The 57,671-nt window shown below is 49.4% G+C and carries 45 protein-coding genes (2 of these 45 cut by a window edge); 36 read left to right on the forward strand and 9 right to left on the reverse strand.

The features are described from left to right. Positions 1 to 618 carry the 3' portion of a metal-dependent hydrolase gene (locus ACEN86_RS04045; RefSeq protein ID WP_495633081.1) on the forward strand. Its footprint begins 69 nt before the window's first position, so only the last 618 of its 687 coding nucleotides appear in the window; its start codon lies off the left edge, out of view; the stop codon is at positions 616 to 618. A 26-nt stretch (positions 619 to 644) separates the two neighbouring features. Further along, positions 645 to 1,565 carry an AEC family transporter gene (locus ACEN86_RS04050; RefSeq protein ID WP_495633082.1) on the forward strand — a complete coding sequence of 307 codons (921 nt, stop codon included), beginning with the start codon at positions 645 to 647 and terminating at the stop codon, positions 1,563 to 1,565. A gap of 163 nt (positions 1,566 to 1,728) precedes the next feature. Here the strand turns inward: ACEN86_RS04050 and ACEN86_RS04055 are convergent, their stop codons facing one another. Together ACEN86_RS04055 and ACEN86_RS04060 are read right to left on the reverse strand one after the other, a co-directional pair. Next, entirely contained in the window at positions 1,729 to 3,372 is a 1,644-nt protein-coding gene (locus tag ACEN86_RS04055) for an acetate--CoA ligase (RefSeq protein ID WP_495633083.1), read from the reverse strand. Positions 3,373 to 3,579: 207 nt separating this feature from the next. Further along, positions 3,580 to 3,678, reverse strand: a complete 99-nt coding sequence (locus ACEN86_RS04060) for a dihydroorotate dehydrogenase (protein WP_127199447.1) — start codon at positions 3,676 to 3,678, stop codon at positions 3,580 to 3,582. 202 nt (positions 3,679 to 3,880) lie between these two features. Between ACEN86_RS04060 and htpG the strand changes: the two genes are divergently transcribed. From htpG to ACEN86_RS04095, 7 genes are all read left to right on the forward strand, one after another. Continuing rightward, on the forward strand, positions 3,881 to 5,761 hold the full coding sequence (htpG, locus tag ACEN86_RS04065) for a molecular chaperone HtpG (protein WP_495633084.1): 1,881 nt from the start codon (positions 3,881 to 3,883) through the stop codon (positions 5,759 to 5,761). A gap of 306 nt (positions 5,762 to 6,067) precedes the next feature. Continuing rightward, positions 6,068 to 6,922, forward strand: a complete 855-nt coding sequence (locus ACEN86_RS04070) for a manganese catalase (RefSeq protein ID WP_495633085.1) — start codon at positions 6,068 to 6,070, stop codon at positions 6,920 to 6,922. 326 nt (positions 6,923 to 7,248) lie between these two features. Further along, on the forward strand, positions 7,249 to 7,419 hold the full coding sequence (locus tag ACEN86_RS04075; protein WP_495633086.1) for a DUF3934 family protein: 171 nt from the start codon (positions 7,249 to 7,251) through the stop codon (positions 7,417 to 7,419). 44 nt (positions 7,420 to 7,463) lie between these two features. Then, complete coding sequence (locus ACEN86_RS04080) at positions 7,464 to 7,751, forward strand: hypothetical protein (protein WP_495633087.1); 288 nt, start codon at positions 7,464 to 7,466, stop codon at positions 7,749 to 7,751. Between the two features lie 345 nt (positions 7,752 to 8,096). Then, entirely contained in the window at positions 8,097 to 12,446 is a 4,350-nt protein-coding gene (locus ACEN86_RS04085; RefSeq protein WP_495633088.1) for an S-layer homology domain-containing protein, read from the forward strand. A 638-nt stretch (positions 12,447 to 13,084) separates the two neighbouring features. Next, positions 13,085 to 20,662: a pullulanase gene (locus ACEN86_RS04090; protein WP_495633089.1), complete on the forward strand. Its 7,578-nt coding sequence runs from the start codon at positions 13,085 to 13,087 to the stop codon at positions 20,660 to 20,662. A 206-nt stretch (positions 20,663 to 20,868) separates the two neighbouring features. After that, complete coding sequence (locus ACEN86_RS04095; RefSeq protein WP_495633090.1) at positions 20,869 to 22,056, forward strand: MFS transporter; 1,188 nt, start codon at positions 20,869 to 20,871, stop codon at positions 22,054 to 22,056. A 167-nt stretch (positions 22,057 to 22,223) separates the two neighbouring features. Here the strand turns inward: ACEN86_RS04095 and ACEN86_RS04100 are convergent, their stop codons facing one another. Both ACEN86_RS04100 and ACEN86_RS04105 read right to left on the reverse strand, forming a co-directional pair. Next, the gene (locus ACEN86_RS04100; protein ID WP_495633091.1) at positions 22,224 to 23,141 is read right to left on the reverse strand and encodes an RNA polymerase sigma-70 factor; all 918 of its coding nucleotides are present in this window, start codon (positions 23,139 to 23,141) and stop codon (positions 22,224 to 22,226) included. A gap of 6 nt (positions 23,142 to 23,147) precedes the next feature. Beyond that, positions 23,148 to 24,449 carry a phytoene desaturase family protein gene (locus tag ACEN86_RS04105; RefSeq protein WP_495633092.1) on the reverse strand — a complete coding sequence of 434 codons (1,302 nt, stop codon included), beginning with the start codon at positions 24,447 to 24,449 and terminating at the stop codon, positions 23,148 to 23,150. 255 nt (positions 24,450 to 24,704) lie between these two features. Between ACEN86_RS04105 and ACEN86_RS04110 the strand changes: the two genes are divergently transcribed. The 10 genes from ACEN86_RS04110 (at position 24,705) to ACEN86_RS04155 (ending at position 33,391) form a co-directional block, all read left to right on the forward strand. Continuing rightward, a complete protein-coding gene (locus ACEN86_RS04110; protein ID WP_495633093.1) occupies positions 24,705 to 26,939 on the forward strand; it encodes a sensor domain-containing protein in 2,235 nt (744 codons plus the stop codon). 214 nt (positions 26,940 to 27,153) lie between these two features. Beyond that, positions 27,154 to 27,954 carry an AAC(3) family N-acetyltransferase gene (locus tag ACEN86_RS04115; protein WP_495633094.1) on the forward strand — a complete coding sequence of 267 codons (801 nt, stop codon included), beginning with the start codon at positions 27,154 to 27,156 and terminating at the stop codon, positions 27,952 to 27,954. Positions 27,955 to 28,069: 115 nt separating this feature from the next. After that, positions 28,070 to 28,522 (forward strand): HEAT repeat domain-containing protein, encoded by a 453-nt coding sequence (locus ACEN86_RS04120; RefSeq protein WP_495633095.1) that lies wholly within the window; start codon positions 28,070 to 28,072, stop codon positions 28,520 to 28,522. A gap of 24 nt (positions 28,523 to 28,546) precedes the next feature. After that, positions 28,547 to 28,810, forward strand: coding sequence for a NifU N-terminal domain-containing protein (locus ACEN86_RS04125; RefSeq protein ID WP_495633096.1), 264 nt, complete (start codon positions 28,547 to 28,549; stop codon positions 28,808 to 28,810). An 87-nt stretch (positions 28,811 to 28,897) separates the two neighbouring features. Next, positions 28,898 to 29,686, forward strand: a complete 789-nt coding sequence (locus ACEN86_RS04130; protein ID WP_495633097.1) for a DUF4261 domain-containing protein — start codon at positions 28,898 to 28,900, stop codon at positions 29,684 to 29,686. A gap of 244 nt (positions 29,687 to 29,930) precedes the next feature. Then, positions 29,931 to 31,145: an MFS transporter gene (locus ACEN86_RS04135; protein WP_495633098.1), complete on the forward strand. Its 1,215-nt coding sequence runs from the start codon at positions 29,931 to 29,933 to the stop codon at positions 31,143 to 31,145. 158 nt (positions 31,146 to 31,303) lie between these two features. Then, on the forward strand, positions 31,304 to 31,912 hold the full coding sequence (locus ACEN86_RS04140; protein ID WP_495634211.1) for a restriction endonuclease: 609 nt from the start codon (positions 31,304 to 31,306) through the stop codon (positions 31,910 to 31,912). Between the two features lie 295 nt (positions 31,913 to 32,207). Further along, positions 32,208 to 32,780 carry a GNAT family N-acetyltransferase gene (locus ACEN86_RS04145; RefSeq protein ID WP_495633099.1) on the forward strand — a complete coding sequence of 191 codons (573 nt, stop codon included), beginning with the start codon at positions 32,208 to 32,210 and terminating at the stop codon, positions 32,778 to 32,780. A gap of 91 nt (positions 32,781 to 32,871) precedes the next feature. Further along, a complete protein-coding gene (locus ACEN86_RS04150) occupies positions 32,872 to 33,093 on the forward strand; it encodes a helix-turn-helix transcriptional regulator (RefSeq protein WP_495633100.1) in 222 nt (73 codons plus the stop codon). A 4-nt stretch (positions 33,094 to 33,097) separates the two neighbouring features. Further along, positions 33,098 to 33,391, forward strand: coding sequence for a hypothetical protein (locus tag ACEN86_RS04155; RefSeq protein ID WP_495633101.1), 294 nt, complete (start codon positions 33,098 to 33,100; stop codon positions 33,389 to 33,391). Between the two features lie 217 nt (positions 33,392 to 33,608). Here ACEN86_RS04155 and ACEN86_RS04160 read toward each other — a convergent pair whose 3' ends face one another. Next, a complete protein-coding gene (locus ACEN86_RS04160) occupies positions 33,609 to 35,738 on the reverse strand; it encodes a glycoside hydrolase family 52 protein (protein WP_495633102.1) in 2,130 nt (709 codons plus the stop codon). 148 nt (positions 35,739 to 35,886) lie between these two features. On the opposite strand from ACEN86_RS04160, the gene ACEN86_RS04165 reads away from it, so the two are divergent. The 6 genes from ACEN86_RS04165 (at position 35,887) to ACEN86_RS04190 (ending at position 42,781) form a co-directional block, all read left to right on the forward strand. Continuing rightward, on the forward strand, positions 35,887 to 36,780 hold the full coding sequence (locus ACEN86_RS04165; RefSeq protein ID WP_495633103.1) for a helix-turn-helix domain-containing protein: 894 nt from the start codon (positions 35,887 to 35,889) through the stop codon (positions 36,778 to 36,780). 57 nt (positions 36,781 to 36,837) lie between these two features. Then, positions 36,838 to 38,613 (forward strand): cache domain-containing sensor histidine kinase, encoded by a 1,776-nt coding sequence (locus tag ACEN86_RS04170; protein ID WP_495633104.1) that lies wholly within the window; start codon positions 36,838 to 36,840, stop codon positions 38,611 to 38,613. Further along, positions 38,614 to 39,402 carry a response regulator transcription factor gene (locus ACEN86_RS04175; RefSeq protein WP_495633105.1) on the forward strand — a complete coding sequence of 263 codons (789 nt, stop codon included), beginning with the start codon at positions 38,614 to 38,616 and terminating at the stop codon, positions 39,400 to 39,402. Positions 39,403 to 39,596: 194 nt separating this feature from the next. Then, the gene (locus ACEN86_RS04180) at positions 39,597 to 40,949 is read left to right on the forward strand and encodes an extracellular solute-binding protein (protein WP_495633106.1); all 1,353 of its coding nucleotides are present in this window, start codon (positions 39,597 to 39,599) and stop codon (positions 40,947 to 40,949) included. A gap of 47 nt (positions 40,950 to 40,996) precedes the next feature. Continuing rightward, complete coding sequence (locus tag ACEN86_RS04185; protein WP_495633107.1) at positions 40,997 to 41,878, forward strand: carbohydrate ABC transporter permease; 882 nt, start codon at positions 40,997 to 40,999, stop codon at positions 41,876 to 41,878. Between the two features lie 18 nt (positions 41,879 to 41,896). After that, positions 41,897 to 42,781 (forward strand): carbohydrate ABC transporter permease, encoded by an 885-nt coding sequence (locus tag ACEN86_RS04190; protein ID WP_495633108.1) that lies wholly within the window; start codon positions 41,897 to 41,899, stop codon positions 42,779 to 42,781. 95 nt (positions 42,782 to 42,876) lie between these two features. Here the strand turns inward: ACEN86_RS04190 and ACEN86_RS04195 are convergent, their stop codons facing one another. Continuing rightward, complete coding sequence (locus ACEN86_RS04195) at positions 42,877 to 44,208, reverse strand: DUF4179 domain-containing protein (protein ID WP_495633109.1); 1,332 nt, start codon at positions 44,206 to 44,208, stop codon at positions 42,877 to 42,879. Further along, the gene (locus ACEN86_RS04200) at positions 44,195 to 44,731 is read right to left on the reverse strand and encodes a sigma-70 family RNA polymerase sigma factor (protein WP_495633110.1); all 537 of its coding nucleotides are present in this window, start codon (positions 44,729 to 44,731) and stop codon (positions 44,195 to 44,197) included. Before ACEN86_RS04200 ends, ACEN86_RS04195 begins: the two co-directional genes overlap by 14 nt. A gap of 223 nt (positions 44,732 to 44,954) precedes the next feature. Between ACEN86_RS04200 and ACEN86_RS04205 the strand changes: the two genes are divergently transcribed. The 7 genes from ACEN86_RS04205 to ACEN86_RS04235 all read left to right on the forward strand — a co-directional run bounded on the left by ACEN86_RS04205 (position 44,955) and on the right by ACEN86_RS04235 (position 50,384). Continuing rightward, a complete protein-coding gene (locus tag ACEN86_RS04205) occupies positions 44,955 to 45,566 on the forward strand; it encodes a TetR/AcrR family transcriptional regulator (protein ID WP_495633111.1) in 612 nt (203 codons plus the stop codon). A 181-nt stretch (positions 45,567 to 45,747) separates the two neighbouring features. Then, positions 45,748 to 47,280 carry a carboxypeptidase M32 gene (locus ACEN86_RS04210; protein WP_495633112.1) on the forward strand — a complete coding sequence of 511 codons (1,533 nt, stop codon included), beginning with the start codon at positions 45,748 to 45,750 and terminating at the stop codon, positions 47,278 to 47,280. Between the two features lie 43 nt (positions 47,281 to 47,323). Further along, the gene (locus tag ACEN86_RS04215) at positions 47,324 to 47,881 is read left to right on the forward strand and encodes a GNAT family N-acetyltransferase (protein WP_495633113.1); all 558 of its coding nucleotides are present in this window, start codon (positions 47,324 to 47,326) and stop codon (positions 47,879 to 47,881) included. A gap of 509 nt (positions 47,882 to 48,390) precedes the next feature. Next, positions 48,391 to 48,816 (forward strand): GNAT family N-acetyltransferase, encoded by a 426-nt coding sequence (locus tag ACEN86_RS04220; protein WP_495633114.1) that lies wholly within the window; start codon positions 48,391 to 48,393, stop codon positions 48,814 to 48,816. 111 nt (positions 48,817 to 48,927) lie between these two features. Next, a complete protein-coding gene (locus ACEN86_RS04225) occupies positions 48,928 to 49,383 on the forward strand; it encodes an acyl-CoA thioesterase (protein WP_495633115.1) in 456 nt (151 codons plus the stop codon). 182 nt (positions 49,384 to 49,565) lie between these two features. Next, a complete protein-coding gene (locus ACEN86_RS04230) occupies positions 49,566 to 50,057 on the forward strand; it encodes a DsrE/DsrF/DrsH-like family protein (RefSeq protein WP_495633116.1) in 492 nt (163 codons plus the stop codon). 60 nt (positions 50,058 to 50,117) lie between these two features. Then, positions 50,118 to 50,384: a metal-sensitive transcriptional regulator gene (locus tag ACEN86_RS04235; RefSeq protein ID WP_495633117.1), complete on the forward strand. Its 267-nt coding sequence runs from the start codon at positions 50,118 to 50,120 to the stop codon at positions 50,382 to 50,384. A 69-nt stretch (positions 50,385 to 50,453) separates the two neighbouring features. On the opposite strand, the gene ACEN86_RS04240 is transcribed toward ACEN86_RS04235, so the two are convergent. Next, complete coding sequence (locus tag ACEN86_RS04240; protein WP_495633118.1) at positions 50,454 to 51,353, reverse strand: alpha/beta hydrolase; 900 nt, start codon at positions 51,351 to 51,353, stop codon at positions 50,454 to 50,456. A gap of 133 nt (positions 51,354 to 51,486) precedes the next feature. After that, positions 51,487 to 52,419 (reverse strand): helix-turn-helix domain-containing protein, encoded by a 933-nt coding sequence (locus tag ACEN86_RS04245; RefSeq protein WP_495633119.1) that lies wholly within the window; start codon positions 52,417 to 52,419, stop codon positions 51,487 to 51,489. 272 nt (positions 52,420 to 52,691) lie between these two features. Here ACEN86_RS04245 and ACEN86_RS04250 point away from each other — a divergent pair, with 272 nt between their 5' ends. The 4 genes from ACEN86_RS04250 to ACEN86_RS04265 form a co-directional block, all read left to right on the forward strand. Then, on the forward strand, positions 52,692 to 55,304 hold the full coding sequence (locus ACEN86_RS04250; RefSeq protein WP_495633120.1) for a xyloglucanase: 2,613 nt from the start codon (positions 52,692 to 52,694) through the stop codon (positions 55,302 to 55,304). A 60-nt stretch (positions 55,305 to 55,364) separates the two neighbouring features. Beyond that, entirely contained in the window at positions 55,365 to 56,360 is a 996-nt protein-coding gene (locus ACEN86_RS04255; RefSeq protein ID WP_495633121.1) for a Gfo/Idh/MocA family protein, read from the forward strand. 356 nt (positions 56,361 to 56,716) lie between these two features. After that, positions 56,717 to 57,454 (forward strand): HAD family hydrolase, encoded by a 738-nt coding sequence (locus ACEN86_RS04260; RefSeq protein ID WP_495633122.1) that lies wholly within the window; start codon positions 56,717 to 56,719, stop codon positions 57,452 to 57,454. 31 nt (positions 57,455 to 57,485) lie between these two features. Continuing rightward, positions 57,486 to 57,671 carry the start of an ABC transporter ATP-binding protein gene (locus ACEN86_RS04265; protein WP_495633123.1) on the forward strand. The gene runs 1,578 nt beyond the window's last position, so only the first 186 of its 1,764 coding nucleotides appear in the window; it begins with the start codon at positions 57,486 to 57,488; the stop codon falls past the right edge of the window.

Raw genomic sequence — 57,671 nt, forward strand, 5'->3', positions numbered from 1 at the left:
CCGTATCTGACAGGCAATCCCGCTGCGGTTACTAGCCCGGAGGATATTCATGTACAGCATGTGATCTTGACGCACGGTCACTTTGATCATATCACCGATGCCGCCGCGGTTGCAAAGCAGAATGACGCCACCATCATCGCAGTTGAAGAGCTCGCTATTCATATGGCGAAGCAAGGACTGAGAACGGAAGCGATGCATGTGGGCGGGGAATGGAGGTATGATTTCGGTCACGTACATCTTACTCAAGCCTTGCATACATCTTCCATTACAACATGCGACGGGGAGATCCTGTATGCCGGAGTGCCGGTCGGAGTTGTGCTGCAGATGGGGGAGGTTACTCTATATCATGCCGGGGATACAGGGCTGTTCGGCGATATGAAATGGATTGGGGAGAGATTTGACATAGATATGGCTTTCCTGCCGATAGGAGGACGGTTCACCATGGGACCGCAGGATGCCCTTACTGCGGCAGAGTGGCTTAAGGCCCGCTGCGTAGTTCCCATTCACTTCGATACCTTCCCGCCGATCCGCCAAGACGGAAATGCATTTATAAGCGAATTGGCCCGAGTGGGCATACAGGGGAGATGCTTAACACCAGGCGAGACGATAACCATATAGATCAGACGAATTAGGAGTGTTGTGCCATGTTGATCCTGTATACGTTCTACCACATTATTATTCCCATTCTGATTCCCGTCGGGATTGGAGCCCTGCTTCATCGTAAATTCCGGTTCGACCTATCGGGATTCTCCAAATTAATTTTGTACTACTACGTACCTGCACTTGCTTTTGTCAAAATATACGAAGCCCGCCTCTCCGCTAGCCTGCTCTTCTCGGTGATTGGCTTCCTGCTGCTGCAGTTCGTGGCTGTCGTCCTGATCGGCCTGCTCACAAGCCGCCTGCTGCATCATCCCCGGCCGCTGGCAGCCAGCTTCTCCAACAGTATCTCGCTAACGAATAACGGGAATGTCGGGATTCCGGTCAATGCGCTGGCATTCAAGCAGGACCCCTTTGCGATGTCCGTTCAGATTATCGTGGTGGTATTTGAACTATTCGCTACTTTTACCTACGGGATATTAAATGCGAGCAAGGCAGCTGCCGGGTTAAAAAGCTCTCTCATCCAGTTCGCCAAAATGCCGGTCCTGTACTCTATTATTGCCGGAACAATCCTGCATCTGCTGAATGTTCAGATTCCAGATCCGATCCTGAGCCCGCTATCTGATATCGCGGGCGGCATGCTCTCGTTCGCTCTCGTCTCCATCGGAGCCCAGATTGCATCAGCGAAGCTTCACCGGAATACGTCTACGGTTCTGCTCAGCAGTATGATCCGGCTGGTCATAGCCCCTATTGTGGCTTATGGCATTATCCATATCCTGAATATTCAGGGGATTACGGCCCAGGCCCTATTCATTGCAAGCGCCATTCCTACCTCACGCAACAGCGCATCCTTAGCGCTGGAATACGGGAACGAGCCGGAATTTGCAGCCCAGGCGGTACTTGTATCCATGCTCCTCAGCAGCATTACCTTAACCTTTGTGATTAACTTGTCGCAGACGTTGTTCTAGGTCGATATTCTCAGGGAGTTCTGGCTGCGAAGGCGAACGCTCGCTTATCCAGAACCTTTTCACACTCCTGCCAAGCTCAAACTGTATAATCATCACGGACCTTCGCTGGCACAAAACAAACAACCAATCCGCATGCTCACGGATTGGTTGTTACCCTTGCATCCTATTCCTTAGAAGAGTACTCCTTCTCCCGCAGTTCAATCCTGCGGATCTTGCCGGAGTTCGTCTTCGGAAGCGAGCCTACGAACTCGATCTTCCGCGGATATTTGTACGGCGCGGTTAGCGCCTTAACATGACTCTGGAGCTCCTTGACGAGATCCGGAGTTCCTTCCACACCTTCCACCAAGACGACGAAAGCCTTCACCACAGCACCCCGGATCTCATCCGGGCTTGCCACCGCGGCACATTCTTTTACGGCGGCATGCTTCATCAGCGCTTCCTCCACCTCGAATGGACCGATGGTATATCCGGAGCTGATGATAATATCATCGTTACGCCCCTCGTACCAGAAGTAGCCGTCCTCATCGACACGGGCACGGTCCCCGGTCACGAAATACTCCCCGCGCTGATTGCTCATCTTGCGATCCGGGTCCTTATAGTAACCCTTGAACAAGGCGGGCATGTCCAGGTGAACGGCGATGTCTCCCACCTCACCAGGTGGCAGCGGACTTCCGGACTCGTCTACAATCTCGATCAGACCTGGTGAGATCGCTTTGCCCATGGACCCGAGCCGAACCGGGGAATCCATAAGATTCCCGATCAGCAGTGTGCTCTCCGTCTGACCGTAACCATCCCGGATGGTAAGGTTATGCACGCGTTGGAAGACTTCGATAACCTCCTGATTGAGCGGCTCTCCTGCGGAGACCACACTGCGGAGAGAAGAGAGGTCATAATCTCCCAGATGATCGATCTTGGCCATGATCCGGAATTCCGTTGGAGTACAGCAGAGCACCTCGATCCCGTATTCCTTGATCAGATTCAAGTACTGATTGGGCTGGAACGAACCGTGATAGACGAATCCGGTAGCTCCCTTGCCGAGGACCGACAGGAACGGACTCCAGATCCATTTCTGCCAGCCGGGTGCGGCCGTTGCCCAGACGATATTGCCCGGCTGGATATCCAGCCACAGCGTGGAAGCGATCTTCAGGTGGGCATACGCCCATCCATGGCTGTGAATGACTCCCTTGGGATTCCCCGTCGTGCCGGAGGTATAGGCAAGAATAGCGATATCATCCCGATGGGTCGGAACTGCAGCGAATTCATCCGATTCACCCTCCATCAGACTGGACAAGTTAAGCCAGCCGGACGGGGCAGCTTGTCCTTCAGCTTCTCCGTGGCTGACGGCAATACGGTACTCAAGGTTCGGGTGCTCTTCCTCGATCTTGTCCACTTCCTGAGTAAGAGTGGCCCAGGTGATCACGGCTTTGGCTTCGGAATGCCCGAAGCGATAAGACAAATCCTTGGCACGCAGCATCTCTGAAGAAGGAATAATCGCAGCGCCAATCTTCAGGCATGCCAGGTAAATGACATAAGCGATAATCTGGCGCGGAACCATGACCAGTACCCGGTCTCCCTTGACAAGCCCCAGCCTTTGCAGGCCGCCTGCCAGTTGATTCGCCTTCTTCAGCAGCTCTCCATAAGTAATCTCTTCGTAGTCTCCCTGATCGCTTAACCATTTCAGCGCGAGCCTGTCCGAGGGGTGGTTCTCCATTTCTGACGTTAAATTATACTGTTCAGGTGCGTTCCATTGCTCGAAATTCAGTGGGGACCTCTCCTTTATAGTTAAATAAAATGTAGTATTCCTCATTATGGCATTAACTTAGTACCAAGTACTAGTATAACCCTTGAAGTTAGGGCTTAATCAACAAGAAAGTGAACTTACTGAGAAAAATTGCAGGATGATTCTTAGGCCAGATGTTCTGTGAATGGATCAAGTTGAAATGCCAAAAAGCCTCCCGGTACATAGGGAGGCTTTAAGCCTTGATTCTATATCCAATAAGAAAGGGGCTGAGAATTACACCATGAAAGCACTAGTAATAATTACGAGCAAAATGAACAGAACCAAAATGGCTCCTGTAGAAGTTCCAAGGCCAACGCCACCAACTCCACCCATGAATGTCTCCTCCTCTCTCGAAGAACACTTATCAGAACAATACAGATTATGCGAGCCATCCTCCATCCGCATGGGCCAATGAGCAATTACATCTATTGACACGCTTTGGGGCCCATGATATATAAAAATAAGAATTAGCACTCTGTATGATCGAGTGCTAAAATGAATAACAAAGAACCACAAAGAAAGGAAGATTACAATCATGGCAAAGAAGCAGTTTCAGGCTGAATCCAAGCGGCTCCTGGATATGATGATTCACTCCATTTATACCCAGAAGGAAATTTTCCTCAGAGAGCTCATTTCCAATGCCAGTGACGCTATCGATAAGATGTATTACCGGGCACTAAGTGATGACACCCTGGTGTTCAATAAGGAAGATTACTTCATTAAGATTACTGCCGACAAGGCGAACCGGACGCTGACCATTACCGATACGGGGATCGGGATGAGTCCGGAGGAGCTGGAGAACAACCTCGGCGTTATTGCGAAGAGTGGTTCACTTGCGTTCAAGAATGAGAACGAACTGAAGGACGGACACAATATCATCGGCCAATTCGGGGTCGGGTTCTATTCGGCCTTCATGGTTGCTGATGTGGTCACCGTGACCAGCCGTGCATTTGGCAGCGATGAGGCTTTCAAATGGGAATCCGAGGGGGCTGACGGATATACAATTGAGCCCGCAAGCAAGGACTCCGTAGGTACGGAAATTGTACTCAAGATCAAGGATAATACGGAAGACGATCAGTATGATGAATATTTGGACGAGTATCGTCTCAGAAGCATTATCAAGAAGTATTCCGACTTTATCCGTTATCCGATCAAGATGGATGTGACCTCCCGCCAGCCTAAGGAAGGCAGCGACAACGAGTTCGAGGAGAAGGTGGAAGAAGAGACCATCAACAGCATGGTTCCGATCTGGCGAAAGAATAAGAGCGAGCTTACGGACGAGGACTATGAGAACTTTTACAATGAGAAAAGATATGGGTTCGATAAGCCGTTGTCTCATATCCACATCAAGGCAGATGGAGCTGTGGTGTATAACGCGATCCTCTTCATTCCTGAGAATACGCCGTTCGACTACTATACGAAGGAATATGAGAAGGGCCTTGAGCTCTACTCGAACGGCGTGCTGATCATGAACAAATGCGGCGATCTGCTGCCGGATTACTTCAGCTTCGTGAAAGGGATGGTCGATTCCGAGGATCTGTCCTTGAACATCTCCCGGGAGATGCTGCAGCATGACCGCCAGCTCAAGCTGATCGCGAAGAACATTCAGAGCAAGATCAAGAGCCAGCTGGTCAGCTTGCTTAAGGATGAGCGGGAGAAATACGAGCGGTTCTATACTTCTTTTGGTCGTCAGCTGAAGTTCGGTGTCTATAACGATTATGGAATGAACAAGGAAGTGCTTCAGGACCTGCTCTTGTTCCACTCCTCCAAGGAGAAGAAGCTGGTTACGCTGGATGAGTATGTGTCTAGAATGCCTGAGGATCAGAAATATATTTACTACGCTGCAGGAGAGTCAATCGAACGGATTGAGAAGCTTCCGCAGATTGAATTGGTTCTGGATAAAGGCTACGAGATTCTGTATTTGACCGATGATATCGATGAATTCGCCCTTAAGGTGATTATGACTTATAAGGAGAAGGAATTTAAGTCGGTATCCAGCGGTGATCTTGGGATTGAAGCTGATTCAGACAAGGAGCAGTCCGACTCGGAAGAGAGTGCTAATAAGGAACTGTTCGACTCCATGCAGAGCTTCCTTACGGGCAAAGTAACGAAAGTCAAGGCGTCAAAGCGGCTTAAGACCCATCCGGTCTGCTTGTCTACCGAAGGGGAGCTGACCATCGAGATGGAGAAGATCTTGAAGGCAATGCCAAGCGGCCAGGATGTGAAGGCCGACAAGGTGCTTGAGATTAATGTGAATCACGAGGTGTTCCAGTCTCTGAAGGACGCTAAAGCTGGCGATCCACAGAAGCTGGAGCTGTATACGAACCTGCTGTACAATCAGGCTCTTCTTATCGAAGGGCTACCGGTAAGCGATCCGGTTGAATTTACGAATAATATCTGCAAGATTATGGTGTGAGATCATGGCAGTCTAACCCGCAGCGTTAGGGAGTAGACACGCTGTTGGTATCAAGAATCCTCTGTTCCCGGATTAGCCGGAGCGGGGGATTCTTTTTTGTTTTTCCTAAGCGAATGCGGACGGATTGAACTAAGCATACACTTCAAGCTAAGAGACTTTGTTGGATTAGGACGTGTGCCTGGTGATTGGAATTATTTAGTACAGGGTAAGAATATTCCGATAAGACAAGGCAAGACCATACAAGACATGACAAGATGAGACGAGACACACCACACGCAAACCTAGAACCGAAGGAGGAAGTCATTTATGTTTTTTCACATTAAAGAGCTTCAATTTCGTGCCAAGCCTGAGAAGCCGGATCCGGTGTATGCCAGAAAGCTTCAGGAAGTGTTGGGGGGACAGTTTGGTGAAATGTCCGTAATGATGCAGTATCTATTCCAGGGCTTTAACTGCCGCGCAGACCGGAAATATCGTGACATGCTGCTTGATATCGGTACTGAGGAGATCGGCCATGTGGAAATGCTGTGTACCATGATCTCTCAGCTGCTGGACGGAGCGCCGGCAGATCAAGTGGATGAGATGGCAAAAGATCCTCTCATTGCGGCAGCACTGGGCGGTATGAATCCGCAGCATACGATCGTGTCGGGAATGGGAGCTATGCCTAGCGACAGCAACGGTTATCCTTGGAACAGTAAATATATCGTGTCGAGCGGGAACCTGCTTGCTGATTTCCGTGCCAATCTGAATGCGGAGTCTCAAGGCCTTGTGCAGGTTGTGCGGCTCTACGAGCAAACAACAGATCCAGGTATCCGCGATATGCTGAGCTTCATGATCTCCCGCGATATCATGCACCAGAATCAATGGATGGCGGCCATTGAAGAGATTGAGCAGCTGGACGGACCTATTGCTCCGGCTTCCTTCCCGCGGGAGCAGACGGTGGAAGAGGCCACGCGCCAATTCCTGAACTTCTCCGAGGGTGAAGCGAGCAGTGCAGGACGCTGGGCGAATGGCCCGCTGCCGGATGGGACAGGCAATTTCGAATATGTTGCCACTCCTCAGGCCCAAGGCGGAGTACCGGACCTGAAGCCGCCTGCGGATCATCAGCATTCCACGCCAGGAACAGGCCCTTATATTGTGAATAAAGGACAGCTGGGCAAGTAATAGAGGAATTACCATACCAAGGGGGCTGCCAATCGGCAGCCCTTTTTTAGGGTCCATCCACATCTGTGGAATGAGCTAAAGCAAGGAATAGACAACCTTAATTCGGTTATCTATTCTCAATTTTTAGCTCAATCCACATCTGTGGAATGAGCTAAAGCAAGGAATAGACAACCTTAAATCGGTTATCAATGCTCAATTTAGGGTCAATCCACATAGTAAGTGACTAAATGTGTTAAACTGGTTATAAAGTGGTAAGTAACCCGTACGGTGCATGTGGAGCGGCGTGTGGACAGAATGCGGCAAGATCAACATAACGGAGTGATTATTTGAGTAAAGCTAAAGGCAAAGGCGGAACAGGCAGGGGAACTGGCAAGAAGGGCTGGAACCGGTGGCAGGCTAGTGCCAACAAAGCAAAGAGCGCACCCAAACCTTACAAGAGTAAAGGGACGAAGAATCGGGACAGCGAGCAGACTCCCGTTAATCTTAAAGACGAATAAACCATATTTTATAGGAGTGATGCTTTCTGAGAAAACAAAAACCAATGTCATTTGATGATCTGCTGGTGGAATTACAAGGCCAAAGAACAGTGCAGGAAGACCCGAACAACGTGCCCCTAGAGAAGCTGTTCAATGAATCGTTCATGAGCAAGCATTCCGGGTTCAGCAGCTTTGGAGCGTTCGTGGAAAAAGGGAATTTCCAGATTCAAACCCAGGAAGATGTCAATAACATCCCGGATGAGCTGTTTGACCGCCATGTTGCGCGGGAGACCAATTTCTCTGATTGGAAATCCATGCTCGAAACGGCGAATAAGGAATACGAAGGAACCTAGACTGGGCTTCCTCTTTAAATCATAACTCAAGCGTAATCAGCGCTTGGGTTATTTTTTTGTCTAATTCAGCTTTATGTAAAGTTCTGGTCCAATATGCCCTTTGGATAGTGGGGGGCTGAGATCGCGAGAATTGTAAGAAATTTGTTGCAAGTTAGTAGAAACTATACCCCAATAGTTACCACAAAGTGTATAATGCTAGAGCAGTATAGCAAGCTAAATGAGAGGGATTGATAGATCAAAATGCACCGAAAGACTAAAAAATTGAATGTACTCCTTATCTTTACCCTATTAGTATCCGTGTTTTCATTTGATTTACCCAAGGCAGCGGCGGATGGTGAGACAATCGTGCCATGGAAGTCAATTGTTCACTTAGGGGATACGGTGAAATATGGAAACAAAAACTGGATCGTACTAGATCCCGATACCGGATACTTAATTGCTTCAGACCTCGATGGGACGCGGGCATTTGATTTGAACAATAATCAGCTGTTTAATCCAGGGGATGGAGCTAATATTGCATCCTGGCTCAATGGATCTTACTATAATAACCTTCCTGATCATTTGTGGATTCAGAACTCAAGCTGGAACATAGGCAATGAGACTAATGAGGCGGGTATGAGTGTAAATGCGAAGATCGGTCTTCTCAGTTACTATGAATCCAGGCTGTACAGGCCCTATTTGGGTATCCCGGCTGATCGTTACTGGTTAATTACCCCGCAGCAGAGAAGTCCGTTCTATGTATGGTATTTGAATACGAACGGTTCGGCATCCGCGATTACGGCCAACAATTCACGTGCACTCCGGCCGGCACTTCATTTGAAATCCGCGCTTTCTATTGCTTCAGGGTCGGGACAATCCTCTGACCCGTATGTCATCATGAATCATACTCCTGGAATTGAACTCTCTAATGCGAATGACAGCCATATACTTTCTGGCCATAGCGGAAGCGGTTCTGTCTCAATATCCGGTAAAGTAACGGATGGAGATGGAGGAAATGTAACGGTCAGTGCAACTCTTGGCGGCGTTACCAAGACAGCGACAGTGACCTCGGCGCCGGCCGCTAATCCGGCAGCGGATAATTTCACGCTCACCTGGAATACAGCTGTGGACTCGCTTGGCAATGGTGAGAACAAGAATTTCTTAGTTACGGCAGACGATGGTAACGGGGCTACCGGTTCAGCTGCTTATAGTGGAACCATTACCGTAGATACGATCGCACCTGCTATGCCAACCTTTCAATTCACCACTCCCGTTGGTTACACGCCAGGGACTCCTGTAAAGGAGGAGGTTACTTATACGATCCTGAACGGTGCTGACCAGGGAACGGGCGCCGTCAAATCCCAATATCGGACGCGTATGGATGGCGGCACATGGAGCGATTGGGCAGATTACAGCGGACCTCTTACAGTTACAGCAGAAGGTAAGACCGATATTGAAGCTGTAACTGTGGATGCTGCAGGGAACTTATCTTCAGCTGCACAGGCTGAAGTCTTTATGGATAAGACTGCCCCCACTGTACCAACCGTAAATTTTGTTGCGCCTCCTGGTTATACTCCCGGCGAGGACTCCTATCAGAACATTACGTTCACAGTCAGCGATGGCATCGATTCCGGTGCAGGTGTGCTGAAATCGCAGTATCGGACAAGCGAAGATGAAGGAATAACATGGAGCAGTTGGACCGACTATGTAACTGCAGTATCTCTCTCTAAGGCCGGAAGGACAGAGATTGAGGCAAAAACAATTGATAAAGCAGGAAACGAGTCGGATTCTATATCCGCCCATGTTCAGATCGTGAAGGCTGCTCCGACAGCCGCGAATGTAACTCTGTCCGGAACCCCGGCTGAAGGCCAGACCTTAACAGGACTTTACAGCTATGCGGATATGAATGGGGATGCCGAGAATGGAACTTCCTATCAGTGGTACCGTTCAAACGATGCGGCTCTAACCAAGAATCATACTCCGATTCCAGGCGCTGTAGCGGAGACCTATACCCTGCAGGCAGAGGATGTTGGCAAATATATTTCCTTCGAAGTTACGCCGCGGAATGCGGAGGAACCGACTGAGGGAATCGCCAAAGAGAGTGCTGCGCTCAGGATTGCAGCTGCACCAGCAGCACCATCGGCAGCGAACGTCTCCATTACAGGTCAGGCTGAATCCGGCCAGATTCTAACAGGAAGCTACTCTTATGAGGATGTGAATGGAGACGAAGAGAGCGGCAGCACGTACCAGTGGTATCGCTCAGATGATGCTGACATGACAGTGAATCATACTCCGATAGCAGGGGCTGTAGCGGAGACCTATACCCTGCAGGCCGAAGATGTGGGCAAATATATTTCGTTCGAAGTAACTCCGAAGACGGAGACAGCGCCAATTGCTGGAGCAGAGGTTGAAAGTGCTGCAACGGCTAAAGTTATTTTCGCACCATCTGCACCAGAAGCAGCCAATGTTACGGTCGCGGGCACTGCTGTTCAGGGCCAGACCCTAACCGGGGGCTATTCCTATTCGGATCTGAACGGCGATGTGGAGAGCGGAAGCACATACCAGTGGTACCGCTCAGATGATTCGGCTCATCTTCTTAACCATACTGCGATTCCACACGCCACAAGTAAGGAATATATCCTTCAGGCTGCTGATATCGGCAAGTATATTTCCTTTGCGGTTATCCCTCGGAATGAAGTCGCACCTACTACTGGGTTCGATGTAGAAAGTGCCGCTACAGCCAAGATTATAGCTGGACCCACGGCTCCAACGGCAGCCCAAGTAACTATATCGGGGACACCAGCCGTAGGAGAGAATCTAATCGGAAGCTACGATTATGCCGACGTGAACGGGGATGTGGAGTCTGGCAGCACATATCAGTGGTATCGCTCGGATAACGCGGCATTAACTTTGAATCATCAGGCCATTGCACAGGCCACGGGTACAACATATACTCTGCAGCCAGACGATATAGGCAAGTACATTTCGTTCAAAGTAACCCCGAATAATGCTGCTGAACCGACAACCGGTGCGGCAGTTGAGAGTGCTGCAACAGCCAAGGTTGTTCCTGCTGCGGCAGCACCAACTGTATCCAACGTATCTGTCACTGGCACAGCCGTAGCCGGCCAGACCTTAACAGGAAGCTATTCTTATGAGGATGTGAATGGAGACGCAGAAAGCGGCAGCACTTACCAGTGGTACCGCTCAGATGATTCTGCCATGACAGCGAATCATGCTCCGATAGCAGGGGCTGTGAATCGGACCTACATCCTGCAAGCGGAGGATGCTGGAAAGTACATCTCCTTCGCGGTGACTCCGCGTAATGCTGCTGTACCTGCAATCGGTGCAGAAGTTGAGAGTGCTCCGGCTATTTTGATCCAAGCGGCCCCGATAGTTCAACCTAATCCGGGTCCTGCATCCCCATCTACACCAGGGCCAGCTGATTCTGACAAGGAATATGTTACCGCCAATGTGGAAGCTGGTGGAAATGCGGGTAACGTCATATCCACGCTCGTTATCGAACGGGTCCTGAAAGCCGATGGCACTAAGAAAGATGTAATCAATCTGACATCAGATCAAATCACAAGGGCTGTTAGCGGTACTGTAGGAGCTGGGCTCTCCTCCATCACTATTCTTGTTCCTGACCTTAAAGACGAAGTGTCCGAGACGAGCGTGAGCCTTCCCAAAGCAGTTGTTAGTCTGCTGGACCATGCCAAGGTGGGATTAAGACTTGTAACAAATAATGCCCAGATGCTAATCCCTGCGGCGTCTCTGCAGAATGCATCAGATAATCTTGTAATCAACCTGATTCCGGCAAAAACAGATGCAGATAAGCAAACTATTCAAGACCGTATACGCCAGGACTCCATGGTTACAAAGCTATTGGGCAGCAAAGTAGTGAATGTGGTAGGGCGTCCCGTGTCGATCGATACAAATCTTCAAGGGCGCGAGGTGACATTGGTCCTGCCATTGAATAATCTTAACTTGAGCCAGGATGCACTGAAGGATTTGGCGGTGTTTATTGAGCACAGTGACGGCTCAAAGCAAATATTAAGAGGTACCGTTGTACCTTATAATAATAATGGTGGTATGGGATTGAAATTTACCGTTGATAAATTCAGCACATTCACCCTGATCACTGCGGACGGTCTGGCATCAGTTAATCTGCAATCGGCTTACATGAATGGTTATACCGATGGCACCTTCAAGCCTGATGCCAAAATTACGCGTGCTGAAATTGCATCTATATTGGCGAGAGTTGTCTCAAATCCTGACAATACAGAGAATACGGAATATCGTGACATGAAGTCCACGTATTGGGCTAAAGATGCGATTTCAAAAGTTACGAAAATGGGACTTATGCATGGTTATGCGAATGGTACGTTTGACCCGGACAGACCTATAACTCGTGCTGAAATGGCGAAGATTGTATCCTTGTTGATCAGCACCGATGTTGAGGCAGGTGCCGGATTTGCGGATACTTCAGGTCACTGGGCCGAAGCGGCCATTTTGAAAGTTCAAACTGCCGGTATTATCAAAGGCTACCCGGATCATTCGTTCCGTCCGGATCAATCCCTTACCCGGGCTGAAGCAGTGGTTATCATGAATAAGGTGCTTAACCTTACACCGCAAAGCGGGTCGGTACATTCAGGCTTCAAGGATGTTCCGGATCATCACTGGGCACTGCGAGATATTATTGTAGCAACGGCCAGGTAAATTGAAAGTCAGCATCATAAGCACGATATTGCACTCAAATTTGTAATAGAAGCTTCGATTAAAGAACAGTCTGGATACAGAGTCCAGGCTGTTTCTTTTTTTGTTCAGTGCACTTGCATCTTGATGTAATATGTGGGACTTTATAACCTGTTTATTTAACAATAAATTACTTATTTATAAAAAATAGTGTGCAAATTAATGCAAACGTTAGCGTAGACCGATGATCGGTAATTTTTATGGCCTGCTGCCTTAGAAAGTTCAAGCAAATATGGGTTGACAACTCTTTGCCCAGAAGATTAGTATTATAAACAGAAACTTAGCAAACGCTTTCATTTATCTTTATTGTGCAAACAAGTTGCACAAGTTGGATTTAATGAGTCGTTTGTATTTATTTTAATTACGCAAACGTTTGCGCATATTTCAGTGGGGCGAAGAGAGGACTATTCAGGGAATGAGGCGCAATCGTCATCATTTTATTTTGAAGAAGGAGGCTAACGAGTTACGAAGGCCTAACAAGCCAATATCCATAATTCTAAGAGCTGTGCAGCAGGGATGAGTTAAGGATTAACTTGAAGAAGGTTTTTGATTTTCGTAACCGCTTACAGCGTAAGAGTCTTAAATATGGGAGGTTTGACTGAATGAAGATTTCGTTATGGGGAAAGAGAGCTTTTGCAGTAAGTATGGTCTTGGCTCTTGTATTCTCATGTTTTGGAATGTACCCGGCAGGGGTGAAAGCCGCAACCAGCAAGGTTACGCTTGTGGGAGATCTGCAGACTAAACTGGGTTCAGCAGCAGATTGGGATCCGGCATCTAATGTAACCGAATTGACTAGTAAAGGCGATGGCCTCTATTCATTTAAAGGCTCATTGAAAGCTGGAACGTATGAATATAAGATTGCCCTAAACGGGGCTTGGGATGAAAGCTATGGATTAGGCAACTATACGAAGTCCCAAGGGACTACTCAAGATGGCAACATTAAGATTACACTCACGGAAGATAGTGATGTGACTTTCTATTACAACGACAACACCAAGAAGATCGCAGATTCCACCTACTATACGCCTATAGCTGGCGACAAGCTCCCACGTGTTGTAGGAACCGTGCAGACCGCACTGGGAGATGCTGCAAATTCTTCTCCGGCGGATGCGAAGACTCTGCTCACTGACCCGGACTTTGACAATGTCTACAGCGCGGCTGCGGAGGTTGCACAAGGAGATTACAAGTATCAGGTGTTTGTACCGGGGGCTACCGAAGCAGACGATCATTCTTATCCGGATACCCCTGCAGATTTAAAACTGCCGTCCAAATTACCGGTTACCTTTACGTATAATGCCAAGGATCATGCTGCTGATGCGAAATTCACGGCTCCTCAAGATCCTGGTCAGGTGAATCCCGTGCCGGCCGGAAATATCCGGATTCACTATGCACGTACAGACAAAACCTATACCAATCAAGGCCTGTGGTTGTGGGATGATGTAGTGTCGCCTTCTTCGAACTTTCCAACAGGCGCGACTGCGTTCCCAGCAGGACAGCTTGATGCTTACGGGTCATATGTTGATGTTCCCGTGAAGGTAGGGGCGAAGAAAATATCATTCCTAGTAGTGAATCGTTCCAATGGGTCCAAGGATGCTGGAGACAAAACCTTCCTTGTCAGCACACCTGAAACAAATGAAATTTGGATCAAGGAAGGCTCCAACACGGTCACTCCATACGAACCGGTCACGCTTTCAGCGAACACGGTCCGCATTCACTATATGAGAGCAGATAATAAACAAAGTGATTACGGTCTCTGGCTAGCGGATGATGTAGCGAACCTTCCGGGTACTTGGGCCAGCGATGCTGTTCCTTTCATATCAACCCAGACTGACCGATTCGGGGCATATCTTGATATCCCTCTTAAGGAAAACGCTAAAAAAATTAAAATGGTTGTAGTTAAGCCGATTAAGGATGCTCCAGACAGCGATAAGGACGGAGGAGACAAAGCCTTTACCCTCCTTGACCGCTACAACCAACTGTGGATCAAAGAAGGCGATAATAACGTCTACGTATCTCCTTTTGGCGAGGCTCCGATTGGTCTTGTATCTGCAGGATTAGCTTCTACAACCAAGATTGCCCTCAACTTTACGTTAACGGATGGGCTTGATGCAGCAGAACTGAAGACTGGAATCAAAGTAAAAGATAAAGACGGCAACGACATTGCCGTGAAGAATGTAACTATTTCAAGTAAAACCTCAGTTGATGTAGATACGGATGCGTTTACTCTGGATCAAGCTCCACTGAGCATTGAGTACTCCGGGAAGACGGTATCGACTTCCAGCGACTGGAGATTGCTTGACGAAGATTACAATTATACTGGCGATGATCTGGGGGCTACTTACCATGCAACTGACAAGTCGGCTACCCTGAAGCTATGGGCTCCCAAGGCCAGCAAGGTTGCTGTCGATGTATACGACAAGAGCGATTCCGCTGTTCTAGTTAAGAGCCTGGACCTGACCCAAGGTGAGCATGGAGTTTGGTCAACTGAACTGACTCCTTCGGACCTTGGTGGAGGAATCACCGATGTCCGCGGATATTATTATCAATATGAAGTTACGAACAATGGTGTAACCAAAAAAGTGCTTGATCCTTATGTGAAATCCATGGCTGTATTCACCGTCGATACTAAAGGCAATGCGGGTGCTGATGGAGATACAGTAGGTAAGGCGGCCATTGTGGACCTCAGTCAGACAAATCCCGATTCATTTGGCTATGCGAATATCCAAGGTTACGAGAAGCGCGAAGATGCAGTCATCTATGAAGTTCATATTCGTGACTTTACTTCGGATCCTACGATTGAAGACAGCCTTTCGGGCGAAAGATGGGGTTCCTACAAAGCATTTGAGAAGAAACTCGATTACCTCAAATCGCTTGGAGTTACCCATATTCAGCTTCTTCCTGTAATGGCTTGGTATTATGGGGACGAGAACAAAATGGGAACTAGAGAGACTACTTATTCTGACAAGGACAACGAATATAACTGGGGATATGACCCTCAGAACTATTTCTCTCCGGATGGAGCGTACTCTCAGGATCCTAAAGATCCTGAATTGAGAATTAAAGAGTTGAAAGGCTTAATCGATGCGGTGCATAAAGCCGGAATGGGTGTCGTTCTGGACGTGGTGTATACGCATATGGCCAAGAAAGAATTTTTGAACGATATTGTGCCTAATTACTATCATTTTATCGATGCAAGCGGGAACTTTATTGGCGGGTTCTCCAACAATCTCGCTACCAACCATAAGATGGCAGAGAAGCTAATGGTGGATTCCGTTAAGTACTGGTTCAAGGAGTACAAGATCGATGGAATGCGCTGGGATATGATGGGTGATGCAACAGCAGAGGCTGTGCAGCACGCCTACGATGCAGCTGCCGAGATTAACCCAAAAGCCCTCTTCATCGGTGAAGGATGGAGAACATTTGGCGGGAATATAGCAGAACCAGCTCTTGCAGGGATGGGCGCTGATCAGGATTGGATGAACAAGACGGATAACGTTGGCGTATTCTCCGATGAATTCCGAAATGAACTGAAATCAGGCTATGGCTCAGAGGGCCAACCGAGATTTATTACGGGCGGTGCTCGTTCGATCAGCACAATTTTTAACAATATCAAAGGTGAACCTTCAAATATTCCGGGTGACGATCCGGGCGACATCGTTCCTTATATTGAAGCCCATGACAACTTGACGCTGCACGATGTTATTGCGCAGTCGATCAAGAAGGACCCATCCGTTCCGGAGAACGAGCTTGAAATCCAGAAGAGAATCAGACTCGGGAATATGCTGGAGCTTACCTCCCAAGGTACTGCCTTTATTCATGCAGGTCAGGAGTATGGCCGCACCAAGCAGTGGAAGGCCCCAGGCGAACCTGAGGATAAGGGTAGAACTACCGTATTAAAAGATAAAGACGGCAATACGTTCGGCTATTTCATCCATGACTCGTATGACTCATCGGATGCGATCAATATGTTTGACTGGGCTAAAGCGACCGATGAGACGAACTTCCCGGTTCAGACTACCACCCAGAAATTCACTTCGGGTCTAATCGAGCTTAGGAAGTCAACGGATGCTTTCAGACTGGGTGACAAACTGCTGGTAGATTCCAATGTTACGCTGATTCCTGCAAAGGAAATTCAGGCGAACGATCTGGTTATCGGTTATAAGAATAAATCAACCGATGGAACAGGCAATTATTATGTGTTCATGAATGGAGACAGCACTTCAAGAACCCTTACCCTTAGTGAGGACTTGACCAATGGAGTCGTGCTGGTAGATAACGACCAGGCAGGAGTTAAGGAGATTCCGGCTGAGCAACAATCCGGCTTCAAACTCACTGCGAATTCCATTACACTGGATCCGCTTACGGCAGTTATTATCAAGCAGGATGCAGCTGCGGCAAAGCTCACTTCTCTGGTGCCTGACAGCCTAAACTATTCACTGCAGGTTGGCGGCACCCATCAGACTGCTGTAGTGGCGAAGTATGACGATGGCAGCAAAGCTACGGTGACAGGATCTGCTACTTACGTATCCGACAAACCGGAAGTAGCTACGGTTACAAGCAAAGGCCTGGTTAAAGCCACTGGCCTGGGTACAGCAACGATCACGATTTCTTATGGCGGCAAATCGAAGACGGTTACTGTTTTTGTTAATCCGAAACGCTATGTGCAACTGACGTATACAAGAGCAGATAAGGACTATACCGGTTGGAATCTCTGGGTGTGGAACACGGGCGTTAAGAACGACCAGATCGATTTCACCACATTCAAAGATGGTAAGGCCAGTGTTCTTATTGAAGTAGCACCTAATGCGACTAACGTTGGATTTGTGCTCCGCAAAGGAACTGACTGGAATACAGCCAAGCAGGATTTCCCTGATGACCGTACTATTCCGCTGACACCGGGTGAAGTGTTCACCAAAGTCAACGTAACCAGCATGGTCCGAGAGCTTGATATCAAGCCTAGCAATACAGGGCCTGTGATGAAAGACGGAGCCATTACATTCGTATATCGGGATGATGCGCTGTACCAGAAGGATGCTATGACTGACATTACAGATGTCAAAGTGAAGGTTAATGGTACAGAGTATCCGATGGTCTATGATGCGGCTAAGGAGTGGTTCAGCTACAAGCTGACGAAAGTAAATGATGGTGACAACAAATATTCCTTCCTAGTTACTACTAAGGACGGTAACACAACTGAAGTGAATGACCCTAAGAATACGGTAGATGGCCAGTCCGTACTGGTCTATCATAATCCGACGGTTAAGGTTACAGCATCCGTGAATCCGGCAGCTATAACCCCGAACCAAAATGCAGTTCTTACGGTAAAAGCTGATGCGAATATCGATGGCGTGAGCTACCGTGAAGGTACTTTGGATCTGACTGCGCTTGGCGGTCCTAGCCAAGTGAAGCTGGATACGGCACTGATGAAGCAGACCATTGCGGTGAAGGACACCGTGGCTGCTGGAATCAAGACGATTCCGATCACACTTGTGGATCAGTATGGCAATACGCATAAGGGAAATACGACAATCGAAGTGAAAGCCAGAACGTATACGGGCGACAAGCTTGATTTTGATTGGGATGAGGCCCGAATTTACTTTGCATTAACAGACCGCTTCAAAGATGGAGATCTGTCGAACGATTACAACGTGGATAAGACTCATCCTGAGGCTTATCACGGTGGAGACTTCCGCGGAATGATTGATAATCTGGATTATATCCAGAAGCTGGGCATCAACACCCTGTGGATTACCCCTATTGTAGATAACATTGACTTCAACAAAGGGGCCGACTTTGGCGCCAAGCAGTATGGATACCATGGATATTGGGCCAAAGATTTCACCCAGCTTGACGAGCACCTTGGCGATATGGCTACCTTCAAGGAGCTGATTAACAAGGCGCATGACAGAGGCATCAAGATCATGGTGGACGTAGTGCTGAACCATGCAGGCTATGGCGTGAAAGAGGATGATGATTATCCGACAATCACAGCGGCAGATAAGGACCGGTTTAAGGGTATGCTTCGTACGGACGGCGTATCCGCAGATACGGACCCTGTCAAAGGCGAACTTGCCTACCTGCCGGACTTCAAGACAGAAGATCCAGCAGTCCGTGACAAAGTCGTGGCTTGGCAGTCAGGCTGGCTGAACAACGCACGTACGGATCGCGGCGATACGATTGACTATTTCCGTGTGGATACGGTTAAGCACGTTGACGGTACAACATGGAAAGCATTCAAGAATGCACTGACTACCATCGATCCGAAGTTCAAAATGGTTGGCGAATATTTCGGAGGGACGATCGATAATAACGGCGATATGCTCCAAACCGGGCAAATGGATGGACTGCTGGATTTCGGATTCAAGGATGCAGCCAAGAATTTTGCTAACGGAAAAATCAATGACACCGACGCGTACATGCAGGACCGCGAATCCAAGCTCGATAACACCAAGACGATGGCTCAGTTCTTGAGCAGCCACGATGAGAACGGATTCCTGACTGAATATGTAGGCGGGGATAAAGGCAAGCTTAAGGTTGCAGCAGCCCTTCAAATTACGGCCAAGGGACAGCCGGTGATCTACTATGGCGAAGAACTTGGGAACTCCGGTAAGAAGGAAGGCGACATGTCCAAAGGCGAGTTCAGCCAGAACCGTAGCGACATGCCTTGGGATAAGCTGACCACAGAACAAGCGCTTCACGATCATTATCAGAAGCTGCTGAATATTCGTGCCAAGTATTCCAAAGTCTTCTCCAAAGGAACACGCACGAAGCTTGCAGGAACCGATGAGCTCGGTTATCTGGCATTCAACAAGCATTATGGCAATGAAGATGTAGTAACGGTTATTAATACGAATACCACAGTAGCAACAGCAACATTTACAGTACCATTTGCAGCTAATGCTCTGGTTCAAGATGAATATAGCGGCAAGACCTATTCCGTAACTGCGGATCACAAAATTACGGTTAGCGTACCAGGAAGAGACAACGGAGGCACAGTGATTATTGCCGTAGCTCCAACGTCAACACCGGGTAATCCAGGACCAACTGACCCTACTGTACCAACAACGCCTTCCGATGATTCTCAGGTAGTTAATGAGTCCAGTCTGAAGAATGGCAAAGATGGCAAGGTTGAGGTTCAAATCGCTCAAGGCAAGAAATCGGTGCTTCTACCGGCTCAAGCTGCCAAGGCACTTGGAACGAACGATCTTACTATCAAATTAGGCAGCCTGGACGTGACTCTTCCAAACGAAGTGCTGAACACGATTCAGGGTATGGTCTCCGCTGCAGAAGCAGATGAATCTCAAATTAGATTTGAGGCAAATCCGCTGGAAAGCAGCTCGGCCAATACTACAGTGGGCGGATTACAGAAGAAGGGGGCCAAGGTTGCGCCAGCCTCCGATGTCTATGAATTCAAACTTAGCATCATCAAAAAGGACGGAACAAGTATTCCGGTAACTACGTTCCAAGAGCCGATTATCGTCTCCTTCAAGCTCAAAGGGAACCCGAACAAAGATCTAATCGGGGTATACTATTTGGCAGATAACGGTACTCTTGAATATGTAGGCGGAGTATTGAACGGAGATGTACTAACCGCACAGGTTAAGCATTTCAGTAAATATGCAGCGCTTGAAATCGATAAATCCTTCGCCGATGTTCCTGCATCACACTGGGCATCTGCGGCGATTAAATCGCTGACTGCGAAGCAGATTGTAACTGGAGTAACAGATACGAAGTATCAGCCGAACAGCAACGTCAGCCGGGCTGAATTCACAGCACTTCTGGCACGCGCTTTGGGCCTCCAGGCTGGAGATCATGCGGCTTTTGCCGATGTGAAAGCGGGAGCATGGTATGCTTCCTACGTAGACGCAGCGGTTAAGGCAGGCATTGTAACCGGGCGCAGCAAGGATACTTTTGCACCGAATGAGACCATCAGCCGTGAAGAAATGGCCGTTATGCTCATTCGTGCACTTGAAGTGAAGCAAGGGAAGAAGGTAGATGCGGCTGTAAGCGCAGGCGCCTTCGCCGACGCTACCAAGATCAGTTCATGGGCAGCTGCTTATGTAAATGCTGCTGCAAGCCTTGAACTGGTACAGGGCAAGGAGAATCACCAGTTTGATCCGCAAGGCTTCATGACTCGTGCGGAAAGCGCACAAGTCATCTACAAGCTGCTTGCGAAGTAAATGATGGAATGAACCGGCACTCTTCTTAGGAAGAGTGCCGGTTTTTTTATATATTCACATTAAAGCGTTCCAGCACTGCGCTTTACGGCAAAATGACACTGCGGGTAAACTAAGGGATGGTATGAACAAATGGCTCTGCCGAAGTTAACTTACACACTGCTATATGGAACGAACTATAGAATCCATATCATAAAGGAGCTCTTGTCTTGTTGTCTTCCATCTCTACGCCGAAGCCGGTGTCGTCGAATTACCGTCTCATCGTCCTTCTGCTTGTCGTTATTGTCTCAGGTGCCAGTCAGGGCCTGCTGCTGCCTTTGCTCTCTATTCTGCTGGAGCGTCACGGCGTATCATCTGATATGAACGGTATGAATGCCGCAGCGTTATATATTGGGATCTTCTGTACCATGTTCTTTGTAGAGAAGCCGGTTGTGAAATTTGGATATAAAAGTGTAATTGTTGCCGGTCTGATCCTGGTAACCGGCTCCTCACTGCTATTCCCGGTCAGCTCATCCCTGATCTTATGGTTCGCCCTGCGCCTGATTGTCGGCGTAGGGGACAGCTCACTTCACTTCGCCACCCAGCAGTGGATTCTGAGCAGCAGCCCTGCGGACAAGCGGGGACGATTCTTCTCGCTGTATGGCATGGCCTACGGGATTGGCTTCAGCATCGGGCCGCTTGGCATCAATCTGCTGCCTTTCGGCGAAGCTATGCCGTTCCTTATCTCGGGAGGCCTGTTCGCTGTGATTCTGCTTCTCATGCTTCGCATCCCGAATGAAATGCCGGAGCAAGCCAGCGCAAGCGAAGCCGCCCAGAACCGTTTCGTCCGCTCTTACCGGCTCGCCTGGTTCGCACTGATTCCGCCGCTGCTCTATGGGGTTATGGAAGCCTCCATGAACAGCAGCTTCCCGCTGTATGGCCTAAGAATCGACCTTGAGAAGCAGTGGATCTCCCTGCTGCTGCTGACCTTTGGGATTGGCAGCATTATCCTGCAGCTTCCGCTGGGGGTATGGAGTGACCGGATTGGACGCAAGCCGGTGCTGATGACCTGTGCATTCCTTGGAGCCGTACTGTTCCTACTGATCCCTACTGCCGGGGACCATACGCTAATTCTGTTCCTCTTGTTCGCTCTGGCGGGCGGAATTGTAGGCTCCTTCTATTCACTCGGAATGTCCTATGCTGCCGATATTGTACCGAAGGCCATTCTGCCGGCAACGGGGGTCATCGCCTCGGTGCACTACAGCATCGGGAGTGTACTTGGACCTGTGTTCGGGGGCTACGGGATGAGGTATGTCTCGGTCAACAGTGTCTTCATCTTCCTTGGAGCGGTATTTCTGATCTTTGCGGTACTGGGGATCTGGTTCAAGCGGGAACCCAAAGCCGAGGTGGATGCCTAACCGAGTCGAAGAAATCCGAATATGAGGGCGTAATCCTATTTAAACAGCAAAGAGCCTCTCCCAGGCAAAATGGAAGGACGTCAACCATTTCACAGGGGGGCTCTTTTTCTGTTAACTCATACGGAATTATTATAATCAATTATCAGCAGAGACGAGGGAATAGGCACCTAATCCAGCACCGGGATATGCCTTAATTTATCAGGATTCACTACGAGATAAATGCTGGAAATCTGTCCTTCCTGGACCTGGAATGTAACCACATTGAGCGGCTCGCCGTTCGTATAGCTTACAATTCCGGTATCTCCGTTCACGGTTGTGACGGAATAGCTAAATCCCTCCAGGGTTTTAGCCAGCAGCTTGGAGAAGAACATGGCAATCCGCTCCGCACCAAGTATTGGACGCACTGCCGCGTTGACTTTACCGCCTCCATCCGAGTACAGAGTGGCATCGGTCTTGATGATGTTCAGCAGCCTGTTCACATCTCCAGTGAGTAGAGCCTGAACGAACTGTTCAACAGCGCCTAGAGCTGGCTCTTCGGCAGCAGGCGTCATCCGTGAAGACTCCAGTCCGGGGTTCGCATCGGGACTTGGAACACCGGTCAGGGCATTCTTGGCCCGGCGAAAGATCTGCCGGCAGTTCGTACTGCTCTTCCCGACAATGTCGGCAATCTCTTTGTACTCATACTCGAGCACCTCCCTGAGCAGGAACACAGCTCTTTCGGTCCAGGACAGCTGCTGCAGCAGAAGCAGGTAGGCTGTCGAGAGCGACTCCTTGTGGGAATAAAGTTCATCGGGTCCTTTGCGGGGATCCTCATTCATCACGAGCGGCTCGGGCAGCCACGGCCCGACATAGACTTCACGCTGCTTGCTCGCAGAGCGCAGATGATCGATGCAGCGGTGAGTGACAATTTTGCATAAATAAGCTTTCGGATTTAAGATATGATCCGGCCTCGTCTCGTTGACATACAGAAAAGCTTCCTGCACGATATCCTCTGCTTCTACCACACTCCCCAGCATCCGATAGGCCAAGGAGAAGAGCAGCGGTCTATACGTGCTGTATTCTTCCGCAGTTCCAGCCAATTCCAATAGGGTTCACCTCCTGGTTGATAGGATCAATTGTTCACGCTGTGGTTGTTTCAGTATGGCCTGTGCAGCACGTACGGCGCTGACGACAGACGCATCAGCAAGCATCTCGCCTTGACTTACCCAGTCACCTGCTATGAATAGGCCCTGGATTTCCGGGACAGAGGGTCCTGCGAAGCTTCCCGGCTGCCCCACGTGCAGATAGTTATGGGTCACGGTCATTCTCGGCAGGAACCTCTGCGTAACCACTTCTCGTTCCCAGCCGGGTTGAATGAGGCTCATCGCCTCAATCAGCTGCCTTTCATCCTCCTCTGGATGGTTTTCTTCGTGGCCGCGGTATTTTACAATATGCACAACCTTTGTCCCGTCCTCACTCAAGGTGGCATGGGCGGTGTGATGGGAGAAGAAGATGGGCTGATCCAGTCCAATCGAGAACTCCCGCCCCGGAACCGGGAGCTTCCTCAGTCCGACGTCCAGACAGGCGGCCATGGAGGGGCGGGCGGCTTCTTTCCAGCGCTTCAATTCGGTCTGTTCCGCCCCCTGTACAAGCTTATATAACTCTGACGGTGAAGCCGTACTGATAACATGGGAGACTTCCAGCAAGTCCCCGCCTTCCATAACCACCCTGCAGATCTTGCCTTGTTCGTGAATGATCTCTGTTACAGATTTGCCGCTGACCAGCCGAACTCCTGCTTGCTCTGCCTTGACTTTAAGCTGATCTATGATTGTCTGCCAACCTTTATTCAGGTAGAGGACACCTTGCAGCGAACGCTGAATCTGGGCCAGGGCAGGCCCGGCGAGCTGATGATCCGGGGCATGCGTATAGGTTGAGGTCCTGCATAAGGCATAGAAGATATGCCTGACCATCGGGTCTTTGATCTCAGTCTCCGCCCAGGCTCTTACGCTGCCCGCTTCGATCTGATTCGGGTTAAGCAGCTTGATCTTCATCATGAGCCTTATGAAATTAACTTTAGCTGCCCAGGTGAGAAGCTTGGGAGACAGAAGGCTTGCCGGGCCTGCAAGCAAAGGGAGAGACTGATTATTCCATATCGTATGGATATGGGAAGCCGGCTTGCCGCCTTCAAGATTTACCCCAAGCTCCTTCAGGATGGAGTAAGCTGGCCCGGCTTGATACAGCGCATGCCCGCCCAGATTGAGGTAGATCTCATTCTTCTTGTTCGTGATAGCCCTTCCTCCCCAGCGTCCCGACTTCTCGATCAGGGCTACAGCCTGCCCGGCCTTGGCCAATTGAATCGCAGCGATGAATCCGGCTAGTCCCCCGCCAACTACAGCTGTATCATATCTATCCATTCGTGTTCATCCTCCTCCGTTTTTACCAATCATACATAAGGCGAAACAGAATGCAGTTTTGTGACAGGTTTCAGTCGGGAGTACCATTTTTTATGTTCGGAACAGGAATAACATGTCCTATATCGAATTAATTAGCTCAGAACATCAGGAGAGATATGGAGCAATACCATAATTTATGGATTAAAAGTAGCTATTCCTTAACCGATATATCAACTATTGGAATATTTGTATCCGCAGCTAGGAGTGAACATGGGGATGAAAGTAATTGGCGGCATGCTAAAAAATAAATGGGTTCTGATCTTCGTCGTTCTCATCATAACAGGATCATTATTTGATCTGTTCCTGGATTCACTGAATTGGACTGTGTATATGTCTTTGCACATCATGATTCTGTTAATTACGCTTTATGGCTTCTTCTCCATGTTAAGAGAAGTAAGCCAGACCAAAGATGAGCTGACGCTAAATAATCAAAGGCTCAACAATATTTTTGAGACTCTGGATGTGGCCATCTGGTATCACGATATGAAGACGGATTCCTTGCTCATTACACCTGGGATCGAGAAGCTGTACGGTTATCCGCTTAGTGCCTTTTATAATGACAAGACCTTTTGGATGCAGGTCATTGTTCCTGAGGATATGGGTGTGATTACAGACCGGTTGTCCCGCACGGCCAAGGGAGAGACGGTCACCAGTACTTACCGGATTGTCCGCCCGGATGGAGAAGTACGCTGGATCCAGGACCGGGGAATACCGAAGATGGATCAGAAGGGGAATTTCATCGATTTCACCAGTGTTATTCTTGATATTACTGACCTTAAGGAAAGCGAGGACCGCTATCAAAGTCTGGTGGAAATGTCGCCGGAACTGATTGCTGTCATCAGAAGAGGACGGATTGATTATATCAATAAGGCAGGGTGCACCCTCATAGGCGAGACGTCCCCGTGCGAGCTGATTGGTCAGCCTATAGAGAGATTCTTTCCGGCAGAGGTATTACAAGAACTCCAGATTACGGAAGAGACTAAGGGACACGGCCGCCACAGGAAGTCCATTGAATTTGAAATGAACCGGATGGACGGCAAAAGCACACATGTCGAGCTGTCGGCCAGCCCGATTCTTTTTGAAGGCAGATCAGCGATACAGGTTGTCGGCAGTGATATCTCCATCCGTAAGGAATCGGAGAAAATGGTAGAGTTCATGGCCTATTACGATGCCTTAACCGAGCTTCCCAACCGTTATAAGCTCAGAGAGCATCTGAACCATATTTTGAATCAAGCCGGGCGCGAAATGCTGGCCGTGCTGTTCCTGGATCTGGACCGGTTCAAGATTATTAATGATACCAAAGGGCATATGGTTGGGGATCTTCTGCTGCAGAAGGTGGCCAAGAGACTTGAGCGGGCGGTTCAAGGAGACGGGCTGGTCTCAAGACAAGGCGGCGATGAATTCATTATCCTGCTGGAGAACTGCACGAAGGAAAAGGTGACCCGGATTGCCAAGAAGCTGCTCGTCGAGTGCTCGAGTCCGATTGAGATTAATCATCAGGAATATTTTGTGACAGCCAGTATCGGGATCAGTATGTATCCCGCAGATGGGGTGGACGAGGAGACGCTGATTAAGCATGCCGATACAGCCATGTATCTGGCCAAGGAACGCGGGAAGAACAACTACCAGTTCTACTCCTCGGACCTCAATGGGCTGTCCACCCGCAAGATGGAGCTGGAGAACGGGCTTCGCAGGGCAATTGAGCAGGATGAAATGATGATCTATTACCAGCCGCAGGTAGACCTCTCTACCGGCGAGCTTGTTGGTATTGAAGCGCTGCTGCGCTGGAGACATCCGCAGTATGGCATGATCTCTCCGTTAGAATTCATCCCGCTGGCTGAGGAGACAGGCCTGATCGTCCCTCTGGGGAAATGGGTGATGCGGACGGCCTGCATGCAGAATAAGGCTTGGCAGGATTCAGGGCTTCCGGCAATTCCAGTAGCGGTGAATATCTCGGTCCGGCAGATGGAGGACGAGAACTTTGTGGATTCTGTTACCGAGGTGCTGCAGGAGACCTGCCTGGACCCTCAGTATCTGGAACTGGAGATTACCGAAAGCATTGTGCAAAATATCGAAAAGTCGACGCTCATCCTTAAATTGTTGAGATTGATCGGCGTTAAGCTGTCCATCGATGATTTTGGCACAGGTTATTCCTCCCTAAGTATTCTGAAGCACCTTCCGATTGATAAGATCAAGATAGATAAATCCTTCGTGGACGATATCATTTATCATTCCAATCAAGGAGCCATGGTGAAGACCATTATCGATATGGGCCTCAATCTGAATTTCAAGGTCATTGCGGAAGGAATCGAGAAGAAGGAGCAGGTGAACTTCCTGATTCACAATGCCTGCCAAATTGGACAGGGCTACTATTACAGTCCGCCTTTGTCGGTAGAATTTATGGAAGCTTATTTGGCCCAAGGAATCTCCGGGCACTCCAGCGAACTCTAAGCCGTACGGCGTAATTAGTTCCTTACAGACACCTGTTTTTGTTGATATTAATTGTAAATCTTTGTATGATGTTCTTATACGGATTTTTGAATTCTACTCACATATGAAGGACCAACTCAAGGGCAATGAATTGTCTCTTTACGTCTGGAGGACAACAACCCCGCAGCAGCTGCGGGGTTGTTTTTTTATTATCTGAAACAGGAGGATGATGGTAATGAATTCCAAGGAGAACAGAATCATATTAACCAAGGAGGATCTTATCCAGCAGTTCAAGGAATGCGGAGTGGCCCCGGGGCAGACGATCTTTGTGCACACGTCACTAAAAAGTCTCGGCTTCGTTGTGGGGGGCTCGGAGACTTTGATCAGAGCCCTGCTTGAAATTGTTGGGGAGGAAGGGACGCTGATGATGCCGTCACAGACCTGGAAGAACCTCGACCCGTCCACCGGGGTGCACTGGGAAGAACCCAAGGAGTGGTGGCCGATCCTCCGTGAACACTGGCCTGCCTATGATAAAGAGGTCACTCCCGCTATCGGCATGGGGGTTGTCGCTGAAATGTTCCGGAAATGGCCGGGAGCCCGGAGAACGGATCACCCGGCACGCTCCATCGCGGCCGTGGGCAAATATGCGGATTATATCACGGAGGAGCATGACCTGAGCAATATTTTCGGAGAGAACTCGCCTGTAGATAAGCTGTATAAGCTGGATGGATATGTGCTGCTGATTGGAGTTGGGTACGACAAGAACACCTCTCTGCATTTGGCTGAGACCCGGGCGGACTTCCCGACCAAGACCTTTACGGAGGAGAGCAGTGCTATTCTGGTAGATGGCGAGCGGCAGTGGGTGACCTATAGAACCCAGGCTGTAGATGATGTGGATTTCATCAGAATCGGGCAGGAATATGATGAAGCCCATCAAGTTAAAGTTCATCAAGTCGGCAATGCAGAGGTTCGGCTAATCCGGCAGCGCTCATTGGTGGACTGGGCAGTCGATTGGATGGAGAAGAATCGGATCTAAGGCATGTTTTTATGGACAAAATGAGGGCAATGCTGAAGTTGAAGTATCCAGGGACCCCCGAATAGTTATATAATAGAGACTTACAGATCACAGCAAACAAAGGAGTTTGGTCCGTTTGAATAACGAAGAACTGCATGGCGAACTGCCCGAGAATTACGACGAGCTCAAGAAGGCCGCCAACCGTACCTCTGACTGGAGAGGACGTCTTGAGGCGGTAGAGGAGCTTGGCAAGCTTAATCATCAACAAGCAGTCGGTGTCCTTAAAGGCATCTTGAAGAATGACTCTGTACTCAAGGTACAGGAAGCTGCGCAGCGTCAGCTACAAGGACTTGGGGAGAAAGTGCAAATCCCTAAGCGCGAGCCGGGGGACCTGGTTCCGGGCATTACAAAGCTGCTGCTAAGAATCAAGAAGAGCCTGCCGAAAGAGCATACTTATGAAGAATTCAAAGAAAAGCTCAAGAAGATGAGAATTGATGTGTATGATATCTACGAAGGCAATAAAGGCGATGAATTTGATGCCTGGCTTGAGGACAAGTGGGCATCCCTTCGTACCAGCAAGTACTCTTAAAGGACAGGAGTGACCCGGGTATCCATGGAAATCGATGTTCAATATACACCTAATCCGAATTCGATCAAGATTAGCACAAGCAGACCTTTATTTGAGGGCCCGAGAAGTACTTCCCTGAAAAGCGGAGATGCTACAGATCATCCGCTGGCCAAAGCGCTGCTTAGCATTGAGGGGATCGATAACCTGTTCGCGGTTAACGACTTTGTCACGATTACCAAGACACCGGATGCGGACTGGGATACGATATTGACCCATGTGGAAGAGGCTTTCAACGTAGTATACGGCTAAAAGCGACTCAGAAGCGATGAACACCTCCAATAGTCGTGAATGACGATGCGGGAGGTGTTTTTTTTCAGACAGAGGAGGAATTGGGATATGGGTTTATTCGATAAGCTGCGCGGCAGGAAAGAGGATTCATCCACGTCAACAGGAGACGAGAAGTCCGGTCCTATCGTAGGATTCGTACTGCTGGACAAGCTTCAGTATGACTTTGATTCATTTATCGCAAATTTGAAGCAGCAGTGGGGAATTGAGACGGGGGAGCAGACCGAGCAGGAAAGCCTCGTGTTCGAGGTGGACGGCATGAAGGTTGCCTGCGGGTATATGCCAGCTGTTATTCCTAACCGCGAAGTAGAGGAGAATTGTAAGTATAACTTCCTGTGGAGAGAAGCGGAGCAGGTTGTGTCGACCCACAAGGCTCATATCATTGTGTCGGTTCTGGGAGCGGAAGACGCCATTGAAGGACATAAGCTCTTCACCAAGGTAGCCAGCTCGCTGCTGCAGACTGCACCTGCGATTGCTATTTATACGGCGCCTCTAGTCATGGAAGCAGGGCAGTACGTGGATTTGGCACAATCCCTGAAGGAAGACACTCTTCCGGTAGTTCTCTGGGTATTTATTGGAATGTACCAGAATGAGCAGGGTGTAGGAGCTTATACGGTAGGGCTCCGGAGTTTCGGCAAGGACGAGATTGAGATTGTGAATTCCACTCAAAGTGCCGGGGATGTATTTGAATTCGTTACTGTAATTGTAAGCTTCATCATAGAGAATAATGTAACACTCAAGGATGGGGAGACGATTGGGTTCTCTGCGGAGCAGAAGCTGTCTCTTACCAGATCACCGGGCGTAGCGGCTGAAGGGGACAGCATCAAGATCGGATTCTAGAGCCATCCAGGAGCAAAATCCAGAGCAAATTCCAGAGCGAATTGTTACCTTAGCCAATGTAATTTGTTGCAAGACGTACTCTCAGGCACCCGCACTCCGGTCAACGGAGTACGGGGCTTTTTTTGTAATCGGGCATGTTCATGCTGAACTCGGAAGCAGCCGGCATGAGGGCTCAGGCCTGTCCTCTTGACGCGAATGATATGCTTGTGGGGAATAGAGATCCGCTAGGAGAAGGAGAGACAGCATGAATTTGACCGCACAACCCCTGCAGGAATCATCCCCGCAAAAGAATCGGTTCCCGCTATCCTTGTTATGTCTGACTTTGGGTGCGTTTGCTATTGGCATGACCGAGTTTATCATTATGGGCCTTCTGCCCAATGTAGCGCATGATCTGGATGTAAGTATCCCGGCTGCAGGCCAGCTTATCACCAGCTATGCGCTGGGGGTTGCTGTAGGAGCCCCGCTGCTCACGGTGCTGACACACCGAATGCCGCAGAAGAAATTGCTTGTGCTCTTAATGGCTATATTCATCGCAGGCAACGCATTGTCTGTAGTCGCACCGAATTATATCCTGCTCATCGCAGCCCGAATCATGACGGCGCTGGCTCATGGGACTTTCCTTGGGGTAGGTTCATTGATAGCCTCAAGGCTTGTACGCCCCGATAAGCGGGCAGGAGCCGTATCGATGGTTCTGGCCGGGCTTACCGTGGCGAATATCATCGGCGTACCTTTCGGAACTTTCATAGGGCAGCAGCTCGGTTGGAGGTCTTCCTTCGGAGCCATTACCCTGCTCGGCTTCCTGTCCCTGCTTGGAATCATACGGTTCATTCCACAGATCCGTGAGGATCAGCCCACAAGCCTGATTCAGGAGTTCCGGAGCCTGGTGAACCCGCAGGTGCTGCTTATGCTGCTTACAGGGGCATTTGGCTGCGCAAGCCTGTTCTCGATGTTCACTTATGTCACTCCGGCGCTGGAGACCCTTAGCGGGTATAAGGAGCATGAGGTCACCTGGATACTGGTCTTATTCGGTACAGGCGTCACCTTGGGCAACCTGCTTGGCGGCAAATTGGCGGATTGGAAGCTAATGCCGGCCATGATCGCTAATTTTGCGGTGCTGAGTGTGATTTTGGCAGTATTATCGGTTACGCTGAATGATGCAGTTCTTGCTGTGATCACAGTGTTCATCTGGGGAGTTGCGGCTTTCGGCATCATGCCGGGCCTTCAGGTCCGCATTCTGAATCTGGCCCATGATGCGCCGCTTCTGGCGTCTACTTCAAGCCACTCTGCCCTGAATTTGGGCAATGCTGGCGGCGCATACTTGGGCGGACTGGTGATTACTTACGCTGGCCTGCCTCACGTGCCGTGGCTTGCGTCCGTCCTCGCCCTGCTTGGCTGTGCCGGGGCATGCCTGAGCCTGTACATAGAGCGCCGCAGAAGCGGGACGACTGGACAGGCCTAGAGTATCTGGCCGAGCTAACCGGCCTATATTTTATGCGGGCATGCTGCTCCATTTAAGAGAAACCGTGACGGGAGAATGCGGCCGGCGGTTTCTTTTTATCTAATATTCTTGATGGGTTAACAGGTTAGCAGGAAGGGGGGAGAGACGTGTTCGGTTCGATGGAGTTGTATTTGGCTGCAGTACTTGCACTGATTCTTGCTGTAGTAGTAATCCGTATATGGCTGAAGCGAAAAAGCATCTATACCCGCAAAGGGATCATAGATCCCATGAAAGTGAGTATTAAGGATATCGATCGGATGGAGGACGGTAAGGAATTCGAAGAGTACCTGTACCGGCTGTTCCTGGCCCTAGGATATGAGGATGCCTACAAGACGGTTAGCAGCCGTGACTTTGGAGCGGATCTGGTCTTCACGGATAGAGACGGGGAGCGAAATGTAATTCAGGCCAAGCGTTATGCCGAGTCGAATCCGGTGGGACTCAGTGCGGTTCAGGAGATCTACAGCTCGATGAGATACTACGGAGCGAGCAAGTCCACCGTGATTGCTTCAAGTAGGTATACCGAGGCCTGCGAGATCCTGGCTGGCTGCAATGGGGTACGATTAATAGACAGATCCGAGCTTATCGATATGATAGACATGTTCAAATCCAGCCAGCATGAGCGGGTTATGGATCTGATTGAAGAGGAGCCGGATCTGATCCTGGATATGGACGGGGAGAACTCCGGTAAGGCCAAGAAGGTTAGATTGTCCGGGAGGTCAAGAAGCTAAGAGTAAGTCGGTCAGCGGGCAGATCAGTGAGGTTCACCGGGGATCGGGAGTAGAGGGATCCTGACACAGAAAGCTGACATGTGAAGTAGTAGGATTTAAGTCGGAGAACATTAAGCGTGGAGTACCTTTAGGGGACTTGCGCTTTTTTTATTTGGGCGGGACAAAGGCATGACGAGTACAGGGATTCTGCTCCCCGTTGCAGAACTAGTTAGAATTGATGAATTAGACAAGATTGGAAGTAGCGTGAGTGGAAATAACGATGGGAAGAAGAATTAGAACGGAAAGAGGGATGAAAATGAATATGGAAGCCCTGTTCGGAGTGTTCCCCGAGCTTCAGTCAGACCGTGTGCGGCTGGCCAAGGTGGAAGAGAAGCATCTGGAGGAGCTATTCGAGATTTATAGCAATGACCGGGTGTTTGATTACTGCGGAATTATCCCCAAGCATAACAAGGACACGGTGAAGAAGATGATTCCGCATTTCGAGCGAGATTACATGAAGAAGTCCATTATCAAATGGGGAATCTTCAGCTGTGAGGACAAGGGCAGACTGGTTGGTATTGCCGAAGCCTTTAACTTCAATCAGAAAGTGAATATGGCCACGGTCGGATACTTTTTGGCGGAATCCCATTGGGGGAAAGGGCTGGCTTCCGAAACGGTGAGACTCCTTACACGCTTCCTGTTCGAGGAAGCCGATGTGAACCGGATTCAGGCGGAAGTGATGCCGGGTAACGGAGGGTCCAAGAAAGTGCTGCTTAAGAACGGTTATGTATATGAAGGGACACTGCGGCAGGCCTCCCTTTGGGCGGGCAAAGGCATCGTGGATCTGGAGGTGTACAGCCAGCTTAAAGGGGAGTACAAGATTGGGTAGGCGGATGAGTTCCTTGTTGGTGCAAGGGACTCTTGTTCAATTATAAGTAAAATGTAAGAAATAGTTTACAAAATGGACGAAATATTTTACAATGGCGCTAGAGGTGGTCCTATTGTTATCCAATAAATTAGTGATTTTCCGTGCAGAAAAGGGATGGACTCAAGAGCAACTTGCCAATCGAGTTGGAGTCAGTCGTCAAACCATTGCTACCCTTGAGAAGAACAAATATAATCCTTCCCTGATTCTCGCTTTTAAAATCTCAAATGCATTCGAGAAGCCGTTAACTGAGGTCTTTGATTATGGGGAGGAGTGATAGTATGTTGTGGTTAAAAGTTATATTTATTGTTGTGGTATTTGTTTGTCAGTTGTATGTGATTAGATTCCAGTCAAGCAGGGAAGGAAAAGATGAAAGAGGTAGGGGGATTCAATATAAAACTAATAATACTCTGTATAATGTTATGTATTTAAGTGTTATCGTCTTGATTGTTTTAAATTTATTAGACATAGTTACGACCAAATACTTACCCGACATATTGTTATATTTATTTCTAACTCTAAGTATCTTTGGTGGTGCCTTCACATATATCAACAAGACCCGCAAGAATTACTGAGTTAAAAAGAACTGATTAACTTGCTTAGAAGCAATAATCTACACGGAAACCGCTAATAGCAAAGACAGTAAGCCTCCTAAATGCGGAGACTGACTGTCTTTATTTGTGCGGGATGGACTGGTTTAATCTTGAAACATACTACTAGTGTTTTGTGATAGGCAAGGGATTTTATTGGTGTCCATTAAAGTTCAGGCGTCTAAATTGTCCTGGAGATGCCTCATACGGTCTCCGCCGCAGCTTCGTCCAGCCACAGGATCGCGGTAACGCCGCGAGGGTAGTAACGGCTGCCGCAGACCGAGCCGGCCATCATCTGATCACTCCAGCTCCAGAACGCATTCTCCTCTCTGGTCAACCAATTCACATGAGCCGCATCGGCCGCATGCTCCTGCTCTCCCTGCTTCAGACCGAGTAGGCGGCGGGCTACGAACTGGCATAGATAAATTTTGCTGAGCCATGAGTTATCACTGGTGGAGGAGAGCTTCCAGCCTCCGTCCGGGAACAGGCAGATGCCCGGCTGAAGCACGGCATAGAAGTGACGCTTCAGAGCAGACAGATATTCCCCGAAGCGCCCGCTTGGATCCAAGGCTTCTTCACAGCCGGTGAATAACGGGAATACAAGTCCTTCGATGGCAGGAATAATCCGGGAGTCGCCCCCCTCTTCAATCACGGCTGGAATATAGCCTTCCGGAGTGGCATGGGCTGTAAGGGTCCGTGCGCAGCGCTCTGCCTGCTCTCCAGCCAGGCTCTTCATGTCATCCAGGCCATTCTCCGCGAACAACCGCTCCATAGCCACATAAGCCGCCCAGCATTTGCCCGCCAGATAAATATTGCCCCGCGCCTGGCCGAGCGAGATGTCGAGGCTGTCGTAGGTGGTAATCTCGGCGCCCCCCATGGTCCGCGAGCTGTCCAGACTCATCAGACCACTGCGCTTAGCAGGATCCGGATGATCCCGGTTCACCATGCTGATCAGACACTGCTGCAGCAGGTCCAAATTATGTTCCAACCATTCCTGATCAGCGGTCTGGTGAACGTATACAGAGGCAGTCAGCACCCAATTGACAAGCTGTTCCTGTGTCATATGGGAGAAGCAGTCCGTGATGGCATGCTGTTCATATGCCGAGTAGCCTGGACGTGAGAAGGAATTCGCCACCCCCATATCATGGGTGAAGCTTACCCCACCGGGGTATTCGATCTCTTCACCGGGAAAGCGGACGGTGTCCTCATATTTGTAACGGGAGGTGAACAGGTCCAGTTCATTTCGAACGGTCCAGGGGTTCATTTTCAGCTCAAAGAACAGCTGGTCTACCGTCAAATCGAACGTATTCATCATCCGGTATTCCCCTTCGTTCACGATCCACAGCGGCTTGTCTTCGCTGATCAGCAGCTCGGTGCTGCCATAATAGCTGCGGATGGCATGAGCGAGCATGAACTTCTGATTGTCCGACAGAGCTGAAGAATCGATCAGATCGTCATTTCTCAGGCTAACCTCAACCTTGCGGTCGAAATGCTTCAGTGCGTATGAAGCCGCCTCCTCAATATTGGCGAAATAACGGGTATACAGGTATGCCGCATCCAGACCCGTGGTTACATAATCCCCCCGATAAAAGCATAGGGCGAAGCGGTAAGTCTCCCGTCTCCCAGCAGGGACATCCATAAGCAGGGCCCCGACAGGGCCGAGTCCGAATCTCAAATTCTCCTGCACCTTGGGCTGCAAAATATTCTCGATAGTGAAATGACCCGCACTATAGACACGCGGATCATCCGAGGCTATGGCGGTATGTCGTCCTTGTCCGACGCCGCACAGTCTGCCATCCGTAGTCTCTTCCAGTCTCCGTATAGCGGTATATGGATCAGTGCCCTGAAAGCCGAAGTAAGCCCGGCGGGTTGAGGTGCCTTCCGTATTATCTATGGTAATCTCGACGAGCACGGCCGGCAGCAGAGCGAACCTCAGCTCTTCCTCATCTGCGGACTGCGGCTCCGGTACGGAATCGAATGGGGAGTAGATGCGGAATATCAGATCACCAGCCTCCCAGGTATCGGTGGCCGCCCCGAATGTCCGGCGGATCTCCTCAGGTGCAAAGGGGCTGATCATGGAAGCTGCCGGCTCATCGGCCGTCTCGCCAGTCCCGGCTGTGTACCTCGTCGATTCGTCCCCGGCCTGATCATAGAAAGGCAGCGCCTGGAAATTGTCCCCGTCCAGCTCTTGCAGACCGATATATACATTCTGTTCGGGAGGTCTCCCGAACTCCAGATCAAAGCCCCCGCTGCGCCCAGGGAATCCTAATGTAAAGCTTGCAAAGGCACCGATGGGAGCGTGGTGGGCATTGAAAAATATTTTTTTATCCAATTTAACTGCCTCCTATCCATTACCAATTGGAATGTGATATCTTCATACTATCAAGGAATTAAAGCGCTTCCCATATCCAGAGTTGGATGTTATTTATCCAAATTCAGCAGTTGAGATGATAGAATGTCATGACTTTAGGAGGGGTGGAATGGACACGAGATCAGAGTTTGAAATCAAGGAAGTCATGCTGCCGGATATGGAATCGACCTTCCGGATCTTTGCCGCCCACTGGCGCAAGGTAACCCCGGAATGGACCTATCCCCAGCACACGCATCCGCTATTTGAGATTAATCTGCTGCTCGAAGGGAAGCAGGAGATGATGATCAATGGGAAGAGCTATGTGCAGAATCCGGGGGATATCATGCTGCTGAAGCCGGAAGACGCACATGAGAGCCGAAATGCTGGAGCCAGGGCGATGACGTACTACTGCATTCATTTCGATTCCGACGAGCGCGCACTTAGGGAATTGCTTCTTCAGGGGGAGCAGCGCTGCTACCCGCAGGGAAGTCCGCTCGCGCTGGCCATCCGGCCAAGTCTGGATAAGCTGATCTCTCTGGCCTTGCACGAGGATGAATGGAAGCTTCAGACGAAGATGATGACACTCTCCGCGGTATTTGAACTGTTCGGAGCCATAACTGGCTGTCTGACCGAACAGACAGGCCCGCCACTTACGAACACACGCGCTTCGCGTATTGCGGAGATGATTGCGGCAAGTCTCGAGCGTGTGGTGCTCGAAAGAGCGGAAGGAAAGCTTCATGAGAACGAGGATTCTGGAGAGACGGTCCAGTCCGTAATGACGGGTCTCGGATACAGCGCATCGGCATGTGCACGGATGTTTCAAGGCGTGTACGGCATATCCCCGCGCCAATATTTATCCCAGCTTAAGCTTAAGAAGGCCAAGCTGCTGCTGATGCAGCCCGAGCTGTCTGTGGAGAGGGTATCCCGGCTGCTTGGATATGGAGATATAGCCCATTTCAGCCGCCAGTTCAAACGCTGGACCGGGGAACCGCCTGGAAAGTTCAGAGCGCGTAATCACATCTAAGTCCAGCTTACCCGCCGAAAAGGACGGCTTCATCAAATAGAGGGAGAGGCATAGCGGATGCGGAGTCTTCAAAGATTCAATACCCTGCGTAATCAGATTTTTATCGGGTTTTTCCTAGTCATGGTGGTCATCTTCAGTGTGGCCGGCTTCTTCATCTTTGACAAAGTATCTTCACTGCTGAAGAACAATGCCGAGAAGCATATTCAGCAGACTGCTGTTCAGGCGAGCGGCCGGCTTGATGCGCTGATGACCCAGATTGACAGCATGACAGCCCAGGTAGCCGGGCATCCCTTCGTCCAGAAGCTGCTTCTGAGCAAAGTAAATGGTCAGGACATCACGTTCAATCAAAGGCAGTCCCTGCTCCAGATCGCGGGGAGCTATCAGGCGTACACCCCAGGAATTGAAGCGCTCGAGCTCTATACCAATGACGGAAAGCAGGTCTTTCCGATTCGGGAAGGAGGCTTGGACGGGAGGCTAGGCTCCCGGTACATCCATGAGGCTGATGTTCAAAAGGGCCGGCTGGTCTGGATCGGAATCGATCCGGATAATGCCCAGTCGGTACTGGCAATCCGCCGGGTCAACCTGTTCGATCGCTGGTTCTCTCCGGGTGGTTATCTGATCGCCCGTATCCAGCGGGGCTACTTTCAGCTTAATGACCCGGCCGCTGGGGGCGGGAACGGTGAGTCGATTCTGCTGGCTAATGACCAGGGACAGCCGCTCGGAATAGGAGATGTCTCGTCAGGACTCGACTTGTCCCAGCTGCTGCTCCATCGCGAGCAGACCGTCATGTTCCAGGGAAAAGAATATGTGATGGTGAAGCAGTACTCGGAATCGGCCAACTGGACACTCATCATCCTCACCCCGGTGAGTTATGTCACCAAGGGAATCTCGGTCCTGCGAACCGTATTGCTTGTCTCGGGAGGGCTCGCTGTTCTGGGCTTCCTCATTCTGTCTTTCATTCTGTCCACTATGCTTACCAGGCCTATCATCCATCTTATCCGGGCCATGCGCAGATCCAGGCTGGGTGTGCTGACGCCGAGTACTGAACCGGTCTCCACGATGGAGCTGCGGGAACTGAACCATTCTTATAACGAAATGGTCTATCATATCAATGAATTGATACGGGCCGTATATGAGAAAGAAATGCTGCAGAGCAAGGCGGAGCTCAAAGCGCTGCAGGCGCAGATTAATCCGCATTTCCTGTTCAATACGCTTGAAGCTTTCAACTGGTCACTGGAGGACAAGGGGGAAGAGGAACTCGCGGGCTTGGTCGTCGCCATGTCCAGACTGTTTCGCTACAACATAAGCAGCTCGCAGAGCAGTGAATGGGTGACGATACAGGATGAGCTGGATCAGGTGGAACGCTATCTGAAAATTATCCGCATGAGGCTCGGGGAGAGATTAACCTGGCGCATCCATCTCTCTCCCGAAGCGGCCCTTGTGCCCATTCCAAAGCTGCTGATTCAGCCTATCGTTGAGAACGCAATCCGCTATGGGGTGGAGAACAAGCTTGGGTGTGGCACCGTGTCCGTAAGTGTGGGTTTGTCTGTGAATCCGGGAGAAATCTTAATCTCCGTAGAGGATGATGGCTCCGGGATGGATGACAAGACGCTGTCGTCCCTGCGGCAGGGGCTGGCGGAAGGCAACTCTTTTGTATCCAAGAGCACGGGGGTGGGACTTGTGAATGTACAGCAGCGGCTGAAGCTTTATTATGGACCGGAGCGAGCCAGCGATAAGGGGCTGAGGATAGATAGCCAGCTTCATAAAGGGACCCGGGTGTATTTCGAGATCCCGGATGAACATGATCTGACAGGAAGCGGAGGGAATGAATAATTGCGAACCATATTGATTGTGGATGATGAACCGAGAACACGGCTGGGCATCAAGAAAGCTCTGGATATATGGGCAGCCGGGGATTACCGGATCGAGTGTGTGGATAGCGGGGTCCAGGCACTCGAATGGCTCTCACACGATACGGCCAACCTGCTCATTACTGATGTCTGTATGCCGGAGGTCAGCGGTCTCGATCTTATTCGTGGGCTGAGAGATCATCCGGTGAGACCCGTGGCTATCGTGATATCGGGTCATGCTGAATTTGAGTATGTTCAGGCTGCGCTTCGTTATGGAGCGGTCAATTATCTGTTAAAGCCGATTGAGAAGCAGGAGCTGCTGGAGGTGGTTACGCAGGCGCTCAAGCAGGAGGAAGACAGGCACCGGATCGAGAGAATGGAGAAGCTTGTAGATCCGAAGCTGCTTGCACTGGAAGATCAGAATGTGAGACTTGGCCAGCAGGTCAAAGAGGCGGCGGAGTACATCGAGGGCCATCTGGATGAGCCACTGACTCTGGCATTTCTTGCAGAACGCCTGCATATGAACGCCAGCTATTTCAGTGTGCTGTTCAAGGAACAGATGGGAATCCCGTTCACGGAATATTTAACACGCAGACGGATACAGCGGGCGAAGGAGCTGCTGCTTCAGACCCGGCTTCCGGTTGGCGAAATCTCGGAGCGCGTGGGTTACCAGACAGATAAATATTTTATTAAGGTATTTAAGCAGCAGGAGAAGATAAGCCCCAGCCGTTACAGACAGGAGGTCAGCGGTAACTCTGGCTCAATTGGTTAGATCTCATTCGGTTCAAGTCATCACCTTGGCGAGCTAAGTAAGTATACTGGCTCCTCGCAACTCCTCTTCTCAGATGATCCAATCAAAGTGGAATTATTCCTAATCATAGTGCCCTTATTGGAGGAGGCGCCCTTTGCTACAATCAAATTGTTAGCGGTTACATAAACGGCGATAATCAATGAGGAGGTCTATTCATGTTCAAAAAGATGACGATGTCCAGCCTGCTTCTGGCCTTAACCATGATGCTGGTCCTATCGGGCTGCGGAGGAGGATCCAAAGCGAATAACGGGACGGCGGACGCAGGTTCCAATGCAAGCTCCGGCGCAAATGGGGCTGGGGACAAGCAGGTTACCCTGAAGATGATGCATCTATGGCCGGCGGGAAGCTCCGCTCAGCAGAACAAGCTTGTGACCCAGATCATTGATCAATACCAGAAGGATCATCCGAATGTCACCATCAAGACAGAGATCATGGAGAATGAACAGTACAAGAACAAGCTCAAGGTTTTGTCGGCCTCCAATGAGCTTCCAGATGTGGGAATTACGTGGGCCGCAGGATTCCTGGAGCCTTATGTAAAAGGGAATCTATTCGCTCCTTTGGATGACATATTGGGCGGAGACCAGCTCAAGGACAAATTCGTACCGGGTACTGCCGAAGCCTACGCCATTAATGGCAAGACTTATGCGCTGCCAATTGAACTGAATATTACGCCAATCTATTACAACAAAGAAATATTTGCGAAATACAATCTGCAGGTTCCCACTACCTATGAACAATTCAAGCAAGCGGTAGATACCCTGGCCAAAGCCGGAGTTGAACCGATTGCGCTTGGCAATAAAGACAGATGGACCGGCTCCTTGTGGTATATGTATCTGGCTGACCGGATCGCCGGCAGCGATGCGCTGAAGAAAGCGATGGATGGATCAGGCAGCTTCGAAGATCCAGGTCTGATTCAGGCAGCCACCGAGGTGCAGAATCTGGTGGGTATGAATGCTTTTAACAAAGGATTTAACGGACTGTCCAACGACGAAGGTAAGTCTGAATTCATGAACGGGAAAGCCGCGATGTACCTGATGGGAACATGGGAAATTCCGAACTTCACGACGAACCCGGACATTCCTCAGGATTTCAAGGATAAGGTAGGCTTCTTCAAATTCCCGACCGTAGATGGCGGCAAAGGGAACGTGGACAGCTGGGTTGGCGGACCTGGAGTTGGCTTATTCGTAGCCGAGAATTCCAAGGTCAAGGAGGAAGCCAAGAAGTTCGTAGAATACTTCGTTGCCAAATGGGGTGAGCAGTCCGTGAAGGATGCAGGCGTTATCCCGGCCACTAAGGTGGACACCGCCAATATGAAGCTGCCTCAGATGTATGTCGATCTGCTTGGGGAGCTGAACAAGGCAAGCAATATCACTTTATTCGCAGATGTACAGCTGAAGCCCGATGCTGCACAGACACATTTGGACATGATTCAGGCCTTGTTCGGTAAAGCGGTCACTCCTGAAGAGTTCGCGAAGAAGCATCAAGAGGCGGTGCAGGCGGGCAAATAGCCCGTCCTTGCTCTGGCCGAGTCCAGTATGAAAGAAGTGAATGCGTTATGGATAAAGTGATGTCGAACAAGCGGGTGATTGCCCTGTATGTGGTGCCATCGCTGCTCCTTCTCCTCGGGATTGTCTATATTCCTATCATTCTGACCGGCTACTATGGTCTTAATAAATGGGATGGAATCAGTCCGATGATCTTCATTGGCCTGGATAACTATCAAGCATTGATTAAGGATTCAGCATTCTGGCAGAGTGCCTATCATTCCCTGCTGCTGGCCGTATTCTCAGGTCTCAGCCTGATCGGTTATCTGGGAATTGCCCTGGTCCTCTCCGGGAAGATCAAGGCGGCTAACCTTCTGCGCAAAATCTATCTCATTCCGATGCTGCTCTCCTCTGTGGCGATTGCCCAGCTGTGGATCAAAATCTATCATCCGAGTAACGGGGTTCTAAATGTGTTCCTTAGCTCACTCGGAGTCAGTGACCCGCCGTCCTGGCTGGCCGATCCCAAGATTGTGCTGTTCTCCCTGTTCGTGCCTATTGTATGGCAGTATGCGGGATTCTATATTCTCATCTATTATGCAGGTCTCAAGAATATCCCTGAATCGCTGATGGAAGCTGCCCGTATAGACGGGGCCAGCAGCTGGCAGATTGCCACGCGGATCAAGCTTCCGCTCGTCACGGAGATCATTAAAGTAACCATCGTATTATCTATCGTCGGCTCCTTGAAATATTTTGACCTGATCTATGTCATGACGGACGGAGGGCCGAATGGGGCAAGTGAAGTCATGGCTTCGTACATGTACCACAAAGCATTTCGCAGCTTCGACTTCGGCTACGGCAGTGCGATCGGCTTTTTCCTGCTCCTGATCTGCCTGATTGCGACGTTCCTGATCCGGAAGGCCACGGCCTCCAAGGATACGGTTCAATTTCATTAAGAAAGGAGGGGGATATCTGTGAAGACGGAAGCAATGCCTGCGTATCCGCTCGGAACTTCCGGTGCTGTTCAGCGAATCGGACGCAGAACCGGAACCCTGCTCATGTATCTGGTGCTTATGCTTGTAGCGGTACTACAGATCCTGCCGCTGGTGTGGCTGATCCTGTTCTCACTGAAGAACAATCAGGAAGTGCTAGGCGAGCCCCCGTTCTCAATTCCGCTGCATCCGCATTGGGACAACTATGTGAATGTATGGACGAGCGGGAATATCGGGGTGTATTTCCTGAATAGTGTGTGGATAACCGCTTGTGCTCTGGCTTTGACGGTATTACTAGCCAGCTTTGTGACTTACGCAGTAACCCGAATGAAGTGGAGAGGACGTTCATTTGTATTAGGATTGTTCATGGTCGGACTCATGATCCCGGTCCACTCCACCTTGATTCCACTGTTCAGCACATTTCAGAAGCTGCATTTAATCGACAATCCCTTATCACTGATTCTCTCTTACACGGCCTTTAATCTGCCGACGACCATTATGGTTCTGCTGGGCTTCTACTATGCACTGCCGAAGGAGGTCGAGGAGGCTGCGATTATGGACGGCTGCTCGGTCAACCGGATGTTCCTCAGAATCATCCTTCCGATGACCTCATCAGTCCTGGCTACCACGGGAATTATCAATATGATCTATAACTGGAATGAATTTATCTTCGTGAACACCTTTATCAGCTCAGATGTATACAAGACGTTAACCGTCGGAGTACAGAACTTTATCGGACAATATACGACCGATTGGGGAGCGATCGGGGCTACGCTGATGATCAGCATTCTGCCGATCCTGCTCGCTTTCCTGCTCCTGAGCGACCGGATCGTGGAAGGCATCTCTGCGGGATCGGTGAAGGGGTAGTTCTCAGACACCAGGCAATGTGCTGGTAAGACCAGTTCTCTCATAATGAATTAAATCCCCCAGTGAAGTGTGACTCATTGGGGGATTTATATCTTTTATGGAGTAACAGGAACGGTAATCTCAAGATCTTTGTTATGGATCGGCTTGGGCAGTTGTCTAGTAACAAGCATAAGTTTTTGGTCTGGCTGGAAGGCTGGGTATTCCCGCATGAATTTATATTGAACAGGGTCGATCAGTTCAGCAGCCTTATCATGCAGCATGTACTTTGCACCAGATTCATCTTCAATCCAGAACGGATTTGACTGACCATGAGGATCTGCGCCTTCGGTTTGATAATAGACAAGGGTCTTGTCTTTAAGGAACTGTACTTGGTAGACCTTAAGCTGACCGATATCACCCTGTGACAAGATAATAGGATGATCCTCACTAGGTGCTCGATCCAAGAGCACGCGTGTTTCTTTATCTGGTACTGAGCTTTGGCTCGAATCATTGGCAGGACTAATGGTAACGAATTTTGGTATTCCTTGAGCCGGTCCGAACAATTGCTTAAATTGGGTTATTTCTACCCCATTCTTGGTTTGTCCGCCTCCGCTTCCACTGTGAGGTTCAAGCACGACTCCTTTGTCGTCGGTTACTGTAAACGTCATTACGTCACTGTTAGCTGGCCGCTTCACCTCAACGTCAAGCTCGGTGGTGCTTGGTGTGAAGAGTACTTTTTTGATAGTAAGGGTGACATTACCGGATGTCTTGGAGATCATAGGAATGACTACCTTGTTGCTGGAATCTGTTCTCTTAACGGGGAAGCTGAAGTTCCAAGATCCGGTTGTATCTCCGATCTGAGACACGCTCATGGTAAGCTCAAATTGATCCGGCAGCTTCTCATTGGGGGTTAAGTTAATGACCCCGGCGTAGGTATGATCATCTAACCGGTTACCTGTCCCGCTACCAGGAAATGATACGGGCTTACCATTAATGGCATATTTAACTTGCCTTAATTCCTGGATACCTTTAGGAGACTTTTGAATATATCCCAATGTGAGTCTCGATCCGTCATACATAACCTCAGACAGCTCAAGTGTAATTCCTTGATCCGTAATTCGCTGGGCAATGGTAGTAGTCAATCCCTGCTCATCCGCCGTCTTAAGGCCAAAATCCCCGGCAATCTCAAACACCTTCTGTATACCTGGAATCTGCTTGAGCGCAGAGGCCATTGCTGGAGAGACGAAGGCTGAGCCAAGGCCGCATATCACAACGAGAGCAGCAGCTGTAGTGCTTATTACTAGCGGCTTACGCCATTTTCGCACTGCAGGTTGTTCAGGCAGTAATGCAAGCGTAGCGTTGATCCGGTCGAGAACGACTTCCGGCAGCTTGTCCTTCTGTTCTCCGGTAACCTTCATAAGTTCAGCATCCAAATTAATAGGATTCATATCCAACCTTCCTCTCATTCGATCCTTCTAAAAATTCCGCAAGAATTTGTCTAGCCCGATGTAGACGGGATTTAACGGTTCCTTCAGGTGTACCAAGAATTTCAGATATTACCTTCAGGGGTATATCCTCATAGTAATGAAGTGTAACTACTAGTCTGAGGGTTTCCTCCAGCTGCTCAATTGCCTTTTGAAGGTCAATATTCCTGTAACTATCCATTGAAGAAGAGTCTCTTAGCAGCTTGTCCGATACAATAACCTTCTTCTCCCTGCGAAGTATGGTATTACACTCATTAATAAGAATCCGGAATATCCATGTTTTGAAGAAGGCAGGCTCTTTCAACGTGTGAATGGAGCGATAAGCCTTCAGTATGGTCTCTTGAATGGCATCTGCACAGTTCTCATCCTGTTTCAAGATAGACCTCGCGACGTTGTAGAGACTTAATTCATTGGCTTTGATAAGCCGCACGAATGCTTCCTTATTGCCTTTTCTGGCAAGTATAATATCTTGTTCTAACTGCTGCACATTGTTAAACCTCCTGTATTGGATTCTATTAATTAGATGCGGCAGGCCTGCATCGGGTTCACGAACATGAAACTTTTGTTCAATTATTTTAAGATGAACAGCTGAAAATACATATAAGCTCGATGAATTCCTCGTTTGTACACTCAGGAAATATATGCTAAATTTGAACTCAAGACGTAAGGAACGGTTCAAGGTCAGACAGAACAGAGGGAGGTTGCTGCTTATGGCGCCAGTCGTGTCGGAGGATTATAAATTGCGGAAGAAGCAGGACATCCTGTCCAGCGCACTGATCTGCTTCGCCAAGAAGGGCTACCAGCAGGCTACCATGGATGACATCGTAGAACAATCCGGGTTCAGCAAAGGGGCCATTTATAATTATTTCAGATCCAAAGATGAGATATATTTTGAAGCTGTAAATGAGAATACATCCAGCCTTCAGAATGTGGTCAAAGAACAGCTTCAGCAGCTGCCTGCTTCGATAGATAAAGTATCCTTCCTGTTCGATACGTATCTGGGTAATAACCACCAGGATCAGGCCGAGAAGGCGCTGTTTCAGGTCTACTATGAATTCCGTCTGCAGTCCTGCCGGGACGAGAAGATTGCTAGCTTCCTGAAGAAGCGGAGGCAGGATCTGTTCATTAACCTGATCCGGGACATCATAACAGAGGGACAGGCTCGAGGCGAGATTCGGGCTGATCTCGATGCAGGGATACTGGCTCATACGTTCTGGGGGCTGATTGACGGGGCATCCATCTGTGTGGTGACTGACCCGGACTATCCCTATGAGGCTGCGCTGACCCAAATGAAACAAATGTTTCTTAACTTTTTAAGTTAAGAATAATCATATACCGCTGACTAAAGCCTACTGCCGGATTTTCCGGGATTAGGTTTTTTTTGCGTCACGAGAAGTTAGATCAAGTTTGAAAACAGGAAAAAAATGTGATTAAATAAAATAGACTAATTAGTCTATTTAGGTGGCAGGAATAAAATATATTTTATTATGGGAGGCTTATCGTATGGAATCACAAACTCTTGATCCCAAGATTCAGTTGGCTGTGGAACAGTACAAAGCTTTAGAAGAGAAGATCGCCCATTTCGTCATGATTGGAAGTCTGCTTGATTGGGATCAGAAGGTAACCGCTCCCAAGAAGGGCAGAGGTCTTTTTGCGAAGGCGATAGGCACGTTCAGAACAGAGGAATTCAAACTATCCATCTCACAGGAGATGGGAGAACTTTTACATATATTATCCGCAGATGACGTACGTGAACAGCTGGATGAAATTACACAGGCGCAGATTCGGGAGCGATTAGAGGAATACAACCGCTCGCGGAAGATTCCTGAAGAGATGTACCGCGATTATGTTGTGCTTACCGCCAAGGCGAACGATGCTTGGGAAGAGGCAAGAGAGACGAATGATTTCAGCGTCTTCCAGCCTTTCCTGGAGAAGATCGTTGACTATAACCGGAAAGTCACCGAGATTTACGGATATGAACAGCATCCCTATGATGCGCTGCTTCATCAATATGAGCCGGGTCTTAGTACAGCCGTTCTGGACCCGCTGTTCGCCAAGCTGAGAGAGACGAGTGTTGCCCTGCTTGAGAGAATTAAGAAGTCTGGCAATAAGCCGTCTGTGGAGATTTTTGAGCAGGGTTATGATGTAGAGCAGCAGAAGAAGTTCAATGCGTACTTCCTTCCGATCATCGGCTTCGATATGCAGGCCGGCCGGCTTGATGAGACGGTCCATCCTTTTGCCCAGCCAATGAATACCGGCGATGTCCGCATTACGACAAGATATCTCCGGGACAATGTGCGTTCGGCGGTGTTTGGGACGATTCACGAAGCAGGACACGGTATTTATGAGCAAAATATAGATCCGCGGCTTGAAGGCACGGCCCTGTCTACAGGTGCCTCCTTTGGGATCCATGAGTCCCAGTCCAGGTTCCTGGAGAATATGGTCGGCCGCAGCGAGCAGTTCTGGACATTCTTCTATCCGAAGATTCAGGAACACTTCCCGCAGCAGCTGGGACACGTAAGTCAGCAGGACTTCTACCAGGCGGTGAACACGGTACAGCCTACAATGATTCGTGTAGAGGCGGATGAACTGACCTATAACCTGCATATTATGATTCGGTATGAGATTGAGAAGGCGGTCATCGGCGGGGAGATTGAAGTCAAGGACCTGCCTTCCATCTGGAATCAGAAGATGCAGGAGTATCTGGGCATTACCCCGGCTACGGATACGGAAGGTGTACTGCAGGATGTACATTGGTCCTTTGGCGGCTTTGGCTACTTCCCGTCCTATTCTCTTGGCAATCTATACGCGGCGCAGTTGCTGAATACGATTGTACGCGAACTGCCTGATTTCTACTCCGATATTGAAGCAGGTAACTTTGCGGGGATTCAAGCCTGGTTGAAGGAGAATGTTCACCGCTACGGTAAGCTGTACACGCCGGAGCAGCTAATCCGCAAAGTTACAGGTGAGGATTTGAAGGCGGATTATCTAGTCAATTATTTAGAGGAAAAGTACAGCCGAATCTACAGTCTGTAGATTTAACCCATTACTACGTCCCACACAGAAAGGGAGCATACCTATGGCCGAAGATCTTAAATCGCTTAAATATTTGGATGGCCGCAGAATTTTCCTCCGCAGGATCGCGGAGACCGATGTGGATTATTTGCTTGAGGCTGTGTCAAATCCAGTGATTCGGAAGCTTACCGGAACTACCTCGTTCTTCACGAAGAAGCAGCTCGAGCAGGCTGTTGAGAGATGGAGCCTGGATGACAGCCGGATGGACCTGCTTATTTGCCTGAAATCCGACTTCAAAGTGATCGGCGATCTCGCCGTTCTGGATGTGGATCACCGGGAGAGAAAAGGCAGCTTCCGTATTGCCATCACCAATGAGGCTTATATGAGCCATGGATATGGAAGCGAAGCTTTGCATCTAATTATTCCGTATATGTTCGATACGCTTAACCTTCGTAAGATCAACATTAATGTGTATGCCTTTAACGAGAGAGCCATCAAGACTTACGAGAAGTTAGGCTTTGTTCAAGAAGGAATCATACGGGAAGACCTGTATTTCGAGGGTCAGTATTATGACAATATCCTGATGGGACTGTTCAAGGATGAATATATTCCTGTGAAGTAAGCCTAGGGGTAATTCTTAAGATCAACTTATTTATTAGCTCAAGCCTATGTAGGCTTGGGCTTTTTTTATGTCTTTTATTGTGTGGAGTAGTCCATGTGATCTTGCAAATATGAATTTGATTGGTTTTATAAGCGTGATATTTTTCGGGTTATCAATTATATATAGGTCTGGTCTTACAAAGCCGGATCATTGCTGAAAGCAGCGGAACGAAAGGAAGGATTGCGGACAAGCGGCAGCGGTCGCCTTTGTTTTCAGATTTACACTGCTAGAACTATTCAAATAAATCTGGAAACAACAGCGAGGGGAGCAACATTCCGTTCGTGGAGCGTCGCACGGAGCACCACTTGGTCCTGCACTGGTCAAACTTTGGAATCCGTACTATGATATTCAGTGAATACTTGAGAGGAGATGAACGACATGGAGCTGACTTTTACAACTGGCAAATAACCATGGTGGTTGTCTCAGCGGATTCAGCCACCCTTCAATCTGATTAAAGGTGGTCAACCCATATGACAGTAAATGAATATGAGATTATAGAAAGATTGCCAACCGTTGCCGAGCATCAATTTCTGTGGGAATCGGTAGGCTGGGGAGATGTGAATACCGGGATGACGGAGGCTTCAATTGCGGCCTCGGTATATGGCGTAGTCGCTGTTCACCAGGGCGTTACGGTCGGCATGGGCCGGGTTGTTGGCGACGGGGTAATGTACTTCTACATACAGGACGTTGCCGTACTGCCTGAACACCAGGCTTCAGGTGTAGGCAGCCGCATGCTGGAACAGCTCCTTAGCTTCATCAAGACATCGAGGTACCCGGAAGGGGTCGCTTTTATTGGTCTGTTCGCTTCTGAAGGCAAGGAGAAGTTCTACGAGAAGTACGGATTCCGGGACTATTCCCCAGGCATGACAGGGATGTTCACGGTAATGGATAAATAGCTGATCCAGCAAGATGAGGAACGTCCCTTGTGGCAGAGGGATGTTCCTATTTCTGTGTTAGATGAGATGAACATATGAAGAACAATTCTATCTTCAGAGAGGGGTTTATTTATGCGAAAAGAAAGTTTTGTGCAGCCTGATCCGCAGAGCTGGCTTAGCCAATTTCAATTCTCCATTCCGATTAAGGTACGTTACTGCGAGACGGATCTGCTGGGCCATGTGAATAATGTGAGCTATTTCATGTATTTTGAACAAGGGAGAATTGAGTACTTCGAGAATCTGGGCTTAACGGATGCGCTGTTCAGTGAGGAGCAGGTATCTGTGGTTGCTGATCTGGAATGCCAGTACCTGGCACAGATCTACTTAAGGGATCCGCTCAAGCTGTACATAAGAGTGGCAAAGCTGGGCCGTTCTTCTATGGATATCGAATATGCCTTAACTTCGAATAATGAACTGAAAGCGGCGGGGCGCGGTGCCATTGTGTTAATGGACACGAAGAGCGGGAGGAGTACCCCGATTCCTGATTCGGCACGGGAAGTGATCAGCTCGTACGAGAGAATGGGATGAATAAGTAAGGGTTGACGAATGTGAGCAATCCCGTTAATATACATATAGGGGTATGTGTATTTTGACTTCAAATAGTTAACATACATCATACTCTTTCCCTACTATTTTTTTTGGCCGTCAACATACCCCTGTGGGTATATAAATAATAAAATGAGGTGAGAACAATAGAAGCTGTGACTAACTTGACCGCTACGGCGGCTGCACCCGAGCGTACTACCATTGTTCTATTCAGCGGAGAGATGGACAAAGCTATGGCCGCTTTCATTATTGCTAATGGAGCAGCAGCCTTTGATCATGAGGTTACCATTTTCTTCACGTTCTGGGGTCTGAACGCCCTGCGCAGAGATGAAGCTGTGAAAGTGAAGAAAGGAATGCTGGAGAAGGCTTTCGGCTGGATGATGCCTCGTGGCGCGAAGAAGATGGGGCTATCCAAAATGAACTTTATGGGCATGGGTCCGAAAATGATTCAGCATGTGATGAAGAAGCATGGTGCGCTGTCGCTCCCGCAGCTTATTGAGTTGGCTCAGGAGCAGGGTGTGAAGCTGGTGGCCTGCACGATGACGATGGACCTGCTTGGTCTTCAGCAGGAAGAGTTGATTGATGGACTGGAGTATGCGGGCGTGGCCGCTTATCTGGGTGATGCGGCAGAGGCCAAGGTCAATCTGTTTATCTAATAAGGCTTACTTTTTGGTATAATACATGTATAGGTATATGCGTGAAAGGAGCAGTTAACTATGGGTTACATGTATCATGATGATATTAAGAAGCGGCTTCGCCGGATTGAAGGCCAGGTGCGCGGTGTGCTCAGGCTGATGGAAGAGGAGAAATCGTGCAAGGAGGTTGTCAGCCAATTGTCTGCCATCCGCAACGCAGCGGACAAGGCTCTTGCCCAGATCGTAGCTGAGAATCTGCAGCAGTGTATTCTGGATGAACAAGAAGCAGGCGGCGACTCGGGCAAAATGGTCCAGGAAGCGATTGAGCTGCTGGTTAAAAGCCGCTAATATCGCCAGCTATTCTTATAAGAACGGCCTCGTCCCTTTCAATTAAGGACGAGGCCGTTTTTTCCTGAATTAGTCTTGATCAAGACCCGCATAGAACAGCAGGTAGTTCTCCATTTGGCTGCTCCAGTAGGCATCATCATGCTTCCCGCCCGGATTCACATGCAGCTCGTAAGATTTGGTCGGGCGCTTGACCAGTACCTGATCCAGCGTCTTCAAGGCCCCAAGGAAATCATCCTTGTCTCCCATGTCGAGGTAGATCCGCTGCTTGTTCAGCTTCTGGGTTCCGGCAAGAAGGATAGGATCATTCATCTTGCGGGCAGCTTCAGTCGGATAGATGAGCTTCTCCAGCACATCCCACATCGGTCCTACGAACAGGGCCGGGGAGTGACCGCCAACCTTGCCAAACAATTCAGGATGAGAGAATCCAATGTGCAGGGCAGCGAATCCGCCCATGGAGGTTCCACCCAGATAACGGCTGCTGCGGGATTTGTTCGTCTTGAAATGAGTGTCGATATAATGGATCACATCCTTAGTGATGTAATCCTCATATTTGCCTTTGTAGAGAACACCCTCATCTTCGGGCTTGCCGCTCTCGGGCACTGTACCGGTCTGTTCCGCCGAGTTCACGCCAAAGCTGTTATCCATCATCGGGGCAACAATAATCAAAGGTTCGATCTTGCCGCTTGCAATCAGTTCATCCGCCTTTTCCGTGATCTTAAGGCTATTCCACCAATGGTCCTCGTTCATCTTGTAAGCATGGAGTACATAGAGTACAGGATACTTGCTTTGAGCGTCATAATTCGGAGGCAGGTAGACGTTAAGGTGCATATTCTTCTGAAGCGAATTGCTGTAGAAGTTCACTTTCATGGTTGAAGAAGAGGAATGTTCCTTGGCCGCTGAAGCCCCTGCAACAGGCTGGACAAGCAGAGCAATGAACAATGCCAGGATTAGACCTTTAATCATTTTCATACCTAAATCTCCCGCTTTCTTATCTGGATTAGTGTGGCTTATCCAAAGTCTAGCAGGAAGTATGCTGGGCTGTGTACTGAGAATCGGCAGGCTCTTCCTGCAAATCGGCAGTAGTGGCTGAAGTCATATCATCTTAGCTATGGCTGTTAAGCATCCAGCAGTATTTATTCCTGTATTCTGCTGGCGAATATCCCGAGTATTTGCGGAAATGACGGATGAAATGGGCATCATCACGGAATCCGATTCTTTCCATAATCTCTGTAGTCGGCAGGAGTGTATTGCGGAGCATGGAGTCCGCCATCGTCATTCGGAGATTGTTCACATAGGCGATCAGAGAAAGGCCGGTGGATCTTTTGAATTGTTCCCCGAGCGTGGTCTTGTTCAGGTGAAACACTGAAGTCAAATCCTCCAGCTTGATCTTCTCTCTGTAGTGGGTATGCAAATATTCAAGGACCGGCTTCACCGTGTCAGGAACATTATGGGGGACTGCGGCCGGGGTAAAGACGGCTCTCTGATAAGATCTTCGGATGAGGAACAACAATTCCATCAGATAAGACCGGCTGCGGCAAGGCCAATAGTAATCCATTTGCTCATGCAGATGGGTACTCATCTCTTCAAGAAGCTCTGCAACGTGCCTTGCCGCTGAGGGATCCAGCGGAATACATCCGCCGTAGCCATCTTTACGTTCTGTGAAAGGTTCTAGCAGCCACAAGTCTTGAGAGTCCGTGACTGTAAATCCATGTCCTTCTTCTTCCATGGCATCAAGATTTCCGAGTCTTTCATTCAATACGCTGGGTGTAAAGGACAATATGTAAGAGGAAAGAGGCACACTGGCTGTAAGACAGATTTGCTCCTGGGGCCGACAACAATATACGCCAGGGGAAAGGATTGGATAGACCTGTGTCCCAATCTCAATCATTCCGTGACCTTCTTCAATCAGAATCAGTACATATCTTAATGTGGATGGGAGCCTTCGAGTCTCTTTGGGCAGGATCTCCTCTCTGCGGCAGAGTAATCCCATTCTATAGCCGGCATGAAAAGTTCTTCCTTCGATCCACTCCTCCATAATCTTCCTCCTAATATTTCAATTTTTACCAATCAACCTAAATGAATAATAACAGTCGTGTATGCATAGAATCAACGGATTTTGCTGCAAATTAGGGAACCGTCGGAGTGATTGGGTTTCATAAAAGATTATAAAATGGCTGCCATCTCCAATTTTTATATGAAATTTGCAGCAATTGTTAGGGTGTTCTTATGAGGAAGAGCCCATTAGAATGTTAAACAGCAACTTTGGGAAGCGCTTACAATAAATCAATCCAGAACAGGAGGGAATTTATGTTCAAGAAAGTGCTTAGTCTCGCTATCATCGCTGCCGTAGCGCTGCCTATTATGGGGGGATCCCCATCCGGCGCTCAGGCCAAGGAAAGGCAGCCGGCGGTCAAGAGCCAGGCCTATGACTGGGGACGTGCCAAGGTGGTGGGAGGAGGGTTCATTCCGGGAATTGTATACAATACGAAGGAGAAGGATCTGATCTATGCTCGGACAGATATGGGCGGCGCGTATCGATGGAATCCGGCTACCCGTTCATGGATTCAGCTGCTTGACTCGGTCAGCTTCAAAGAGTGGAACATGCTGGGGGTGGAGAGTCTTGCCACAGACCCGGTGGAGCCGAATCGCCTGTATGTGGCATCAGGTACGTATACGAATGACTGGACGGATATGAACGGTGTCCTGCTGCGCTCGGCAGATAAGGGGAATACCTGGAAGCGAACCGAGCTTCCCTTCAAATTGGGTGGAAATATGCCCGGCCGCTCGATGGGGGAACGCCTGGCGGTTGATCCGAACAATAACCGTGTGATCTATATGGGAACGCGAAGCGGCAACGGACTCTGGCGCAGTACCGACTACGGGGCAACCTGGAGCAAGGTAACGAGCTTCACGGCTGTAGGAAATGTGAAGGATTACTATAATGATCTGGTCGGCGTGGTCTGGGTGACCTTTGATCCGTCCTCGGGAAGCCGGGGGAACAATACACAGACGATCTATGTCGGAGTTGCGGATACCGAGCACAGCATTTATAGAAGTACGGATGGCGGACAGACCTGGGAAGTGTTGCCTGGTCAGCCGGAGCAGGGATTCCTTCCGCATCACGGCGTATTATCGGGCAATGGCAATTTGTATGTAACCTATACCAAGGAGATCGGTCCATATAACGGCGGTGAGGGCTCGGTCTGGAAATACAACACAGCTTCCGGCAAATGGACAGATATCAGCCCGACCGGAGCCGGGATGACAGACAGCCCTTATGGCGGATTGGCCGTAGACGCCCAGCATCCGGATACCCTTATGGTCGCAACCATGAACAAATGGTGGCCGGACGAGTTCATTTACCGCAGCACAGACGGCGGCCAGACCTGGAAATCTTTCTGGACACTGGATTACTCGAAAGATCCATCAAGACAGAATAACTACACGATTGACTATTCGGCTTCGCCTTGGCTCGATTGGGGAGAGAAGAAGAACCTTCCTGAGCAGAATCCGAAGCTCGGCTGGATGATCGGCGATCTGGAGATCGATCCGTTCAATTCAGACCGCATCATGTACGGAACAGGAGCTACCTTGTATGGCTCGAACAATGTGACTGAACTGGACAAGGGGCAGAATGTGAACATCTCCGTAATGGCTGAAGGGATTGAAGAGACTGCTATTCTTGGCTTGATCAGTCCCCCATCGGGAGCACCACTGCTCAGCGCGATGGGTGATATTGGCGGCTTCCGTCATGAGGATCTGACAAAGGCTCCAAGCATGATAACGAATCCGACTCTGGGAACCAGCACGGACATTGATTTTGCGGAGCTGAATCCGAATATTGTGGTGCGCGTGGGCAATGCGAGCGGGGAAGCGCCGCGAATGGGCGTATCCACAGACAACGGTAGAACGTGGAAGCCGGCGGCAAATGCCTGGCCAGTCGCGAAAGAGGATGAGACTGGCGGAGGACATGTGGCTGTCGCTGCTGATGGTTCATCTATAGTCTGGAGCCCTTCCAATGATCAGACGCCTCGTCCTGTAAGCTATACAAGCGATATGGGAGCTACCTGGATGGCTTCTGCGGGAATTCCGAACGGAGCAAGAGTCTCTTCCGATCGGGTGAATCCGGCTAAATTTTACGGGATAGCAGATGGTAAATTCTATCTCAGTACAGATGGCGGAGCGAACTTTAGAGTAACTCAAGCAGCCGGGTTGCCAACCCAACTCACGAGTAATTTCAAAGCTATGCCTGGCGTAGAGGGGGATATCTGGATTGCTGCTGCAGGTGACAACAAGAACAGCACCAGTGTATTTGGGTTATGGCACTCGGTAGATTCAGGAGCTACTTTTAAGAGACTGGAACAAGTACAAGAAGCCGCTACGATTGGGTTTGGCAAGGCTGCACCAGGCAAGAAGACGATGGCTCTATATTCGTATGCAAGTATCCAGAATAAGTTTGGAATCTACCGTTCCGATGACAATGGACGGAGCTGGGTGCGGATTAATGACGACCAGCATCAATTCGGTTCCGCGAATGTGACAATTACTGGTGATCCGAGAGTATATGGGCGGGTATATGTAGGTACGAACGGACTTGGCGTCGTAATCGGGGATCCTGCCGGGAAGTCCCCGGAGCATGATAACAAGCCGCCCAAGATAGATATGATTAGCAAAAGCGGCTCTGTCCGTGCAGAGAATTATGTTCTGACCGGCAAGGTAAGCGAGGACCTGGAGAACGGGGCGGTTACGGTCATATTTAACGGCGGAGAAGCCGAACAGATTCCTGTAGTGAAGGGGCTGTTCAGCAAGACCTTTGCCCTAGCGGAAGGGAAGAATACCTTCGAGATTGAAGCCAAGGACTTGGCAGGTCATCAATCTCAGAAGAAGCTCACGGTGATCTACAAAGGGCCTAAGAAATGAAATGAGATGGAGAACATGTTAGACTAACTGGGACAACGGAAATGATGGGAGGCTTCATTCATGGGAGAGAACAAGATGGAAGTAGTAAAATGGGGCATTCTCGGTACAGGATGGATCGCACAGCAATTTGCGGATGATTTGGCTTATGTGGAGAATGCCGAGTGTCTAGCTGTTGGTTCGCGCTCTATCGAAAGCGCTTCTAAGTTTGCTGAAGAGCACGGCGCAGCCCGCGCCTATGGAAGCTATGAGGAGCTCGCAGGAGATGTGGATGTGGATGTGATCTATGTGGCTACGCCGCATCCTTTTCATAAAGATAATACATTGACCAGCCTGCTGGCCGGGAAGGCCGTGCTGTGTGAGAAGCCTTTTACCGTGAATAGTGCTGAACTTGAAGAGATGATCAAGCTGGCCCGGGAGAAGAAGCTGTTCTTGATGGAGGCCATGTGGACCCGGTTCCTTCCCTCAATCGTCAAAGCAAGGGAATGGATCGAAGAAGGAAGAATTGGCGAAGTGCAGCTGGTGAAGGCCGAATTCGGCTTCAAGATGGATTGGAATCCGGAGCATCGTCTGCTGAATCCGGATCTGGGCGGGGGAGCTCTGCTCGACACCGGGATCTATCCCGTCTCCTTCGCGTCCATGATCTTCGGGGCCGCACCGAAGGCGATTTCAAGTACAAGCCGAATGGGTACAACCGGAGTGGATGAGCAGTTCTCCATCCTGCTGGATTATGGCGCAGGCAAGTCCGCTTTGTTAAGCGGTGCCATCTCACTGGGGCTGACCAATGATGCTTACATTCATGGTACCAAAGGGTACATTCATATTCCTTCCTTCCTGAATGCGAAGACGGCTTCCTTGCATGCAGAGGGGGAAGAAGTGGAAGTGTTCACCGATGATCGCCAGTCGGCAGGTTACAATTACGAGGCCGAGGCTGTGGGACGGTACCTTCGTGAAGGCCAGCTGGAAAGTCCGGTAATCTCTCTGGACGAATCCCTCGGTATTATGAAGCTGCTGGATGAAGTGCGCGCGCAGTGGGGCTTCAAGTATCCGTTTGAATGACCTGTTATAGGTGAGAAAAGAGCATAAGTGGCGTCACAGATCTCATATCTGTGGCGCCATTTCTAGTCTGCGGAGCAGTTGAGTGATTCCGGAGAAGCGCCAGCTACCGCCTTTGTTCGGGGATTCCCGCTGTAGCAAGTTCATTTCAAGGAATCCAAGAACAACAGCGGACGGAAGAGTATACGAATGCGCAGTTCATCTTTACCCTGGTTTATATCTGGAGCATTCCATTAAGCTATTAAGGCTTAATCCTGATGAATGCACTGAGATTTCTTTGATAAACATCTCGGGAAGTATTAAAATCAAATTTATATTAATATATTTCAATATTTAAATGGAAAGCAAGATGAGGTGTAATGATGAATAAGAAAGCTGTATTTTTCGATGTGGATGACACGCTCTACGATCATTTATCGCCTCTGCGCAGTGCTTTAGTGGAGGTCCTTGGACTGACAGAGGATTTTCCCTATGAGAAGGCCTACTATTTATTCCGTTATTACAGCGACCTTCTCTCTGACGAGGAAGGGCTCTCTGCGGTGCCGGACAAGTCCAAGATGGAGCGTATGCGCAAGAGGAGATTTATGCTGAGCCTCGCAGAGCTCGGGGTAGACGTAACGGAGGAGCAGGCCGGCAGACTGCAGGAAGCCTATTTGCGGGGGCAGTTCGAGATTAGACCGTTCGACGGCGCGGCGGCACTTATTCGCAGGTTGAGCGGAGCTGGTTATGTTGTGGGCCTGATCACCAATGGTCCCCTGGAACACCAGATGAGCAAAATAGCAGCCATGGAGATCGAGAAGCTGGTGCCGGAAAGTCATATCTTTATCTCCGGTGCTGTGGGAATAGCCAAGCCGGATCCCCGTCTGTTCACCCATGTCAATGAAAGCACAGGAACGCTTGCGGCTGACTGCCATTATATTGGAGACTCCTGGCGCAATGATGTCGTAGGCAGTCTGGGTGCAGGATGGACCTCAATTTGGTTCAATCATAGGGGGGCCAAGCCGGAATCGGATCATGAGCCTCATCATATCGTGTCTACTTTTGAGGAGATTGGTACATTGTATGGAATGAACGAGCTGCACAAGGGAACGAATTAATTGCCTTCGGAGGCTTTGGAGGAATACACCTATGGGGATGGTTTTGTCTTTTCTGAGGAAATACCGCGCTGCCTCCATCACAGCCCTGCTAATGATGCTGATTGAGCTGTCTGTGGAGCTGATGCAGCCCTACCTGATCTCCAAAATCATTGATAACGGAATTCGTGTAAAAGATCTGTCCGTCGTATGGCTGTGGGGAGGTGTGCTGCTTGGAAGC

The sequence above is a fragment of the Paenibacillus sp. Paensp111 genome (assembly GCF_059492195.1).

Excerpts from the sequence above, each read along its gene's own strand:
- ACEN86_RS04210 (WP_495633112.1), top strand. The coding sequence starts at position 45,748 with ATGGAATCACAAACTCTTGATCCCAAGATTCAGTTGGCTGTGGAACAG.
- ACEN86_RS04195 (WP_495633109.1), bottom strand. The coding sequence starts at position 44,208 with ATGAATCCTATTAATTTGGATGCTGAACTTATGAAGGTTACCGGAGAA.
- ACEN86_RS04215 (WP_495633113.1), top strand. The coding sequence starts at position 47,324 with ATGGCCGAAGATCTTAAATCGCTTAAATATTTGGATGGCCGCAGAATT.
- ACEN86_RS04135 (WP_495633098.1), top strand. The coding sequence starts at position 29,931 with ATGAATTTGACCGCACAACCCCTGCAGGAATCATCCCCGCAAAAGAAT.
- ACEN86_RS04130 (WP_495633097.1), top strand. The coding sequence starts at position 28,898 with ATGGGTTTATTCGATAAGCTGCGCGGCAGGAAAGAGGATTCATCCACG.
- ACEN86_RS04235 (WP_495633117.1), top strand. The coding sequence starts at position 50,118 with ATGGGTTACATGTATCATGATGATATTAAGAAGCGGCTTCGCCGGATT.
- ACEN86_RS04125 (WP_495633096.1), top strand. The coding sequence starts at position 28,547 with ATGGAAATCGATGTTCAATATACACCTAATCCGAATTCGATCAAGATT.
- ACEN86_RS04050 (WP_495633082.1), top strand. The coding sequence starts at position 645 with ATGTTGATCCTGTATACGTTCTACCACATTATTATTCCCATTCTGATT.
- ACEN86_RS04090 (WP_495633089.1), top strand. The coding sequence starts at position 13,085 with ATGAAGATTTCGTTATGGGGAAAGAGAGCTTTTGCAGTAAGTATGGTC.
- ACEN86_RS04105 (WP_495633092.1), bottom strand. The coding sequence starts at position 24,449 with ATGGATAGATATGATACAGCTGTAGTTGGCGGGGGACTAGCCGGATTC.
- ACEN86_RS04255 (WP_495633121.1), top strand. The coding sequence starts at position 55,365 with ATGGGAGAGAACAAGATGGAAGTAGTAAAATGGGGCATTCTCGGTACA.
- ACEN86_RS04060 (WP_127199447.1), bottom strand. The coding sequence starts at position 3,678 with ATGGGTGGAGTTGGTGGCGTTGGCCTTGGAACTTCTACAGGAGCCATT.
- ACEN86_RS04080 (WP_495633087.1), top strand. The coding sequence starts at position 7,464 with ATGTCATTTGATGATCTGCTGGTGGAATTACAAGGCCAAAGAACAGTG.
- ACEN86_RS04145 (WP_495633099.1), top strand. The coding sequence starts at position 32,208 with ATGAATATGGAAGCCCTGTTCGGAGTGTTCCCCGAGCTTCAGTCAGAC.
- ACEN86_RS04170 (WP_495633104.1), top strand. The coding sequence starts at position 36,838 with ATGCGGAGTCTTCAAAGATTCAATACCCTGCGTAATCAGATTTTTATC.
- ACEN86_RS04150 (WP_495633100.1), top strand. The coding sequence starts at position 32,872 with ATGGCGCTAGAGGTGGTCCTATTGTTATCCAATAAATTAGTGATTTTC.
- ACEN86_RS04165 (WP_495633103.1), top strand. The coding sequence starts at position 35,887 with ATGGACACGAGATCAGAGTTTGAAATCAAGGAAGTCATGCTGCCGGAT.
- ACEN86_RS04110 (WP_495633093.1), top strand. The coding sequence starts at position 24,705 with ATGAAAGTAATTGGCGGCATGCTAAAAAATAAATGGGTTCTGATCTTC.
- ACEN86_RS04250 (WP_495633120.1), top strand. The coding sequence starts at position 52,692 with ATGTTCAAGAAAGTGCTTAGTCTCGCTATCATCGCTGCCGTAGCGCTG.
- htpG (WP_495633084.1), top strand. The coding sequence starts at position 3,881 with ATGGCAAAGAAGCAGTTTCAGGCTGAATCCAAGCGGCTCCTGGATATG.
- ACEN86_RS04225 (WP_495633115.1), top strand. The coding sequence starts at position 48,928 with ATGCGAAAAGAAAGTTTTGTGCAGCCTGATCCGCAGAGCTGGCTTAGC.
- ACEN86_RS04180 (WP_495633106.1), top strand. The coding sequence starts at position 39,597 with ATGTTCAAAAAGATGACGATGTCCAGCCTGCTTCTGGCCTTAACCATG.
- ACEN86_RS04185 (WP_495633107.1), top strand. The coding sequence starts at position 40,997 with ATGGATAAAGTGATGTCGAACAAGCGGGTGATTGCCCTGTATGTGGTG.
- ACEN86_RS04245 (WP_495633119.1), bottom strand. The coding sequence starts at position 52,419 with ATGGAGGAGTGGATCGAAGGAAGAACTTTTCATGCCGGCTATAGAATG.
- ACEN86_RS04055 (WP_495633083.1), bottom strand. The coding sequence starts at position 3,372 with ATGAGGAATACTACATTTTATTTAACTATAAAGGAGAGGTCCCCACTG.
- ACEN86_RS04205 (WP_495633111.1), top strand. The coding sequence starts at position 44,955 with ATGGCGCCAGTCGTGTCGGAGGATTATAAATTGCGGAAGAAGCAGGAC.
- ACEN86_RS04220 (WP_495633114.1), top strand. The coding sequence starts at position 48,391 with ATGACAGTAAATGAATATGAGATTATAGAAAGATTGCCAACCGTTGCC.
- ACEN86_RS04260 (WP_495633122.1), top strand. The coding sequence starts at position 56,717 with ATGATGAATAAGAAAGCTGTATTTTTCGATGTGGATGACACGCTCTAC.
- ACEN86_RS04070 (WP_495633085.1), top strand. The coding sequence starts at position 6,068 with ATGTTTTTTCACATTAAAGAGCTTCAATTTCGTGCCAAGCCTGAGAAG.
- ACEN86_RS04115 (WP_495633094.1), top strand. The coding sequence starts at position 27,154 with ATGAATTCCAAGGAGAACAGAATCATATTAACCAAGGAGGATCTTATC.
- ACEN86_RS04140 (WP_495634211.1), top strand. The coding sequence starts at position 31,304 with ATGGAGTTGTATTTGGCTGCAGTACTTGCACTGATTCTTGCTGTAGTA.
- ACEN86_RS04240 (WP_495633118.1), bottom strand. The coding sequence starts at position 51,353 with ATGAAAATGATTAAAGGTCTAATCCTGGCATTGTTCATTGCTCTGCTT.
- ACEN86_RS04155 (WP_495633101.1), top strand. The coding sequence starts at position 33,098 with ATGTTGTGGTTAAAAGTTATATTTATTGTTGTGGTATTTGTTTGTCAG.